General features: G+C 40.5%; 59 protein-coding genes and 1 pseudogene (2 of these 60 cut by a window edge). 17 read left to right on the forward strand and 43 right to left on the reverse strand.

The features are described 5' to 3' along the window. Window positions 1-469 carry the 5' portion of a molybdate ABC transporter permease subunit gene (gene modB / locus QUF94_RS21665; protein ID WP_289317651.1) on the reverse strand. The gene continues 185 nt to the left of window position 1, outside the view, so only the first 469 of its 654 coding nucleotides appear in the window; the start codon lies at window positions 467-469; the stop codon falls past the left edge of the window. 246 nt (window positions 470-715) lie between these two features. Here modB and spx point away from each other — a divergent pair, with 246 nt between their 5' ends. Beyond that, the gene (gene spx, locus QUF94_RS21670) at window positions 716-1,111 is read left to right on the forward strand and encodes a transcriptional regulator Spx (protein WP_057912582.1); all 396 of its coding nucleotides are present in this window, start codon (window positions 716-718) and stop codon (window positions 1,109-1,111) included. 67 nt (window positions 1,112-1,178) lie between these two features. On the opposite strand, the gene QUF94_RS21675 is transcribed toward spx, so the two are convergent. The 5 genes from QUF94_RS21675 to QUF94_RS21695 form a co-directional block, all read right to left on the reverse strand. Next, window positions 1,179-2,504, reverse strand: a complete 1,326-nt coding sequence (locus tag QUF94_RS21675) for a sensor histidine kinase (protein WP_289317652.1) — start codon at window positions 2,502-2,504, stop codon at window positions 1,179-1,181. A gap of 94 nt (window positions 2,505-2,598) precedes the next feature. Next, window positions 2,599-3,288, reverse strand: a complete 690-nt coding sequence (locus tag QUF94_RS21680) for a response regulator transcription factor (protein WP_289317653.1) — start codon at window positions 3,286-3,288, stop codon at window positions 2,599-2,601. 296 nt (window positions 3,289-3,584) lie between these two features. Next, window positions 3,585-4,511 carry a cation diffusion facilitator family transporter gene (locus tag QUF94_RS21685; protein ID WP_289317654.1) on the reverse strand — a complete coding sequence of 309 codons (927 nt, stop codon included), beginning with the start codon at window positions 4,509-4,511 and terminating at the stop codon, window positions 3,585-3,587. A gap of 198 nt (window positions 4,512-4,709) precedes the next feature. Next, a complete protein-coding gene (locus tag QUF94_RS21690) occupies window positions 4,710-4,838 on the reverse strand; it encodes a hypothetical protein (RefSeq protein WP_289317655.1) in 129 nt (42 codons plus the stop codon). A 91-nt stretch (window positions 4,839-4,929) separates the two neighbouring features. Next, on the reverse strand, window positions 4,930-5,679 hold the full coding sequence (locus tag QUF94_RS21695) for a metallophosphoesterase family protein (protein WP_289317656.1): 750 nt from the start codon (window positions 5,677-5,679) through the stop codon (window positions 4,930-4,932). Window positions 5,680-5,895: 216 nt separating this feature from the next. Between QUF94_RS21695 and QUF94_RS21700 the strand changes: the two genes are divergently transcribed. Beyond that, the gene (locus QUF94_RS21700) at window positions 5,896-6,039 is read left to right on the forward strand and encodes a YjcZ family sporulation protein (protein WP_289317657.1); all 144 of its coding nucleotides are present in this window, start codon (window positions 5,896-5,898) and stop codon (window positions 6,037-6,039) included. A 45-nt stretch (window positions 6,040-6,084) separates the two neighbouring features. Here the strand turns inward: QUF94_RS21700 and QUF94_RS21705 are convergent, their stop codons facing one another. Further along, the gene (locus QUF94_RS21705) at window positions 6,085-6,696 is read right to left on the reverse strand and encodes a DedA family protein (protein ID WP_289317658.1); all 612 of its coding nucleotides are present in this window, start codon (window positions 6,694-6,696) and stop codon (window positions 6,085-6,087) included. Between the two features lie 349 nt (window positions 6,697-7,045). Then, a complete protein-coding gene (locus QUF94_RS21710; protein WP_289317659.1) occupies window positions 7,046-8,011 on the reverse strand; it encodes an NAD(P)H-dependent flavin oxidoreductase in 966 nt (321 codons plus the stop codon). Window positions 8,012-8,091: 80 nt separating this feature from the next. On the opposite strand from QUF94_RS21710, the gene QUF94_RS21715 reads away from it, so the two are divergent. Beyond that, a complete protein-coding gene (locus QUF94_RS21715; protein ID WP_289317660.1) occupies window positions 8,092-8,604 on the forward strand; it encodes a gamma carbonic anhydrase family protein in 513 nt (170 codons plus the stop codon). Between the two features lie 94 nt (window positions 8,605-8,698). Here QUF94_RS21715 and paaX read toward each other — a convergent pair whose 3' ends face one another. The 17 genes from paaX to QUF94_RS21800 all read right to left on the reverse strand — a co-directional run bounded on the left by paaX (window position 8,699) and on the right by QUF94_RS21800 (window position 26,038). Then, window positions 8,699-9,580, reverse strand: a complete 882-nt coding sequence (paaX, locus tag QUF94_RS21720) for a phenylacetic acid degradation operon negative regulatory protein PaaX (RefSeq protein ID WP_289318468.1) — start codon at window positions 9,578-9,580, stop codon at window positions 8,699-8,701. A gap of 85 nt (window positions 9,581-9,665) precedes the next feature. After that, complete coding sequence (locus tag QUF94_RS21725) at window positions 9,666-10,442, reverse strand: enoyl-CoA hydratase-related protein (protein WP_289317661.1); 777 nt, start codon at window positions 10,440-10,442, stop codon at window positions 9,666-9,668. A gap of 60 nt (window positions 10,443-10,502) precedes the next feature. Beyond that, the gene (locus tag QUF94_RS21730; protein WP_289317662.1) at window positions 10,503-11,711 is read right to left on the reverse strand and encodes an acetyl-CoA C-acyltransferase; all 1,209 of its coding nucleotides are present in this window, start codon (window positions 11,709-11,711) and stop codon (window positions 10,503-10,505) included. Beyond that, window positions 11,708-12,580 (reverse strand): 3-hydroxyacyl-CoA dehydrogenase, encoded by an 873-nt coding sequence (locus tag QUF94_RS21735; RefSeq protein ID WP_289317663.1) that lies wholly within the window; start codon window positions 12,578-12,580, stop codon window positions 11,708-11,710. The genes QUF94_RS21730 and QUF94_RS21735 overlap by 4 nt, the downstream gene beginning before the upstream one ends. Window positions 12,581-12,700: 120 nt before the next feature. Continuing rightward, on the reverse strand, window positions 12,701-14,218 hold the full coding sequence (locus QUF94_RS21740; RefSeq protein WP_289317664.1) for an aldehyde dehydrogenase family protein: 1,518 nt from the start codon (window positions 14,216-14,218) through the stop codon (window positions 12,701-12,703). Between the two features lie 23 nt (window positions 14,219-14,241). Next, window positions 14,242-15,015 carry an enoyl-CoA hydratase-related protein gene (locus QUF94_RS21745; RefSeq protein WP_289317665.1) on the reverse strand — a complete coding sequence of 258 codons (774 nt, stop codon included), beginning with the start codon at window positions 15,013-15,015 and terminating at the stop codon, window positions 14,242-14,244. Window positions 15,016-15,025: 10 nt separating this feature from the next. Next, the gene (locus QUF94_RS21750; protein WP_289317666.1) at window positions 15,026-15,802 is read right to left on the reverse strand and encodes an enoyl-CoA hydratase/isomerase family protein; all 777 of its coding nucleotides are present in this window, start codon (window positions 15,800-15,802) and stop codon (window positions 15,026-15,028) included. Then, a complete protein-coding gene (locus QUF94_RS21755; protein WP_034314904.1) occupies window positions 15,799-16,104 on the reverse strand; it encodes an EthD family reductase in 306 nt (101 codons plus the stop codon). The genes QUF94_RS21750 and QUF94_RS21755 overlap by 4 nt, the downstream gene beginning before the upstream one ends. 20 nt (window positions 16,105-16,124) lie before the next feature. Then, window positions 16,125-16,622, reverse strand: coding sequence for a 1,2-phenylacetyl-CoA epoxidase subunit PaaD (gene paaD / locus QUF94_RS21760; RefSeq protein ID WP_289317667.1), 498 nt, complete (start codon window positions 16,620-16,622; stop codon window positions 16,125-16,127). A 26-nt stretch (window positions 16,623-16,648) separates the two neighbouring features. After that, a complete protein-coding gene (gene paaC / locus QUF94_RS21765) occupies window positions 16,649-17,449 on the reverse strand; it encodes a 1,2-phenylacetyl-CoA epoxidase subunit PaaC (protein WP_289317668.1) in 801 nt (266 codons plus the stop codon). Beyond that, window positions 17,439-17,798: a 1,2-phenylacetyl-CoA epoxidase subunit PaaB gene (gene paaB, locus QUF94_RS21770; protein ID WP_289317669.1), complete on the reverse strand. Its 360-nt coding sequence runs from the start codon at window positions 17,796-17,798 to the stop codon at window positions 17,439-17,441. The genes paaC and paaB overlap by 11 nt, the downstream gene beginning before the upstream one ends. A gap of 18 nt (window positions 17,799-17,816) precedes the next feature. Further along, entirely contained in the window at window positions 17,817-18,773 is a 957-nt protein-coding gene (gene paaA / locus QUF94_RS21775) for a 1,2-phenylacetyl-CoA epoxidase subunit PaaA (protein WP_289317670.1), read from the reverse strand. 364 nt (window positions 18,774-19,137) lie between these two features. After that, window positions 19,138-20,463: a phenylacetate--CoA ligase family protein gene (locus tag QUF94_RS21780; protein ID WP_289317671.1), complete on the reverse strand. Its 1,326-nt coding sequence runs from the start codon at window positions 20,461-20,463 to the stop codon at window positions 19,138-19,140. A gap of 374 nt (window positions 20,464-20,837) precedes the next feature. After that, a complete protein-coding gene (locus QUF94_RS21785; RefSeq protein ID WP_289317672.1) occupies window positions 20,838-22,217 on the reverse strand; it encodes an allantoinase in 1,380 nt (459 codons plus the stop codon). Between the two features lie 32 nt (window positions 22,218-22,249). Then, window positions 22,250-23,512 (reverse strand): pyridoxal-phosphate-dependent aminotransferase family protein, encoded by a 1,263-nt coding sequence (locus tag QUF94_RS21790; protein WP_289317673.1) that lies wholly within the window; start codon window positions 23,510-23,512, stop codon window positions 22,250-22,252. Window positions 23,513-23,526: 14 nt separating this feature from the next. Beyond that, window positions 23,527-24,774, reverse strand: a complete 1,248-nt coding sequence (gene allC / locus QUF94_RS21795) for an allantoate deiminase (protein ID WP_289318469.1) — start codon at window positions 24,772-24,774, stop codon at window positions 23,527-23,529. 208 nt (window positions 24,775-24,982) lie between these two features. Beyond that, window positions 24,983-26,038 (reverse strand): aromatic ring-hydroxylating dioxygenase subunit alpha, encoded by a 1,056-nt coding sequence (locus tag QUF94_RS21800; RefSeq protein ID WP_289317674.1) that lies wholly within the window; start codon window positions 26,036-26,038, stop codon window positions 24,983-24,985. 322 nt (window positions 26,039-26,360) lie between these two features. Between QUF94_RS21800 and QUF94_RS21805 the strand changes: the two genes are divergently transcribed. From QUF94_RS21805 to uraH, 4 genes are all read left to right on the forward strand, one after another. After that, window positions 26,361-27,977 carry a PucR family transcriptional regulator gene (locus QUF94_RS21805; protein ID WP_289317675.1) on the forward strand — a complete coding sequence of 539 codons (1,617 nt, stop codon included), beginning with the start codon at window positions 26,361-26,363 and terminating at the stop codon, window positions 27,975-27,977. 165 nt (window positions 27,978-28,142) lie between these two features. After that, entirely contained in the window at window positions 28,143-29,468 is a 1,326-nt protein-coding gene (locus QUF94_RS21810; protein WP_289317676.1) for a nucleobase:cation symporter-2 family protein, read from the forward strand. Window positions 29,469-29,482: 14 nt separating this feature from the next. Next, window positions 29,483-30,976 (forward strand): factor-independent urate hydroxylase, encoded by a 1,494-nt coding sequence (pucL, locus tag QUF94_RS21815; RefSeq protein WP_289317677.1) that lies wholly within the window; start codon window positions 29,483-29,485, stop codon window positions 30,974-30,976. A gap of 9 nt (window positions 30,977-30,985) precedes the next feature. Then, window positions 30,986-31,345 carry a hydroxyisourate hydrolase gene (uraH, locus tag QUF94_RS21820; protein WP_289317678.1) on the forward strand — a complete coding sequence of 120 codons (360 nt, stop codon included), beginning with the start codon at window positions 30,986-30,988 and terminating at the stop codon, window positions 31,343-31,345. Window positions 31,346-31,666: 321 nt separating this feature from the next. On the opposite strand, the gene QUF94_RS21825 is transcribed toward uraH, so the two are convergent. The 4 genes from QUF94_RS21825 to QUF94_RS21840 form a co-directional block, all read right to left on the reverse strand. Then, complete coding sequence (locus QUF94_RS21825; RefSeq protein WP_289317679.1) at window positions 31,667-32,614, reverse strand: carbon-nitrogen hydrolase; 948 nt, start codon at window positions 32,612-32,614, stop codon at window positions 31,667-31,669. A gap of 33 nt (window positions 32,615-32,647) precedes the next feature. Then, the gene (locus QUF94_RS21830) at window positions 32,648-34,273 is read right to left on the reverse strand and encodes an amidohydrolase (protein WP_289317680.1); all 1,626 of its coding nucleotides are present in this window, start codon (window positions 34,271-34,273) and stop codon (window positions 32,648-32,650) included. 27 nt (window positions 34,274-34,300) lie between these two features. Continuing rightward, on the reverse strand, window positions 34,301-35,656 hold the full coding sequence (locus QUF94_RS21835) for an APC family permease (RefSeq protein ID WP_289317681.1): 1,356 nt from the start codon (window positions 35,654-35,656) through the stop codon (window positions 34,301-34,303). A 255-nt stretch (window positions 35,657-35,911) separates the two neighbouring features. Next, window positions 35,912-36,274, reverse strand: a complete 363-nt coding sequence (locus tag QUF94_RS21840; protein WP_289317682.1) for a group I truncated hemoglobin — start codon at window positions 36,272-36,274, stop codon at window positions 35,912-35,914. 449 nt (window positions 36,275-36,723) lie between these two features. Between QUF94_RS21840 and QUF94_RS21845 the strand changes: the two genes are divergently transcribed. Both QUF94_RS21845 and QUF94_RS21850 read left to right on the forward strand, forming a co-directional pair. Beyond that, on the forward strand, window positions 36,724-37,464 hold the full coding sequence (locus QUF94_RS21845; RefSeq protein WP_289317683.1) for an ABC transporter ATP-binding protein: 741 nt from the start codon (window positions 36,724-36,726) through the stop codon (window positions 37,462-37,464). Window positions 37,465-37,466: 2 nt separating this feature from the next. After that, on the forward strand, window positions 37,467-39,431 hold the full coding sequence (locus tag QUF94_RS21850; protein ID WP_289317684.1) for an ABC transporter permease: 1,965 nt from the start codon (window positions 37,467-37,469) through the stop codon (window positions 39,429-39,431). A 22-nt stretch (window positions 39,432-39,453) separates the two neighbouring features. On the opposite strand, the gene QUF94_RS21855 is transcribed toward QUF94_RS21850, so the two are convergent. Further along, on the reverse strand, window positions 39,454-40,353 hold the full coding sequence (locus QUF94_RS21855) for a sensor histidine kinase (RefSeq protein ID WP_289317685.1): 900 nt from the start codon (window positions 40,351-40,353) through the stop codon (window positions 39,454-39,456). A gap of 95 nt (window positions 40,354-40,448) precedes the next feature. Next, window positions 40,449-41,123: a response regulator transcription factor gene (locus QUF94_RS21860; RefSeq protein ID WP_289317686.1), complete on the reverse strand. Its 675-nt coding sequence runs from the start codon at window positions 41,121-41,123 to the stop codon at window positions 40,449-40,451. Between the two features lie 431 nt (window positions 41,124-41,554). On the opposite strand from QUF94_RS21860, the gene QUF94_RS21865 reads away from it, so the two are divergent. Next, window positions 41,555-41,767 (forward strand): hypothetical protein, encoded by a 213-nt coding sequence (locus QUF94_RS21865; RefSeq protein ID WP_289317687.1) that lies wholly within the window; start codon window positions 41,555-41,557, stop codon window positions 41,765-41,767. 386 nt (window positions 41,768-42,153) lie between these two features. Here the strand turns inward: QUF94_RS21865 and QUF94_RS21870 are convergent, their stop codons facing one another. After that, window positions 42,154-42,291, reverse strand: a complete 138-nt coding sequence (locus QUF94_RS21870; protein ID WP_289317688.1) for a hypothetical protein — start codon at window positions 42,289-42,291, stop codon at window positions 42,154-42,156. A 495-nt stretch (window positions 42,292-42,786) separates the two neighbouring features. Here QUF94_RS21870 and QUF94_RS21875 point away from each other — a divergent pair, with 495 nt between their 5' ends. Continuing rightward, entirely contained in the window at window positions 42,787-43,659 is an 873-nt protein-coding gene (locus tag QUF94_RS21875) for a DMT family transporter (RefSeq protein ID WP_289317689.1), read from the forward strand. A gap of 403 nt (window positions 43,660-44,062) precedes the next feature. Here QUF94_RS21875 and QUF94_RS21880 read toward each other — a convergent pair whose 3' ends face one another. Then, window positions 44,063-44,791, reverse strand: coding sequence for an MmgE/PrpD family protein (locus tag QUF94_RS21880; RefSeq protein ID WP_289317690.1), 729 nt, complete (start codon window positions 44,789-44,791; stop codon window positions 44,063-44,065). Window positions 44,792-44,813: 22 nt separating this feature from the next. After that, window positions 44,814-45,026 (reverse strand): annotated as a pseudogene (locus QUF94_RS21885) (gamma-glutamyltransferase); the annotation flags it as partial. Between the two features lie 273 nt (window positions 45,027-45,299). On the opposite strand from QUF94_RS21885, the gene chrB reads away from it, so the two are divergent. Together chrB and chrA are read left to right on the forward strand one after the other, a co-directional pair. Continuing rightward, the gene (gene chrB / locus QUF94_RS21890) at window positions 45,300-45,887 is read left to right on the forward strand and encodes a chromate efflux transporter ChrB (RefSeq protein WP_289317691.1); all 588 of its coding nucleotides are present in this window, start codon (window positions 45,300-45,302) and stop codon (window positions 45,885-45,887) included. Next, complete coding sequence (gene chrA / locus QUF94_RS21895) at window positions 45,887-46,438, forward strand: chromate efflux transporter ChrA (RefSeq protein ID WP_289317692.1); 552 nt, start codon at window positions 45,887-45,889, stop codon at window positions 46,436-46,438. Before chrB ends, chrA begins: the two co-directional genes overlap by 1 nt. 38 nt (window positions 46,439-46,476) lie before the next feature. Here the strand turns inward: chrA and chrS are convergent, their stop codons facing one another. The 4 genes from chrS to QUF94_RS29140 form a co-directional block, all read right to left on the reverse strand. After that, window positions 46,477-46,953, reverse strand: coding sequence for a chromate efflux transcriptional regulator ChrS (gene chrS, locus QUF94_RS21900; RefSeq protein ID WP_289317693.1), 477 nt, complete (start codon window positions 46,951-46,953; stop codon window positions 46,477-46,479). Window positions 46,954-47,138: 185 nt separating this feature from the next. Beyond that, window positions 47,139-47,873: a hypothetical protein gene (locus tag QUF94_RS21905; protein WP_289317694.1), complete on the reverse strand. Its 735-nt coding sequence runs from the start codon at window positions 47,871-47,873 to the stop codon at window positions 47,139-47,141. Then, the gene (locus QUF94_RS21910; RefSeq protein ID WP_289317695.1) at window positions 47,870-48,604 is read right to left on the reverse strand and encodes a hypothetical protein; all 735 of its coding nucleotides are present in this window, start codon (window positions 48,602-48,604) and stop codon (window positions 47,870-47,872) included. Before QUF94_RS21910 ends, QUF94_RS21905 begins: the two co-directional genes overlap by 4 nt. A gap of 499 nt (window positions 48,605-49,103) precedes the next feature. After that, complete coding sequence (locus tag QUF94_RS29140; protein ID WP_421154668.1) at window positions 49,104-49,262, reverse strand: LmrA/YxaF family transcription factor; 159 nt, start codon at window positions 49,260-49,262, stop codon at window positions 49,104-49,106. Between the two features lie 298 nt (window positions 49,263-49,560). Here QUF94_RS29140 and QUF94_RS21915 point away from each other — a divergent pair, with 298 nt between their 5' ends. The 4 genes from QUF94_RS21915 to QUF94_RS21930 all read left to right on the forward strand — a co-directional run bounded on the left by QUF94_RS21915 (window position 49,561) and on the right by QUF94_RS21930 (window position 53,244). Then, window positions 49,561-50,901: a sensor histidine kinase gene (locus tag QUF94_RS21915; RefSeq protein WP_289317696.1), complete on the forward strand. Its 1,341-nt coding sequence runs from the start codon at window positions 49,561-49,563 to the stop codon at window positions 50,899-50,901. Next, the gene (locus QUF94_RS21920; protein WP_289317697.1) at window positions 50,879-51,553 is read left to right on the forward strand and encodes a response regulator transcription factor; all 675 of its coding nucleotides are present in this window, start codon (window positions 50,879-50,881) and stop codon (window positions 51,551-51,553) included. Before QUF94_RS21915 ends, QUF94_RS21920 begins: the two co-directional genes overlap by 23 nt. Before the next feature lies 1 nt (window position 51,554). Next, window positions 51,555-52,106 (forward strand): TVP38/TMEM64 family protein, encoded by a 552-nt coding sequence (locus tag QUF94_RS21925; RefSeq protein WP_289317698.1) that lies wholly within the window; start codon window positions 51,555-51,557, stop codon window positions 52,104-52,106. 358 nt (window positions 52,107-52,464) lie between these two features. Further along, window positions 52,465-53,244 (forward strand): SurA N-terminal domain-containing protein, encoded by a 780-nt coding sequence (locus QUF94_RS21930; protein ID WP_289317699.1) that lies wholly within the window; start codon window positions 52,465-52,467, stop codon window positions 53,242-53,244. A 143-nt stretch (window positions 53,245-53,387) separates the two neighbouring features. Here the strand turns inward: QUF94_RS21930 and QUF94_RS21935 are convergent, their stop codons facing one another. The 5 genes from QUF94_RS21935 to QUF94_RS21955 all read right to left on the reverse strand — a co-directional run. Further along, the gene (locus QUF94_RS21935; protein ID WP_289317700.1) at window positions 53,388-53,663 is read right to left on the reverse strand and encodes an adhesin; all 276 of its coding nucleotides are present in this window, start codon (window positions 53,661-53,663) and stop codon (window positions 53,388-53,390) included. A gap of 75 nt (window positions 53,664-53,738) precedes the next feature. Next, the gene (arsA, locus tag QUF94_RS21940) at window positions 53,739-55,508 is read right to left on the reverse strand and encodes an arsenical pump-driving ATPase (protein WP_289317701.1); all 1,770 of its coding nucleotides are present in this window, start codon (window positions 55,506-55,508) and stop codon (window positions 53,739-53,741) included. 17 nt (window positions 55,509-55,525) lie between these two features. Further along, complete coding sequence (gene arsD / locus QUF94_RS21945) at window positions 55,526-55,891, reverse strand: arsenite efflux transporter metallochaperone ArsD (RefSeq protein WP_289317702.1); 366 nt, start codon at window positions 55,889-55,891, stop codon at window positions 55,526-55,528. An 83-nt stretch (window positions 55,892-55,974) separates the two neighbouring features. Continuing rightward, a complete protein-coding gene (gene arsC / locus QUF94_RS21950; RefSeq protein ID WP_289317703.1) occupies window positions 55,975-56,394 on the reverse strand; it encodes an arsenate reductase (thioredoxin) in 420 nt (139 codons plus the stop codon). Between the two features lie 31 nt (window positions 56,395-56,425). After that, window positions 56,426-57,671, reverse strand: partial view of an arsenic transporter gene (locus QUF94_RS21955; RefSeq protein ID WP_289317704.1) — the 3' portion only. Its footprint extends 53 nt past the window's final position; 1,246 of the gene's 1,299 nt are visible here — the last part of the coding sequence; its start codon lies off the right edge, out of view — the gene reads right to left on this strand; its stop codon occupies window positions 56,426-56,428.

Below are 57,671 nucleotides of genomic sequence, written 5' to 3' on the forward strand. Positions count from 1 at the left end.
GTGCAGAACTCAATATGCCACCTGTGACGATGGATTTGACTGCCAATGGAAGGGATACAAACAGGAACAATCTCCATTCGCCGGCACCGTCAACCCTTGCTGCATTTTCAATTTCTTCATCAATACCCTCAAAACCTGTTTTAGCCGATTGGTACATAAGCGGAAAAGCCACCACAGTGGATGCAATGACCGCCGCCCACCACGTGAACATCAGGGACTGATCAAAAACCCTTTCAATGAATTGGCCTGGCATTCCATTATTCCCAAAAATCACGATCAATAAAAAACCTACGACAGAAGGAGGCAGGACAAGCGGCAATAAAAATGCTGTTTCCAACAGGACTCTTCCCCTGAATTGCTTTTTAGCCATCATACGCGCAAGGATAATCCCAAAAATGAAAACAAGGATACCCGCTAAACCTGCGACCTGTATCGATAGCCTGACAGGTGACCAAAAATCCCCTGTCATGATACTATCCGCTCATCCATCTTAATTATGAGCCTATGCTGGTGCTTGTTCGGCATTTTCACCGAATCGGTTTTTTTTTCATTAAAGGCAGATTGCATTTCATTTTCTCCCTTTCTTTTGAAATAACTTTTAAGTTTATTTTTCTTGACATCTTGCTGACACATAGAAACGTTAAAGTAAGAGTATCACAAATGTAAAAATAAATTCATTCCATAAACTTTAAAACTTTGAAGGAGTCGATTTTAAATGGTAACAATTTATACTACTCCAAGCAGTTTAGCCTGTCGTAAAGCAAAAGCTTGGCTTAAGAAAAATGAAATTTCATACAATGAACGCAACCTATATTCCCAACCTCTTTCTATAGAAGAAATAAAAGAGATTTTACGTAAAACGGAAGGCGGAACAGATGAAATCATCTCAACCCGTTCCAAAAAATTCAAAAGCCTGAATATCGATATAAATAATACACCACTTAATGATCTTTGCAAGCTTATTCAAGATAACCCTGATCTACTCCGCAGGCCGATCATTTTCGACCATAAGAACTTGCATGCTGGATATAATGAAGAAGAAATGGGACGCTTCCTTCCAAGGAAGGTCCGTCATGTACAATTATGGCGTGCAATCAGCCAATTGGCATAATTAGTTAGCATGTTAAGTGCAGTTGTATAAAAGAAGGGTTGTCCATTAAAATCGGACAACCCTTTTTTTATATCTGATTCGCTTTCTCTATAATGATCGTGAAGGTGGTACCTTTTTCATTGCTATCCTTAAGCACAAGATCTCCCTTTTGCGCTTTTGCGAGCATTTTACTGAATGGCAGTCCCAAACCTAAACCACGTACTTTCAACTTTTTGTTTTCCCCCCGATAAAATGGTTCGAACACAAATTGTTGTTCATGTTTTGGGATTCCCCGGCCACTGTCCAGTACATCAATGAAGATTCGTTCTTCATCCTTTTCATAAAGGTGAATCGCAATTTTCCCGTTACCATCAAGTGCATGCCTGGCATTATTCAAAAGGTTAATGACGATTTGCTGCATCCGCAATGAATCAATTTGACCAAAGACCGGTTCATCAGGTACTTTTATCTCAAAAGCGAAAGCTTGATCATCATCCTGGGTCACTTGCCAGCGATAAGCGATTTCCTGGATGAATATATTGATATTTTCTTTTTGCACCCGAATTTTAAAAGCTCCTGCCGATATGGCATTATAATTAAGTAAATCCTCTATCATATCTTGCAGACGTTGAGTTTCCTTTAAGGAAATATCGAGGAATTCCTTACTTTGCTCTCCCGTAACGACCTCATCCTTAACCGCTTGTATGAGTCCGCTAATGGAAGTGACTGGCGTTTTCAAATCATGGGTTACGCCTGCAAGCAATTCCGCCCGCAACCTCTCCATGACCTTCAATCGATTGGTCATTTCCTTAAAAGATTCTATCAGTTCATAAATTTCTTCTTCCTTGATCTCCTCTTCCTCTTTGAAATGGATATCGTAGTTGCCTTCACGAACCTGGACAGCGGCGTTAGCTACGTCTTGGATGGGTCGCGAAATCTGCCTGGAAAGAAAATAAATGACTCCCGTCCCCAGAATTAGAAGGCCTCCAATCATGATTGCCAATAAGCCATGATCTTGGTTGATTTCCTCCAATGCCCCTTCTTCCTGTGCAATGACCACCCAGCCTCTCGTCTCACCATTAAACGTAATCGGGGATTTGACGACATATACTTTGTTGTCGGAAATCTTGACCTTCTGGATTAACTCCTTATTTTTCATAATGACGTCCGGAAGTTTATTTTCATCCGGATCGATATACAATTGAGGCATCGTATATATGATGCTGGCATCAGGGTCGACGATATAGATGATTGGCTGTTGGTTCAAATGAAGGATTTTCTCCCTTTCCTCAACAATCTCCGCAAGGATCGGGCCAACGACAATCTGACCATTTTCCTTTATCGCACGGTCGGATGTTTCATCAGCTAAGTACTTAAGGAGGCTAAGCCTATATTCCAAAGCTGTTTTTTCCATCCACCATAAGGAAAAAACAGACAATAATATCAAACCGGAAATCAAGGTCAATACGTATCTCTTAGTCCAATATCGTTGTAAAGTGGTTCTTTTTTTAGTTTTCATAGACACTCAATTGATACCCCAATCCACGCAATGTTTTTATTTCCCCCTCAGTTACAGGCCATGCATCAATCGCCTTCCTGATCCGTTTGATCGCCAGGTCCACGGCACGGTCGCTGCCATCATAATCCATGCCCCATACTTGATCGAGAAGTTGTTCTCTCGTGAAGATTTGATTAGGGTGCTTAGCGAAAAAAATGAGCAGCGACAAATCACGCGGAGTCAAGTTTATTTCTTCCCCATTCAATTGCACCATATAAGACTGGTCATCGATGGTTAAACTCCCAAACTCATGAACATGTTCATCTTCCGCAACAACCGTCGAGGACCTTCTTAAAACGGCATGCACCCGGGCCACTACTTCTTCGGCAACAAATGGTTTGGAGATGTAATCATCCGCACCTGACTTAAATCCGGATAATCGGTAATCTACATCGTTCAGTGCCGTCAACATGATAACCGGGCATGTATCGTCCTCCCGAATTTCCTTCAATATATCCCAGCCTTCCTTTCCAGGCAACATGACATCAAGCAGGACAAGGTCTGGCTTCGCATCTTCAAAAACCGGAATGGCTTTTAGTCCATCGTATACTTGGACTACATTAAAACCTTCACGCTCCAAATATGCTTTCAATACCATCGAAATGGCAATTTCATCTTCTACTACAAGAATTTTCTTCATATAGGGATTCCTCCTTCCTGAATTATAGTGGAATCATTTTGTATATGCTAACTATTAAAATCATCAAAGCCTTTTTCCTCAATCTTACCCTTTGAATGTGTCAGGATTATGTTCGCAGACCGATGTTTTCACTTAGTATTTTCCTTAACTTATTTTGTACAAGTGTTCTCGACTCATTTTACAGGGATGCATCTGACTGATTCAATAAAGTCATATGGAAATGGATATGAAATCGCTTGTAAAAACTTATGATAACACCCTTAAGAGACTGGCTCTACCTTAGAGCCGGCCTCTTTTCAATTACATGTCTCGTGTGGATTCGGACAGCCTGCCTCCTGCCTTTCCACTTGAATCGTGCTATGTTCAATTCCAAACTGATCGTGAAGAAGTTTTTGAGCTTCTGCTAGAACTGAATCGTGATTGCCCCCCTCATCAATGACAACATGGCAACTCATTGTCAAAAAACCAGAAGTAATCGTCCAGATATGGAGATCATGGACATCGGATACACTGTCCAAATCCATCAAGGATGCTTTTACTTCATCCATATCGACTTGGTCGGGTGTGCCCTCCATCAAGATATGGAAAGAATCCCTCACCACCCTAAAACCGCTGATAATAATTAAAATCGCGACTATGACGCTCGCAATCGGATCCGCTATTCCCCAATCGAAAAAATAAATCAAAAGTGCGGCAGCAATGGCTCCCACAGATCCGAGCAGATCGCCCATCACATGTAAAAAAGCACTCCGAACATTCAAATTGTCTTCCTTATCCCCGCTCATTAAAATCCATGCCGCAATGACATTAACCAGTAAACCAATGATTGAAATCATTAGCATTCCCAAGCTTTGCACTTCAGGGGGATCCACGAACCTCTTAATTGCCTCTATGAAAATGAATACGGATATAACGATCAAGGTCAATCCATTCAAACAGGCAGCAATGATTTCAAACCGTTTATATCCATACGATTTGGTCGATGTCGCTTTCCTTTCCCCCAACCTTATCGCTGTATAACTAAGTCCTAAAGCTGCTGCATCGCTAAGCATGTGACCTGCATCCGACAGTAAAGCCAGACTATTTGTCATGAATCCCCCAATGACCTCAACTACCATAAATGTGGAGATCAATAAGAAAGATGCCAACAACACTTTTTTATTATTAGTATGATGGTGGTGTCCGTGCCCATGATCATGGGAGTGACCATGATGATGTCCCATGCCATCCCTCCTCTCGGATTTAAAACTTATATATAGTATGGGATAAATCCAGAATGGTTTCAAATGATTCACTTCACGGGTTCACCGCTGGAAAAAATGTAGGCCCTGATCCATTTAGCGGGGATCAATACTCTGCCTTCAACCATTTCAAAGCTAAAAATAAACGCTACAGACATTTCCTGCAGCGTTCCTTCCAATTTATCTTTCCTCTTGCATCGTATCATCGACAATGGCGTGTAAATCTTTATTAAACAATTCATTATTACAGACAAGACTGTGTCGTTCCATCTCTTCTTGCTCTTGGTTTACCTGTTCTTTTTCCTTCATAACCTACCTCCAGCATCATCATCATGTTTTGCCTATTATCGTATCCACAGGCATGTACATTTATGCTGAATATTTCCCCATATTTCATCATTTATGAACGCACCTGCTGTCCCCCATGGAAGGCCCGTATAATGAATTCATACTCGGGAACCAGTAAGCTTTTATACGATAACAGAAACGATGAATTATCATAGAGGACTTTTTCAAGATTTACCTGTATACCTGTATTTTCAATCGTCACAATGGCATAAGGAGCAATTGGTTCACCATTACAGCCTAGAGATCCCGGGTTCAGATATATCGTTCGGTCATTTTTAAAAAGGTGGGTAGGGTGATGATGTCCAAATCCTATTAAATCATGATGCTCATCTTTGAAAAGCGTTTCTAAGTTATTTAAATTCGGTTCAACGATTTTACTAAATGGATTTTGGCTAATGTGTTCATCCAATTTCTTCGATTCCATATGATAATGGGTGAAGTAAACGGAGTGATCATTAATGATATGCTGTATGGTGCGAGGCAATTTTTCCAGTTTGGTTATGAAATTCCGATGCATTCTTTCAGCTATCCATTCATGATGCTCCTTTACATGAATATGACCGTCCGGATGCGGCTCCCCGTTAATGATGGCCAGGACAGCTTCATCATGATTTCCAGTTATCATCGATAAATCATTTCTTGCAAATAAAAGTTCAAGGACTTCATTTGTATCCGGGCCAATCCCAACCATGTCTCCCAAACAATAGATATGATCTATATCATCCCTTTGATCAATATCCCTAAGAACGGCTTTTAACGCTGAAGCATTACCATGCACATCCGTTATAATGGCAACTCTCATGACTAAGCTCAGCTCCCTTCCCCCATAATCCATATGGTATATTATAACATTTTAAACGAAATCAAAAAAATATTCGGGCTTATTCCCCTTGATTTACCAACGCCCATTTTTTAAGAATAAGCAAACACTTTGGCCTAGAATACATAGTATGAAGTATTCCCGGTAAACATGTTTTGCTAGGTATGTAATTCATAAAATGTATGAGGAGGAAATTAAATGGGTGGAAATGGTAACGATTGTTGTGGCGTCGGTGGCGGCTGCGGCGGTTTCGATAACGGATTTGCATTACTGATCGTATTATTCATCTTGTTAATCATCATTGGATGCAGTTGGGGATTCGGCGGCGGTGGATGCTGCTAATAATGAAAGAAATGAAAAAGGCGCCTGATCATGGCGCCTTCTTTGCTATTGATTGACTTTTATTTTTTCTCTTTGCTTTTGTTTTCGAGTCTTCATAATGAACCAAATGGCTATAAGTGCAATGGGGATAAGCAAGAAATTCGCATATTGTGAAAAGATGGCTCCCGCCTGCTCCCAGCTAGGTCCTAACTTAAACCCTAAATAAACATAAACGCTTGTAACAGGAAGCATCGCCATATAGGTATATAATATGAATTTCCAAATATTCATTTTTAATATTCCGCATGGCAGCGACACGGCGGTACGAATACCTGGTACAAACCGTCCAAAGAAGGCAATTCCCCCACCATACCTTTCAAAGAAGCGGTCAGCTTTTTTCAACTGCTCATCTTTGATCAAAAAGTATTTTCCGAACTTTAATACAAGCGGTCTCCCGCCATACTTGCCTAAGGCATAAAGCGTCAATGGTCCCGTTACCCCACCAAGCGAACCGGCAAGGATAGTCAAGTATAAATTCATATCCCCTTGATAAACCCAGTATCCTGCCAGTGGCAAAACTATTTCAGCAGGAATGAATTCAAAAGTCAAAGCTAGCAAAACACCGAAATAAGATAAAGATTTAAACGCTTCAATCATATTCATTATTAAAGTTTCCATTGAGGTTTCCCCTTTTCTAACTTTTATTACATATAAAAAGGGGTGCTCCAAGATGAATCCGGGCACCCATGATGTCAAAAAGGACATTTTCCATTGTATCACAAGTTAACCCTCATTTTTCCATAATGTTATCCTAAAACAATGTTCTTATGGAGTCCATGTTTTGTTATCGGGCTATTTACTACAGAACTAAGCTTGTAAGAAGAACGATAATAATAGAATATCAGATGGTCCCGAAACGAAAAAAACTTGAGGACGAATTGACCTCAAGCATTCGATATAGTTAACCAAGTGAATAGCCCCTAAATGGGTAGAGATGTACACATGACAAGATCGATACCCTTAGTTCTCAAATCATAAAGGGGGTGGAAAGCCTACTCAATCCATCTTCCAAATGCTTTTTCGCGTCTTTCATCATGCCATCAAGTAATTCTTTAACCGTCGGTATATCGTCAATCAATCCGGCAACCTGGCCGCTGTTCATAAAACCATTATCAACATCACCGTTCATCGCACCATTAATATGGTGGACTTCCGAGGTCATTTCACGGTAATCAATAGGAGACAGTCCCTGTTTTTCCAAATCCAGGACTTTCTCCGTATATCGGTCCTTCAATACTCTTCTTACCTGGCCAACGGATCTGCCCAATATAAACGTATCATTGCCCATCGCTTCGATTAGTTTTTGTTTATATGATGGATGGAACGGTGCTTCTTGTGTAGCGATCAGCCTGGTTCCCAACTGGACTCCTGACGCTCCCAGCATCAACGCAGCGGCCAACCCCTGTCCGTTGCCTATTCCGCCAGCGGCCAAAACCGGAAGCGTCACATGCTTGCTAATTTGCGGAATGAGTGTAAAGGTCGTCAATTCCAGGTTCGAATTGATACCGGCAGCTTCAAACCCTTCAGCTACCAACACATCGGCCCCTGCAGCTTGCGCTTTTTGCGCGTGCTTGACCGATGCAACTATGGCAATCACTTTAATATTCTTTTTTTGCAATAGTGGAATGTAAGGGGCAGGATTTCCCGCAGATAAGGAAACTACAGGAATATCATGCTTCAGGACAAGATTGATTAACTCATCTGTATATGGACTAACGTTAATCGGAATGTTCAACGCAAAATTGTTATTGGTTTTATCTTTGGTTTCGAGAATGATGGCTTCTACCTGTTCAGGATTCATGGTACCACATCCTATTGTCCCTAAGCCCCCTGCATTGGATACTGCAGCGGCAAGACTTGCATTGCTTATATTCCCCATGCCGCCTTGAATAATGGGATATTTTATCGAAAAAAGCTCACAAATATATTTCACTTTCATCCCTCCCTATCCATTTAATGTTATACTATATTCATTAGAAAAACAATTCTGACTTTTCCAAAAGGAGCGAGACTATGATTATTCCGTACAATAATAAAAAGCCATCCATTGATGAATCCGTTTTCGTTGCACCTGGTGCCCATTTAATCGGTGATATTTCGATTGGGAAAGAATCGACCATTTGGTTTAACTCCGTTCTGCGCGGTGATGAAGATTCAATTACAATCGGAGAAAAATGCAGTATTCAAGATAACTCCACCATTCATTTATTTGAAGGGTGCCCAGTTGTCATTGAAGACGAAGTGACGGTTGGTCACAATGTTATCCTACATGGTTGTAAAATAGGAAAACGGTCCATCATCGGGATGGGCTCAACGATATTGGATAATGTAGAGATCGGCGAGGAATGCATTGTCGGCGCGAATACATTGATTTCCTCTGGTAAAATCATACCTCCACGTTCGCTGGTTATCGGTTCCCCGGGGAAAGTGGTTCGCAGATTGAATGATAAAGATCTCGAATTGATCCAACTTTCGATTGATACGTATGTTCAAAAAGGAAAGGACTTCAAAGGGATACTTGATTAATTATCACAAAGGGAATTCCCCCGTTGTCTTTAGTTGACTTAAAGTAGAAAAGAGCTCCGGCAAGTCGTCATTAGCGACTGGCTGAAGCTCTTTTTCACTTAATGATAAGAGGATGATCCTTGGCGTCATAGGTTTCGTCTTTCCGCCATAAATCATTGTTTTCCTGAAAAACGCTTTCAAAGAAACGGCTTGCCGGTTCAGCCAAAACTTGATAATACTGGCTAAATAAAAGAGCAGCATGATTCCCATTCCACTTTGAAGGCAACAGTTCCTTTGGCAGGCCCGGATCGACAAATAAAAACTTACGGTATTCATGTACCAGGTTCGTTCGTTCCACAAAGCAATCAGCATCGGACATTTCCCCCCTGCCAATGATGCTTTGATGAACGATGAATTGTTTGCTGTATTTCTCAATGAATTCTTCATATTTATTTTCAATCTCTTCTAAATGCCAGCTTTTCTCGACAAGCGATTGATTTTCTTTTGGACCCTTGTATTCCGAAATGAAAAAATCAACATATTCATTGATGTCATATTTCTCGATCAAGCGCTTGATTTGTTTCTCCAAATCATTAGGGGAAATCCAGCAACCACTGGAAAAACTGCCAAACCCGCTCCATAATAATTCTTTACGTAGATCATCCCGTAATTGCCGCTTATCTTCAGGGATCGTGTACATCAAGATACGCCATTTACCGTCCCATTCATTTGGTTTCATCTTATATATGCGATTGGCCGCTTCATCCATTCTCTGCACACCGCGATCGGTCAAAAAGTAATAACTTTTATTTCCGTGCTTTTCTGACTGAATCCACCCTTGCTTGACCATTCGTGAAACGGCTACACGAACGCCCTGCTCATTATGACCGAATTCCTTTAATAAACGAATTAAACTGCCTATCCAGATTTTACTTCCGTAATTACGGATATAATCACCGTATATCGTAAAAATCATCGATTGCGTATTAGTTCCTATTTTTCTCACCTCACTCTCACATTGTTACTATTTTCACACGGACGACATAATTATTATTATATCTTTTTGAATTGAAACCGCAATATTATTTACCTGAAAATTGCGTTTTTCTCCGTTCACTAAATGCCAGGAGTGCTTCCAATCTGTCTTGAGTCGGGATGGTCAATTCATAGGCTTTTCCCTCTATGGCCATTCCGGTTTGCAAGTCTGTATTCATCCCTTGGGTAATCGCGTATTTGGCTTGTTTGACTGCAATCGGCCCATTTTTCATGATATCGGCTGCCAATCCCTCACAAGCTGACATAAGTTGATCCCTTGAAACGACCTTCAAAAGGATCCCTAATTGACATGCCTCTTCTGCAGTCAATTTTTTAGCGGTAAAGATTAATTCCTTCGCTTTCATTTCCCCTATCAATCTCGGCAGCCGCTGTGTACCGCCTGCCCCGGGAATAATGGCCCAGCTAGTTTCAGTGAGCCCCAAAGAAACACCTTCAGCAGCAATTGCGAAGTCACATGAAAGCATCCATTCAAATCCTCCCCCCAATGCATATCCATTGACGGCAGCTATGGTTGGCTGCGGAAGCCCTGCGATACTATTAAAAACATCGCGAATCGCTTTGACGTTCCTTCTTACTTCCACATCATTCAAAGCCTTCCTTTCTTTCAAATCCGCGCCCGCGCTGAATGCTTTTTCCCCTGCACCCGTGAAAATGACGACGCGGATATCTCCGTCCGTATAAACTGCATCGATGACATCCTGCAGTTCAGAAAGTGTCTCATAGTCGAAGCAATTCAATACGTCAGGCCGATTCACTGTTACATAGCCGATTTGATTTACTACTTTATAAATAACCTTTGACATGGGTCCTCGCCCCTTTTTTAAGAAAATGTCCCTTATACTAAGAAAAATAAGGGCCGATCATCAATCGTTTCCAATATTTTCTATGATGGCAGCAATTCCCTGACCAACACCGACACACATCGTTGCAAGACCATAGCGTACATTCCGCTTTTTCATTTCGTGAACAAGTGTTGTTAAAATACGTGCCCCGCTTGCACCGAGTGGATGGCCAAATGCTATCGCCCCGCCGTTGACATTCACTTTATCCTGATCCAATTTCAATTGGCGGATGCACTCTACGGATTGGGAAGCGAATGCTTCATTCAATTCAACCAGCCCAATGTCTTCAATCGATAAATTCGCCCTTCCCAATGCTTTTTTAGTTGCATGAATTGGACCCAGGCCCATAATTGACGGTTCTAAGCCCGCTACCGCACCTACAACATATTTGGCCATAGGTTTTAGTCCAAGGTTTCGTGCTTTTTCTGCACTCATCAATAGTAATGCTGAAGCTCCATCATTTACACCGGAAGCATTACCCGCCGTTATAGTGCCACCTTTAAAGATCGGTTTGAGTTTTTCCAACTTTTCGATGGTCGTGTCAGGACGAGGGTGTTCATCTTTTTCGAAAATGACCTCATTCCCTTTGCGATCCGTATATCGAACAGGTACGATTTCATTAATGAAACGTTCTTCTTCCACTGCCTTTTTCGCTCTTTGCTGGCTTTGAAACGCAAATTGATCTTGGTCTTCCCTAGAAACCAAAAACTGCTGGGCGACGTTTTCTGCCGTTTGAGGCATGGAATCCGTGCCATACATTTCTTTAAGTTTCTCATTCGTGAAACGCCATCCAATCGTTGTATCCTGAAGCTCCATTGAACCCCGCGGAAATTCACCTTCAGGTTTGGCCATGACGTACGGCGCCCTTGTCATGCTTTCAGTCCCGCCTGCGATATAAATATCGCCTTCTCCTACAGCAATGGAACGTGCAGCATACATAACGGCATCCAGTCCGGATCCACACAAACGATTTATTGTCGTTCCAGCTACGTTTACTGGAAGACCAGCTAAAAGGGCGGACATCCTTGCCACATCGCGATTATCCTCTCCCGCTTGATTTGCATTCCCGAAGATGACATCTTCAATTTGATCTGGCGGCAGCTCTGGATTGCGATCTATCAGCGCCTTGATTACAATCGCACCGAGGTCATCCGGGCGAACCCATTTCAAAGCACCTTTATATCTTCCTATCGGCGTTCGCACAGCATCGATAATCACAACATCCTTCATTTCCTCACCAGCTCTCCATCTTGTGTATAATCGTACACCCCTTTACCTGACTTGCGGCCGAGCCTGCCAGCTTTAACATACTGTTCAAGGAGGGGGGCCGGACGATACTTCTCACCAAGTTTACTATGTAAATATTTTAAATTATTCAATCGGGCATCCAATCCCACCAAATCCCCTAGCTCAAATGGCCCCATTGGGTAATTCAGCCCTAACTTTATCGCCTTATCGATTTCTTCCGGTGTTCCTAACCCTTCTTGAAGCATGAAGAACGCTTCATTACCTACCAAACAGCTGATCCTGCTGGTTACAAACCCAGGGAATTCATTAATGACCACGGTTTCTTTCCCCATTTTTTCGGCTACTTCTTTTATTATGGCTGCCGTTTCATCGCTGGTTTCAAGACCACGTACAATTTCAACCAGCGGCATTTTTTGTACAGGATTGAAGAAATGCATGGCAATCGTTTTTTCAGGACGTTTTCCATAAGAACCAATTTCCGTCGGACTCATTGTGGAAGTATTGGTTGCAAAGTAACAGACTTCTTTTGCATGGTCTTCCATCGTTTCGAAGACTGCCCTCTTAATTTCTGCCTTTTCCGGAACTGCCTCTATGATTAAATCGGCATATGCTGCTGATTCTTTCAAATTGGAAGAATACGAAAATCTGCTTTTTGCTGCTGCCACTTCTTCCTGGGTGATTTTTTGGTAGCGCACACCCTTTTCAAAAATGATATCGATCTCTTTTCTTGCACTTTCCAATGCATCTTGATTCACATCCACCAATACTACGTTGAAGCCTCCTGTTGCTCCTACATAGGCTATTCCCCTGCCCATGACACCAGATCCCACAATCACAAGATTTCTAATCATTCGTTCATTCCTCCTTTAAAAATAAATAGGGCTGGCTACGATGAATCAGATCAGCATTCATCCATATCTGAATTACTTCTCCGACATACCGTTCAGCCAGCCGCCTATTTTATGTTTTTATTAAATTCCAAAGGGATTTAAGGGACGGCTTCCATGATAGGAAATGATGCTTTTCGTTTCTGTATATAGATCAAGTGTCTCAATACAAAGTTCCCGGCCGAATCCTGACTGTTTATAGCCTCCGAAAGGTGTTCCAGGAAATGCGGAGAATGGGCAATTCACCATGACGATTCCCGCTTCAATTTGATTGGCCACTCGAGTCGCACGGCCGCCATCCTTTGTCCAAAGAGCTGAACCCAAACCAAATTCCGTATCATTCGCGAGTCGCACGGCTTCTTTTTCATCTTTGAATTTCATAATGACAACGACCGGTCCGAATATTTCCTCTTTCACTACATTCATTTCATGATTGACATTCGCTATGACCGTCGGCTCATACCAATATCCGTTCTCGAAACTTTCTATAACCGCTGGCTTTCCTCCTGTCAGGATTTCCGCTCCATCAGCAATGGCAGATTGTACATAATTGTCGATGACATCCAATTGCCCTTGATCTATGACTGCACCGACATGCGTTTCTTTGTCGAGTGGATTGCCCAATTTCAATTTTTTCGTTTTTACCACGAATCTGGCAACGAACTCATCATATATGTCTTCGTGAACATATAAACGGGACCTAGCTTCGCAAGATTGCCCAGTATTGTAGAAAATTCCATATAATGATCCATCGATAGCTGCTTCAAGGTCCGCATCTTCAAAGACAATATTAGGGGACTTTCCGCCAAGCTCCAATGTCACCCTTTTTAATGTCTGTGAAGCTTTGCCCATAAGATCCCTGCCGATTGGCGTAGAACCTGTAAAGGCCACCTTATTCACTTTCGGATGCTCGACAAGGTAATTCCCTACGTCCGATCCAGGACCCGGAATGATATTGACAACTCCTGGAGGAACACCAGCTTCTAAACAGATTTCCCCTAATACAATTGCAGTCAGCGGCGTTAACGAAGCTGGCTTAACAATGACTGAACAGCCAACTGCGATCGCAGGTGCAATTTTCCATGCTGCCATCATCATAGGATAATTCCAAGGAATGATTTGAGCACAAACACCTACTGGCTCTTTTTCCGTGTAGTTATGGAATTGACCAGGTACATTATTGACAGTTCCGCGGTGTCCGACTATAGCGCCTGCATAAAACTCGAAATCTTCTATTGCCTGCATGACTTGGCCTTGCGCTGCAGAAATGGATTTTCCGCTGTTCAGAACCTCCAATTCAACCAATTCATTAAAGCGTGAACGCATGATTGCTGCAATTTTGTTCAAAACTCGAGACCGTTTATTAATCGGAGTTTTCTTCCATTTCCCATTATCAAATGCTTCACGTGCAGCTTGAACAGCTCTTTCTGCATCTTCCTTAGTCGCCTTTGCAACTTTGGCAATGATTTCACCAGTCGCAGGGTTGTACGCATCAATCGTGGATCCATTAGAGCTTTCCACTCTTTCGCCATTAATGATCAGATGATAATAATCACGCTTCATTTCCGCTTTTTCAAATGCTGCCGCTTGAACTCCAACCATGTAATCCCACTCCCTTTTCTATATTACTTGCCTATGAATTTAGCTTTCCTTTTTTCAGTGAATGCTGCCACACCTTCAGCATAATCCATCGTTAAGCCAGCAATTCGCTGACCCTCCGCTTCTTCTTTTAAGTATTCTTCCAATGAAAGGTGGTAGGATGCCTCTAAGTATCTTTTGATTAAGCCGATCGCTTTCGTTGGTTTGTTTGCAATATTCGCCGCAAAGGCTTTCAATTGCTCGTTCCATTCTTCCACACCGATCACTTTTGTAGCGAGCCCGATATTTTTCGCCTCGCTAGCAGGGATCTTTTCCCCCAATAAGGATATTTCCAAGGCTTTCGCATGCCCAACAATCCGTGAAAGGTAATATAGATTCCCTGAATCAGGAATCAATCCGATATTGACAAAGGCATTTAAAAAACTGGCTTTTTCAGAAACAAGCCGGAAATCGCATGCAAGAGCAAGGCTGAAGCCAGCCCCTGCAGCCACTCCATTGACTGCTGCAATGATCGGTTTTTCACAGCTTGCTATTTGCTGCATCATCGGACCGTAGTGATCGCGCAGCACCTGGCCTAAATTCATGCTTCCATCAACATCCGATAAATCTTGCCCTGAACAAAAGGCCCTGCCTTCCCCTGTAATGATAATGACCCGCACTTCATCGGACCCCGCAGATATCTTGATCGCTTTCTGTATTTCCTTATTCATTTGGGACGTAAAGGCATTAAGTTTATCAGGACGGTTCAAAGTAAGCCAAGCCACTCCGCTTTCAACCCTATATTTGATCGTTTCGTACATAGAGCACCCCTTATCCGCCTGTAAAATTAGGCTCCCTTTTTTCAACAAATGCTTTCATGCCTTCTTTTTGGTCCTCTGATGCAAAAAGAATATAGAAGTTCTTCCGTTCGAATTGCATTCCCTCATATAAGGGGTAATCAACGGCTTTATTGACGGATTCTTTAATCAGCCTTACAGCTAACGGGGGTTGCTTTGCTATCTTTCTAGCGAAATCGACCGTTTCTTCCATTAGCAATTCAGGGGCAACGATCTTATTAATGAAACCATATTGCAGAGCTGTCTTTGCATTTATCCTTTCAGCCGTCAATATCCATTCGAGTGCCTTCGTCTTCCCCACCAATTTTGTCAACCTTTGTGTTCCTCCTGCACCAGGCATGACTCCCAGTGTCACTTCCGGAAAGGAAAATTGGGTATCGCTGGCGGCAATCAGGAAATCGCAGGATAAGGCAAGTTCAAAACCACCACCGAATACAAAACTTTTCACAGCACCGATCACAGGCTTCTTGACTAGGCTCATTCGGTCCCAATCGGCAAATTGGTTGGTTAACTCCAGACTGATTGGATTGTCGTCCATCATCTCGTCAATATCAGCTCCAGCGGAAAATGCCTTTCCATTGCCCGTTAGCAAGATCACCTTCACTTGTGGGTCCCGGTCGAATTCTTCCATGGTTGAAACTATTTCCCTGAACATTTTCCTGTTAATGGCATTCAGCTGCTTCGGCCGATTTAAAAAGATATAACCAATGCCATCCCCGATTGACGTTTCAATGAATTGAAGCGCATTCATTTTATTTCTTCCCCGATCATCATCGTTACGAGTTTCCCGGCAAAGCCCATTAGGTCTTTCCCTGATGCTTTTCCTTCCGGGGAACGCATTCCTTGTTGCAGTGCATCGTGGTCTTCATAATACATTTCACATAGAATGTAATACTCAGAGTCTTTGCCCATTGGGGTGCCTACTATTTTAGTGACCTCCATTTTTTGAAGACCTGGAATTTTTTCCGTTATCGGACCATGTACATTGAAATAATGCTCATCGAATTCTTCCTTGTTTTCAGGTTGTTTATATAGGGCGATTAACTTTACCATTTTAGAAAACCTCCATTTTATTAGATCATTTTTATCATCGGTTTCATCGCTTCGAACGGATTTTTACATGCTTTACAATATAAAATGCTGCGGCAGGCCGTTGGACCGAATATATTTTCCATCGTGACATAAGTAGATTCACAATACGGGCAATCCACATGCCATGATCCATCTTTTTTCATTTGTCGAGGAGGAGGGGAGATCCCGAAAACCTTCAATCCAGCTTTCCCCTTTTCCGTGATTCGATCAGATGTCCAGGAAGGGGATCGTAAAAATTCCACGCTTACTTTTTTTACGGCAGGCAGCTGTTTAATGGCTGTTTCCACATTTTTTTGAATGATTGACAATGCCGGGCACCCTAGAAAAGTTGGCAGCATTTTCACCGAAACGTCCCGGCCCGAAACCGTCACGTCTTCAACCATCCCTAAATCCAGAATACTTACTGTATCGATTTCGGGATCTTTAACGTCTTCCAGGAGTTTATATATTTCTTCTGCGGTTAACAGTACGGTCGACATGATACCCCTCCCCTTTTTCTATTGGTTCACCATGAAGCTGATTTATCGGTTGCGTACACTTCACTTAACGTTTCTATCGCCTTTTCCAAATCTTCCGTATGCCGGCCACTACGTCCATCACCTTGGGCCATTCCTATTTCAAGAGTCGTTGCCAAGCCCACACTTTCAAAAATTGGGGTGACAGCCTCGATCCATTTCTTCTGTAAGGCAGCTTCGCTTTCTATCAAGCCAAGCTCGACCATCTCTTCTCCATATTGTCCAAGTGAAAATACTCCAGCAAAATCCGGCATCGTTTTCTCAATCGCTGCATTCATTCTCGAAACCGCCTCTTCGTGACCAGAACCCAGCAATTGGACGAACCATGTTTTCCAGTGCATCAAATGATAATAAAGTTCCATCTGTACCTTTTGTGCCACTTCAGCAAGCGGTTTATATGAACTTGATTGAAGGGATTGAATCTTAATCGCTTTGGCTTGGGTATAAAAATAATTCCGCACTACCGCAAACGCCCAATCATAATCCGGGTCTTTCATATAGTATCCAGGACCATTGACCAATTCGAGAATGATCGCATTACGCCGTTCCTTGGCGGGACGGTCGTGAGCCAGCTTATCTACGTCCCCTTCACCTAGTTCATCCAGTAATTTATAATATATGGTTGCATGCCCCATCGTGTCTTGAGATATCGAAGCCGATGCAACATCTTCTTCAATATGCGGTGCGAGTCCAAGCCATTCCGAACCTCGGTATGAATGGATGAAATCATCGTCCGCCAGTTGAAGCAGCAATTCTTTGATAGCGATGTTCTCCAATGATTCATTCCTCATTCTTCACGCCTCCACCCCAAGACATTATCTCTTTTTCATCGAGCATTCCCTGCTCATACTTCCGCCACTTTTTCTTTAAATACCCATACCCTTTTGTGGTCCTGTAATCTTTATTATCAATACGTTGAAGCGTTTTCTTTTCCTCAATCGTCATTTTCCGTATATTCTGTCTTTTCACTACCCAGATATCATCAACTGCTTCACGTCTCATGAAATTTTCTTGCGCCATCATGATGGCGATATCCTCATTGGGAGCCAGCAGGCTAAAATGGTATTGAACGGGTGAAGATTGCGTTTTACGGCTAAATACTTCAAATTCTTCAAAGTAAGTTTTTTGTCTAGTTTCCATATCATCCTTCCCCCTACCTTAGATGACCTTTGGCGCTAACGCCTCACGTACCCATTTATTATTTTCATAAGAAGTTCTTCGAAGACGTAAACGATCCTGCGAAAGGGGCCCTTCATTCCTTGCGAACACCTTCAATTTCCCCCAATCAGGTTGTTTGTAAATCCAGGTTTCAGAATCTTTATCAAACCTAAGTGTTTCATCAGGAATGGTAAAGCCGAGTGAAAGGATCCGCTTCACATATTTAGAAAAAAAGGCTTGGCGAAGCTCTTCATTCGTACTGGTTCTGATTCTGTACTTAATCGTTATATCCTGTTTGGATGAGCCCACTTCATTCTTACTGGGAGGTCCAAAAAAGAGTAATAAAGATTCCCACCAATAATTGATGGAGTCTTGAACCAATTTCCTTTGTTCTTCCGTTCCTTCAGCCAAAGCCATGATTATCGCTTCACCATGCTGTGCATGAAAAACTTCTTCCGCGCAGATCCTCAGTAAAGCTCGAGCATAAGGTCCGTATGAAGCCCCAAGCATGTTCGTCTGGGAGATGATGGCTGCCCCATCAACAAGCCAGCCAATCAATCCTGCATCGCCCCAGGATTTGGCTTCCATGTGGAAGACATTATGAAACTTTAAATCTCCATTAAATAAATCTTGCATAAGGTCATCCCGTTTTTTGCTGTACGGCTTTAGCAAATCCTCGGCGACTCGAAGCAATAATTGTCCATGTCCCATTTCATCCTGCACCTTAGCCATGATTCCAAGTTTTCTATTTAAGGTCGGGGCTTTAGGCACCCATTCTTTTTCGGGAAGCGCCCCCATGATTTCACTGATGCCATGCATCGATATTAACTTGATTAAAGTGCCGCGGTAATCGTCCGGCATCCAATCATCGGCTTCTATCTTTTCTCCTGCTTCGATTCTGGCAATGAATTGATTTAGCTTTTCTTGTTCAGCCATATCATTTAATTGAACGTTCATTCAAATCACCTCTCTTTTTATTATATAACGTTTATATAACGTTATTATATTTTACAGTTATATTTAATGCAAGACTATTCCGTCTTTTTTTGAAATAAAAGGAAATTAACAGGAGATTTTATGATATTTTTAATCACCATGATGCCTCCTTCCCTATTTCAAATTGGTTCTTTCTTCTCTTCTGATTAAACCTATTCTATGAAGGGGCTGCACTTTTTATTTGACCGTCAGAGTTCATAAGGTTTTTCACCGCGAATTTACGATAGGCTCGAGCATTAAAGCTTCGTCAACGGCAGAATCGCCAACAAGGAACATCCTTTTCCATGAACGAATCCAGGTCATCCAACGTATCTCCATCCAGTTATCAACTGGTCACTTCATCTTTCCGCTTATCAACGACACGAATGGCTTTTCCTTCTGAACGCGGAATGCTTTTTGGAATGTTGACAACAATATCCATCGTTACAAGACATGCGGATTTCATATGATGCTGGATCGTTTTCTTTAATATCTCTACATCTCCATGCGTTAAGTCTTCTTCAATCCCCTTATAGAAACCGCTTTCAATTTCAATATGCAGTTCAACACCGTCCATTTTCCCCTTCTTAACGAGATGAATCTGATAATGAGGCACTATTCCCTCCATTTGGAATAAAACACGCTCAATTTCAGAAGGAAATACATTCACTCCCCTGATTATGATCATATCATCCGTTCTGCCTTTAACGCGGGACATTCTTGTTGTGGTCCGTCCGCATTTACACGGTTCATGGGTAATGGATGCGATATCACCAGTACGATAACGAATGATTGGCAGCGCTTCCTTGGTAAGGCTGGTAAAGACCAGTTCCCCATCTTCGCCGTCCTCAACTGGCTCAAGTGTGTCAGGATTAATGACCTCAACAAGGAAATGGTCTTCTGCGATATGCAGTCCTTCCTGCGCTTCCTGGCATTCTATCGCAACTCCTGGACCCATGATTTCACTTAGTCCGTAAATATCGATTGCTTTCAAATTCAGTTTTCTCTCAAGTGTAGCTCTCATTTCCTCAGACCACGGCTCAGCTCCAAAAATCCCATACTCTAACCCATTATCAGCAGGGTCAATCCCCATCTCTTCCATCTTTTCAGCGATATTCAAAATATAAGTAGGGGTTCCGCAAATACCGCGAGGTTTAAAATCATTGATGATGGTAATCTGGCGATCGGTATTTCCACCTGAAATGGGTACGGTGGCAACTCCTAGCTTTTCTGCTCCGTAATGGAGACCCAATCCGCCTGTAAACAGGCCATATCCATATGCATTATGGAAAATATCCGACTTACGGCCTCCTGCAGCTACAATTCCACGTGCGACGATCGTTGCCCAGTTTTCCAAATCGTTTTTCGTATACCCGACAATGGTAGGCTTTCCGCTTGTTCCGGATGAACCATGAATGCGTGTTACATCCTCCATTGGAACGGCGAATAAACCGAATGGATACTGATCACGAAGAGTCTGTTTTTTTGTAAAAGGAAGCTTTGACACATCGTTCAGATTTTGAATATCTCCTGGATCAAGGCCCATCTCTTCAAATTTCCTTCTGTAATAAGGTACATTTTCATATACACGGCTTATCGTTTTTTTGAGGCGTGCCATCTGTAAACTTTCCATTTCAGCACGCGTAGCCGTTTCAACTTCCGGATTGTACATCGTTTCAGTCCCCCCTTAATTTTGCTCGTGTCCCATCCGATTCTCCATATATAACGGTAACAAAACGGATATTATATAATTGTTATGCTTAATTTTAAGATTAATACGTCATTTCTACGTTGTCAATAATGTTTTTTTGATTTAAGCAAAATGGCCGAATAGACAAAAAAAACATTAACTAAATTTTCAGACTATATTAATTTTAACAATGATATATCATTTTATCAAACACTCGTTTTAAAAACGTATTAAAATATTAGGAAAACAATTTTCCTGAAGTACTGTTCATAAATATGTAGAGCAGGCAAAGGGGTGATTCCCGATTTGGAATCACCCCTTATAATGGACCCAACCCGATAATCAAAGCCTTCTCCCTAGTTATTGACCGCAATACTGGAATCTATCACTTTTATCCACTCCCCACGCTCCCTTTCACTTATGACATTATTTTTATAAACTATTTTCCCTCTATTAAAGGTAGCGGTGATTCGGCAAGGAAAGGAATGGCCCATATAAAGGCTTTGCTTATGTTTCGCGAAAAAATTCGTTTCCGAAGCATCATGCGGAACATCAAGGGAAACGATGGCAAGATCTGCATCCATTCCATCCTTAATTTGTCCTTTTCTGGAAGAGAGACCAAATCTATTTGCCGGGGCTGAAGCTGTCCACTCAGCTACTTTGTGAAGTGGGATATCATGCAATACAGCCAATTCTATCATCGACATCAGTGAAAATTGCCCCCCGCTTATTCCACCCCACGCTTCGAAAATATTATGTACGCCAGGGTCTTTCAACTCATAAGGACATGGTGAGTGGTCGGAAGAAATCATATCGAATTTCCCTTCCATTAAACAGGCTATCAATCTTTCTTGTTCTTCTCTTTCCCTTAGTGGGGGAGCACATTTTGCAACCGCACCTTTTTCTATTAAATCACCCTGATTGAATAATAAATAATGTGGACACGTTTCAACCGTTACATCCAGTCCCTTTTGTTTGGCTGATTCAATTTTTTCGATGGCCAAGCCACTACTAATATGAACAAAGTGCAGGGCACAGCCTGTTAACTCGGAATATGCAATGGCACGTTCCACAGCCTCCGCTTCTGCTTGCACAGGTCTTGTGGCTGCATAATCATTCGCACTGAATAGTCCATCCTTCTCTTTTTCTTGCTTCAGCCATTGAGTGATCGAATCACTTTCCGCATGAAGGGCCAAGACCTTGCCCAATTCTGCAATTTTCTTCATACCATGTAAAAGGGTGAAATCATCCGCACGCTCAAACTCATCATTTCCCGTCTCTGAGAGAAAAGCTTTAAAACCGATGACTCCGGATTTTGATAACTCCTCTAATTCATCAATATTTCCCGGGACCAGCCCTCCCCATAATCCAAAGTCTATAACTGATTTCCCTTCACCGATCTTGCCCTTTTCAAGGAGAGCCTTTCGATCGATGGTTGAAGGGATTCCATTCAATGGCATATCGAAATATGTGGTGCAGCCTCCCGCTGCCATCATTTGCGATCCTGTTTCAAAGCCTTCCCAATGAGCGCGGCCAGGTTCGCTAAAATGTACATGGACATCAATCATACCCGGAAAGATATGTTGGCCATCCGCATCATACTCTTCATCCGCTTTACCACCCAGACGATCCCCAATCTTAACAATCACCCCATCTCGGATTGCAAGATCAGCTTTCTTCACTTCATCTGGAAAAACTACATACCCATTGCGGATAATAAGATCATATATTGACATACGGATCACTCCTCCAAAATATTTTTATAGAATCAAAGAGATCCCCTGGATGCAGGCACTTTCTCCGTTTTTCCCACATACACATCGAGTGCAGCCTGCAAAGCCTCTCCCCGATTCACTTGAAACCCCTGGCGCAAAAGGACAGCTTCCAAGGAGGCCAGTACAAAGAGGATGTTTTCTTTCCTACAACTGAATCCCATTGTGCCGATTCTCCAGATTTTTCCGTGAAGCGGACCAAACGAGGAGGCAATCTCGATACCGAATTCATTCAACAGCATTGCTCGAACGGCTTCCCCGTCGATTCCTTGTGGAATTTCGATACAAGTTACACAAGGAAGTTTGTTTTTCCCATCCCCGAATAACGTTAGTCCCATCGCCTTGACCCCTTCAACGAGAGCAGCTTCGTGGAGTTCATGACGGGCAAATCGGGTTTCCAGACCTTCCTCAAGTACCAGGCGCAAACCTTCACGTAACGCATAAATCATTGAAGTCGCTTCTGTGTGGTGATTCAAACGGCGCGGTCCCCAATAATCCTGCAACATGCTTAAATCGAAATAATTACTGGTGATGGGACGGCGGATTGAAATCTTTTGGTTGTCTTCATCTGTTGCAATACCACGTTCCACCTTTTTGCGGGACTGGATGATTTCTTCTATTCGCTCATTATACGTAATCGGCGCCATACCCGAAGGAACGGACAAGCATTTTTGAGTCCCGCCTATCAATCCATCAATGCACCATTCATCCACCTTTACATCCGTTCCCCCGATGGACGCAACCGCATCCACCACAAGCAGGACACCCATTTCACGGCAGGCCAACCCGATTTCCTTCAATGGCTGCATACAGCCCGTGGAAGTTTCCCCATGGACGATTGCCGTTATTTTAGGTGAGACTTTCTTGATTTCCGCAATGACTGCTTGCGGGTCGAACACCTCTCCCCAAGGACATTCGATCGTATGAACCTCAGCTCCGTATCGCTCACAAATTTCCACCAATAAATGACCGAATCTTCCGAAGATGGGAACCAGAACTTTATCTCCCGGCTCAATGATGCTGCATAGAATCGCTTCATTTCCTGATCTTGAAGTGCCATCTATCGGGAACGCCCATTTATTTTTCGTTTGAAAAACCAAACGCAACATTTCCATCACTTCATTCATGATATTAGTGAATGCAGGATCGAATTGACCTAATATCGGTGTGCTCATCGCTCTTAAAACACGTGGGTCCACTTCGACTGGACCTGGCGTCATGATCGTTCTAATCGGTGCATTCAATTCTGAATATGCCATTTTACCCAACTCCTTCAATAGGCTAATTTATATAGTATTTCGCTTAAAACATCGATTCCCCTTTCCAAATCCGGAACACTCGTAAACTCCTTAGGCGAATGGCTGACTCCGTCCTTACTTGGGACGAACAGCAGGCACGTCGGACAAAATGAACCAAACACTTGCGCATCATGCCCTGCTCCGCTGATCATATCCTGATAAGGTATATTTTTATCTTCAGCAATTTTGCGGACAAGGCGATTCATTTCCCGATCCATCGCAACAGGTTTGACATCCATCCATTGTGAAATCTCCATCTTCATATCCGCTTCTTTCGCCAAGGCATCGAAAGCCGCAAAGATTTCCTTACAAAACCTATCAAGAATCACTTCCTCGTGATGCCTGATATCGAGACTGAATTCCACTTCACCAGCAATGACATTCGGAACATTAGGTTCAACATCCATTCTGCCAACCGTAGCAACTAAATCTGAGTCCATCCCCTTCGCTTTTTTCGTTAAAAAAGAAATGAATTCCGCAGCTGCACTGACTGCATCCTTCCTGTAAGACATAGGAGTGGTCCCCGCATGATTGCTTTCACCAATGATTTTCACCGTATAACGGCGCTGCCCGACAATATGGCTGACGACCCCGATCGTATTCTCATTCTTTTCAAGCACCATCCCCTGTTCTATATGAATTTCAACGAATCGGTCAATATCATCGCGGACGGGGGGCATATAGGCTTCAGGTTCAAATCCTGATTTTTTCATGGCTTCCAAAAAAGAAATTCCCTCTGTATCTTTTAAATGCTTTACGTTCTCAAGACCATAGACTCCTTTGATATTCCTCGATCCCCAAAACGTCAAGGGAAATCTGCTTCCTTCTTCCTCACAAAAAGAAACGACTTCAATCGTCTTCCGAGGCTGCCCATAGGCTTTAAACAACCTCTTAACTGCCAGGAAACTAGCGATGACCCCATATGCACCGTCATATTTCCCCCCATCCTTGACCGTATCTATATGAGAGCCGGTCAGAATGGTTTCACCGGTGGAATCCGTCCCCTCAAGCCTGCCAAACATGTTGCCTACACTATCAAAATATGTAATCAGGCTTTCTTTTTCCATCTTTGCTTTCATTGCATGCTGAGCGCTCATCCATTCCTCGGAATATAATAAACGGGTCACCCCATTACTCTCCGTTGCCCCGAAAGATGCTAACCATTCAATCATCGAAGCAACATCATCCTTTTCATCTATGAATTTCTCGATTTGAATTGCCATCACTTCGCTTCCCTTCTCAATATCCATTAATGTTATGAATATTCACAAATATATGTTATCTACTATTTTACTTCTTTTCGCATATAACTTCATTGGCAATTCTGTTAGTATTTCGGTATTTTTTTATGCAAAATAACCAATGGAAATCCAATCCAATAATGCCTGTAAAAGAAGAGAGTGCCCACTAAACATGGACACCCTCTTCCTCTCAACTTGTATAATTCGAACCTAAGCCCAATTCCCTTAATAGCTGACGATACGCAATCGACGTCTTATCAGCGGCGATATGCGCTTCCGCTTGTAAATCTAGAGGCAGCTCCTCCGGCTTTTGATTTTCAACCATTTCCTTATCTTCATTGAAAATCTGTAAATTGAATTCATAGGTATCTTCTATCGGAGCATCTAAATCGAAGTTACGGGCCATCGGCGAAAACATTCTTGTCTTACGTGCAGAAACTGGACTGGCACAGTTCAGGATATGAAGTTTTCCGTCCTCCGGGAAGTGGACAGTCAGTCTGGCCGCCAGCGGTGGATAGATATCAAAAACACGGAGCCATTCAAAGTTGGCAGGTTCTAAATGCTGCATGTCTTTGCCATAATTACTGACGGAACTTAAGTATTCCACGTGCAGGCCATATTCCGTTTTTTCAACTTTATAACTAGGAACGAGAGGATTGTTACGATCAGCGAAGCTTTCCGAATGTACCCAAGCAAAGTGGGACACATCCAAAAAGCCTTCCATCTGCCGACCGGCTGAACCAGCAATGTCAATGGATGGAGGCAGGATGTTCAAATATTCATCATCTTCCCATACCGGTAACTTCGGAATATCCACTTTATCGCTCGAAATCGATGTCCAAACTAAACCGTAGCGTTCTACCGTGGGATAAATATTAATGCAAAGGCGCGGGGATATTTTAGCATTGGGATGTGCAGGAATCCCAGTACAATTACCTTCAGGGCCATATCTAAAACCGTGGTAGGGGCATACGATATTATCATCTTCCACCCACCCCATGCTTAATGGCACACCACGATGCAGACAAAGGTCCCTCGCAACGATAATCTTCCCACTAGCCCGATAAAGGACAAGGTGCACATCGAGAAGCTTAATGCCTATCGGTTTTTCCGACACTTCCTCGACTGCAGCCACAGGAAACCAATATTGCGATAATACATCCCAGTCCTCTTTGCTGAATGTGCATTCTTTCGGAAACGGCGTGACTCTTTTTTTCTTACTTGAAGCAACTGTGCCTTCACTCATTTTATCGTCTCCCTTATTCCCACGTTAATTTTTATAAATATTAACAAAATTCAGTCATTATGTCACTAACAATGTTACAAAACCTTACACACAAACCCTTTTTTGTCTCCTCAACAAACCAAACAATGAAATTTGTAAGATATGCCAAAGGAATTGTATGATATGATAATGAAAATCCGCAAAGCATGTGAGTAAACAGAGGGATTCAGATAAATATCAGTTACATGCACTAATTTAAAACCGATCAATTCCCTGGATTCACATAGAGCTTTATTTATAAAATCACTTCAATAATCTAATTTTCCAGAATGAGGTGTTTCAGATGAAGGTAACCGAACTTTTAACATTGCCCGCATTATCCGGCATGCATTTAATTGCTGGAGGAACAGGGATCGAACGCGAAGTCCAGACTGTCAATATGATGGATGCTCCAGATATCATCAACTTTTTAAAACCAAATGAATTCCTTGTAACCACAGCTTATCACGTAAAGGACAAGCCACACCTTTTGTCATCACTTGTCGAAGCGATGGCAAATCAAGGTTGCGCAGCCCTAGGGATAAAGACACAGAGATTCCTAAAAGAAATACCCGAGGAAGTACTGGTTCTAGCCAATGAAATATCCTTACCAATCATTGATCTTCCGGCAGAATTGTCACTTGGGGAAATCATCAACCATACATTACGGGCGATTTTGGATCAACGGGCAGCTGAATTGACTTTCGCCATGGAAACACATAAGCAATTCACAAACTTAATCATGCGGGGTAAAGGGATTCAAAAACTGCTTGATCATTTATCGAATATGATTGGATACCCCATTTTATTAGTTGACCAGTACCTTAAACCGATACTCCATCCAATCTCAACATCCGGAATTATTCCAATAATCAAAAAAATGAACAGTGAAGGATACCGATTTCATAAAACCCTAGCTTCGTTCTTTTCATTTTCATCTCTATCCAATAAACAAACCTATACCGTATTCCCCATCTATATGGATGAAGAAAAATTTGGCTATTTGACGATATCAGGAGAAATCAAGAATAGCGATAACCTGATAACACTGACGATAGAGCAGGCAACTAATGTCATTTCTTTTGCCTTGATGAAAGAACACGCCCTTAAACAGCATGATCGGAATATCCGAAATGATTTCTTCCTTCATTTCCTGGATGGGAGTTTCTCTTCACAAGAGGAAATCATAAACCGAGCAAAAGAGTTTTCCTTACATAATGAACAAGCCTATATATGCGCAGTCGGAAAAATCGATGAATCCGAATCAGCCAAAAGTTACACACAGCTGCAACGAAGGGCTGATTCGATATACGAGTTTTTGGAAGATGAGCTTCGCCTTTCACCTAATCCCATTCATCTCTTTACAAAAGGTAAGAAATGCATTCTTTTATACGAAGTGAATGAAGTCTCTGGCGATGTTCTTCAATATGTCGAAACCTCGCTAAAATCATTGCAAAAGATAACAACCAGCCAATTCGACTGCACGATATCTTTCGGAGTGAGCCATATGAGCCCGAATTTTTTACAGACCAAGAACGCTTACAAAGAGGCGAACGACTCCCTTCTGGAAGGAGGTCTTTCGAAAAGGACAGAATACATCCAGATATTCCGGACGAAGGATATTATGGAATTATTGAGAATCATTCCCGAAGAAGACCTAATGAATTTTTACCTTTTCGCATTACAGGGATTTTCAAAGATTTTCACCGAGGAGGAGCAATCCTTACTACAGACATTATCAGTCTATCTCGAAACGCATTGCCAAATATCCGAAACTGCCAAAAGATTATTCGTTCACCGTAACACCGTTGTATACAGACTCGAGAAATGTGAAGAGCTGCTCGGCAAGAGCTTAAAAGATTCAGAGACCACACTCCAGATACGACTTGCCCTTCGCATTAAATCCTTACTTAATATATAAAACCCAATCTCTCCTCCCTTCACTTTATGCAAGTTGTCTATATCAACAACCAAAAATTGTCTAATCTAACTAATGACAATTTTCTGATTTTTTATTATGATGGTATTAATCATAACAAAGTCGCGTGATATAACATGACAACCCATTAGAGGAGGGAGATTTTTTATGAATGAAAGAATTAATAAGTCCAAGGCCTTCTCGTTAGGTCTTCAGCACGTTCTTGCCATGTATGCTGGTGCAATCTTGGTACCGATCATCGTCGGCGGAGCATTGGGGTTCACTTCTCAACAGCTTGCCTACCTTATTGCCATTGATCTATTAACCTGCGGAATCGCTACATTATTGCAATCCTGGAAAAATAAATATTTTGGCATTGGCCTCCCGATAGTATTGGGAACGTCTTTCGTCGCAGTCACCCCGATGATATCCATTGGCAGCAATTATGGCATTTCCGCTATATATGGATCAATCATCGCCGCTGGGTTATTCATCATTTTATTCTCCAACATATTTGGTAAACTGCTTAAATTATTTCCGCCTGTCGTGACCGGTACCGTCGTCATCATCATTGGATTATCCTTAGTGCCCACCGGCATAAAGAATATGGCTGGCGGTTCTGGCAGCAAAGACTTCGGTTCAGCCGAAAACTTAATGCTTTCTTTCGGTGTCCTCGCTGTCATTCTGTTAATCAATCGCTATTTCACAGGATTCATACGCGCCATTTCCGTTCTGATTGGCATCATCGCAGGAACGGTCGCTTCAACATTTTTTGGGAAAATGAACTTTTCCACCGTTGTCGAGGCTTCTTGGTTCCATATCCCTGCTCCTTTCTACTTTGGTACACCCACCTTTGAACTAGCTCCCATTCTTACGATGATGTTGGTTGGCACAGTCATCCTGATCGAATCCACTGGCGCATTCCTTGCTCTCGGAAAAATAACAGATAGGGAATTGAGTGAAAAAGATATTGTCAAAGGCTACCGCGCAGAAGGCCTGGCATTCATTTTAGGTGGCATTTTCAATGCCTTCCCTTATAGTACATTCGCGCAGAATGTAGGTCTCGTTCAATTATCCGGAGTGAAAAAAAGAACGATCACCATTGTAGCCGGCTTCATTTTAATCGGGCTTGGACTGGTACCGAAAATCGCAGCTCTCGCTACACTGATTCCTACTGCCGTCCTCGGGGGTACTACCGTCGTCATGTTCGGAATGGTCGTTTCATCAGGAATTAAAATGTTGAATGACGTCGATTTCTCGGATCATGCCAATTTATTGGTCATTGCTTGTTCAGTCTCACTCGGACTGGGCGCCACCGTCGTTCCCGAGTTATTCTCGAGCCTGCCGGAAGCAATCCGTATCGTTGTCGGTGATGGAATCATCACAGGAAGCCTGACAGCCATCATCCTGAATTTGATCTTGATTCCACGCAAGAAAAAAGCCGCCGATAGTACCATCCCCGATTCAGATCAGCTAATGGCAAAAAGTATATAAGAAGGAGACTGGAGATGATTACCCTTACTTCATTAAATGCACTAAGCGAAAAGGAATTTACGAAGTTCCTTGGGGATACTTTCGAACATTCACCTTGGATTGCAGAAAAATCGGCAGGCAATAGGCCCTTTTCTTCAATAATCCACCTGCATCGATGCATGGTGGATATTGTAGGAAATTCGTCAAAGGAAGATAAGTTAACGTTAATCAGGAAGCATCCGAACCTTGGGGACAAAGTTGAAATGAGTGATGATTCGATTAAGGAACAGCATGGCGCCGGTTTAAAGGACCTTACGTCCGATGAATATGAAGATTTCATATCATTGAACCAGAAATATATGGATAAGTTTGACTTTCCATTTATCCTGGCTGTGCGAGGCAAAGATAAAAATGACATATATCAATCGATGCTTACAAGGATTCACCATGCAGAAGCAGCCGAGTTCGATAAGGCCTTAACTGAAATTTATCAAATAGCCCTATTTCGTTTACAGGATAAAATTAAAATTGAAGGAGAGAATTTAATGAAAAATAAATCAGCCGCACAAACACTTAGTTATGGAAAAGGGAATGTTTTTGCCTATAGGACCTATTCGAATCCTTTAACCGGAATCAAGCAAATTCCAGAATCCACTTTTTCAGGAAGAGATCATATCATTTTTGGCACGAATGTAAAAGTTTCCGTTGGCGGCTCCTCTTTTCTTCCCTCATTCACGGAAGGAGACAATTCCATGGTCGTCGCGACTGATTCGATGAAAAACTTCATCCAAAGGCATTTAGCTACATTCAAAGGCGCAACATTAGAAGGATTTGCTTCATATGTGTCAGAAGCCTTCCTAAACAAATATCCTCAAATCGATACTGTTAAGTTGATTGCCGAAGATATCCCTTTCGAAGCAGTGACTGAAGCAACGGATCCCCAATTGAAACCGAGTGACCTTGTATTCAAAAAGTCCCGCAATGAACGGGCCAAGGCTGCCGTCGAAATCATCCGTGGGGAAACTGGCAACGAGATCGTTCAGCAAAGCAGTTCCATCCTCGACCTTCAATTAATCAAAGTAAGCGGGAACTCTTTTGTCGGTTTTGTCCGTGATGAGTATACGACGCTTCCCGAAGATGGAAATCGTCCGCTTTTCATCTATTTGAATCTCCATTGGGTCTATGAGGATCAAAAGGATGCATTCGGCATGGCCCCCTCTAAATACGTAGCTGCCGAACAGGTAATCGATATTGCTACATCCGTTTTTCATGAAATGGAAACTCCTTCGATCCAAAATCTGATTTATGAAATCGGCTGCCGCATTTTAACTAGATTCCCTCAGCTTCTTGAAGTTACATTCGAATCCCAAAACCACACATGGGATACAGTCGTTTCCGAAATACCGGACTCTAAAGGAAAGATATATACCGAGCCGCGCCCGCCATATGGTTTTCAGGTCTTCACCGTTAAAAAAGAAAATCTCAAAAACAACAAAATCCTGGCTGCCGCTGAAGAAAACATCGGTTAAGGAGTATATATGCCTGGTATAACAACACATATATTGGATTTAATGCATGGCCAGCCAGCCGAAAAAGTGACGATTGAATTATACTTTTCCGAATCATCCACCGCTAGCTGGCAGCTGCTCCAGTCAGCTGTCACAAATCCAGACGGGAGGCTCGATGTCCCGCTGCTGAACGCAGAAAACACAAAAACGGGAAACTACGAAATCGTTTTTCATATCGGGGATTACTTCCGGAATAAATCCATCGAACTCCCTGATCCGCCCTTTTTGGACCTGGTTCCCGTCCGATTCGGACTATCTTCCCCATCCTCTCATTATCATGTGCCCTTGCTCGTTTCCCCATGGGGCTATCAAGTATATCGTGGAAGTTAAAGAAACTGCCAGAGAAGATCACCTCCTTCTCCGGCAGTTTCTTGTTTGATTGATTACAGTCAGGATCGTTCGTTCCACTTTTAATCCGAGTAATAAAGATCTATTATAGATTGCAATATCTGGGATACTTCAAGAATAGAGTTTTGGAACGTAGATGCTAGGTATCACCTCAAGCGGAACCGCAAGAAGGTCACGGTCGAGGACAACGATATCAGCAAGCCAAGCTTCCCTACTTCCAATGTCCCTAATTCACGCTCCCCGAATGTACCAATGGCCAAGCCGCCAGTATACGCTTATAATGCTTCGGCAAGGGCGTTCCGTTCATGTTGATGCCATACTACTTTTTTTCCACTGCAGTCGATTCTCGTTACTGCACGATAATCCTTTGTTTGTTCCCTTTTTTGAAGGGGATGGGGTTGGAAGTATTTCCTTTTGTAATATTGGGTCGTATGTATCGACACGACGGTCTCTAAAGAATTGCAGAATGTTTCTAGTCTTTTCTATTTCTTTTAAATCAATCTCTTGTACAATAATTCCTTCTTCATCATCAAGTGAAGCTAAAATATTCCCTAATGTATCGCTAATGAATGAACCACCGTAAAAATTCATGTCTTTTTCCTGGCCTACTCGATTTGTTGCAGCAACGAATACACCATTAGAAATGCCATGAGCAGAAATTGCCTTTTCCCAGGATGGTCTTGTTGATATCTCAGGATGATCTGGCTCTGAACCTATGGCAGAAGGATAGAATAATATCTCTGCACCTTGTAAGCTAAAAATTCGGGCAACTTCTGGAAACCACTCGTCCCAACAAATCCCGACTCCTATTTTTCCATAAGCAGTTTCATAGACAGGATACCCGGTATTGCCTGGAACGAAATAATATTTTTCATGATACTGGGGACCATCCGGAATATGATTTTTTCTTGTAATCCCTAAACATTCTCCATCCGCATCAAATACAGCTGCACTATTAAAATAAATACCAGCACCTGCTCTTTCGTAAAAAGGAACAATCAAGACGATTCCTAATTCCTTTGCTAATTCACCCATTTCGGCTAATGCACCACTATCTACATCTTCAGCTAAATCATAATTTTCCACACTAACCGTTTGTGGAAAATATTGCGAAGAAAATAATTCTTGTAAGCAAACGATTTGCGCACCTTTATTTACTGTTTCTTTTATTTTCTCTATCGTTTTTTGAATATTTTGCTCAATGAATTCTCCGCAATGAATTTGAATAAGACCAACTTTTACTTTTGACATTTTCTCACTACCTGACTTTTTTATTTTTTTATCTTATACAGTTGGGACGACCTGGTTTTCATATACAACCTTTCCATCCATAATCGTCATCTTCACTTCAGTTTCAAGAATTTCCTCTGTTGATATGCTAAATAAATTTTTATTTAATACTGCGATATCCGCTATCTTTCCTGCTTCCAATGTGCCTAATTCTTTTTCCCTAAAAGACCCGAATGCTGGTGTAGCCGTGTAATATTTTAATGCTTGTGCTAAAGTAACTCCTTCCGACTCCTGCCACGCATTCCCGGTTAAATCTTTTCTGGTGATTGCCTGATAAATACCCATCATAGGATTTAGGGGTACTACAGGAAAATCTGTACCAAAGGCAATTTTAGCACCAGTATCTTCTATTGTTTTGATAGGATAATAGAGAGGTTGTTGTTTTTCACTAATTCTAGCTGTATATGCCTCACTTTCCATTAATTCAATATGTTTGGGTTGAAAGGAAGCGATTACACCTAATTCCTTAAAGCGATGGACATCGTCTGGATGCAATACCTCCACATGTTCAATGACATGTCTGGCATCTCTTTCTCCATTTACGTTTCTTGCTTCTTCAAATGCATCCAATGCTAAGCGGACAGCACCGTTACCAATAGCATGGAAACGAATTTGAAATTTTTCCTTATCTGCCTTTTTTACTAATTGTTTAATTGTTTCAGCTGGATAAGTGGTCCCGCCTCTTGTTTCAGGACGGTCTTTGTAAGGCTCCAATAAAAAAGCGGTATGACTTGTCACAACACCATCTATAAATTGTTTTAATCCAGAAAAGGTAAGCTTGTCTGACTGATAATTTATTTGTAATTCCTTTGCGACAGCTAAATCCATTTTTAACTCCGGAGAAAAGTGAATTCTAGTTGTAAGTAACCCTTCTCTATCAAATTCCTTAAAAATTTCAAGATCGTCTAATGGGTTTGGCGCTATTTTAGCTCCGTATAAATCATTAACGGATGTGATTCCCAGTCTTTTTGTTTCATCGAGAAAACCTTGGAATAGTTTTACACGTTTTTCTTTCGGTAATTTATATGCATGTTCCGATGCATACCCAATTGCCTGTTCAAATAGAAGGCCTGTCAGTTCCCCATTATCATCTTTTCCAATTTCTCCATATTCCGGGTCTGGGGTATCCTTCGTTAATTGAATCATTTCTATTGCTTTACTATTGATCCATGCGTAATGCACTTCTGCATTGAATAATAAAACGGGACGATCAAAAATATATTTATCTAATGTTGTCCTATGTGGTAGCACTTTCTTTTTCCAATTGGTATGATCCCAGCCAATACCAAATATCCACTCATCATTTGGTCTTGTTTCTGCAAATTCACCTACTAGTTTAGCTACCTCTTCTTCTGAAGTAGCATCAAATAATTTGGCACTATCCTTCTGTAAAATGCTTCCCATCATTATGTGCATATGAAAATCATGAAATCCCGGAATAATTAGTCCCTCTTCCATGTCATACACTTTAGTTCGATCCCCAATGTATGAATATATTTCTTCTTTAGGACCGATCTCAACAATTTTATTATCTTTAATAGCGATAGCTGCTTTTATTGGCTCATCTTGTAGCCCAGTAAAAACTTGTTGACCAGAAAGAATGATGTCTGCCTTTATCATTTTTGTCCTCCTTGATAAATCTAGCTTTTATGCTTGAATTTCATTTTCCTTCGCACTATCAATAGAAAGCTCTGGTGGTCGTTCACTAAACATTTTCGTATTGGAAAGGAGCATGATGAAACCTATTCCAAACCATCCTAGTCCGAGTAAAAGTGCCTTTGAATCAAGACTAGTCCATAACCAAATTGTGAAACTGGTTCCAATCAGAGGCAATATTAGGTATTTTAGTTTGTTAATTCCGTTTCGCTGTTTCTCCCTAATAAAATAATGAGAAATAACCGAAAGATTAACAAATGTAAATGCAACGAGCGCTCCAAAGTTAATAAAGGATGATGCTGTCACTAAATCAATAAATAAAGCAGATAAAGCAAAAATTCCCACTAAGATAATGTTGTGTGTTGGAGTTTGAAATTTTGGATGAATATGACCAAATATTTTCTTAGGAAGAACTCCATCTCTTCCCATCGCATACAAAAGTCGCGATACACTTGCGTGAGCTGATAAACCAGATGCTAGGCCCCCTGTAATGTATCCTGCTAGAAAAATAGATTGAAATAAATTACCCCCGATGTATATAGCAATTTCCAAGGCAGCAGAATCTGGATCTTTAAAGGCTTGGAAATTTGGGTAAACAAGGTGACTGATGTATGAGATGGCAATAAACAGACTTCCTCCTATTAATGCTACGAGGAAAATAGCCTTTGGTATTATTTTTTTAGGATTAATGGTCTCCTCTGAAAATGTAGTGACAGCATCAAATCCTAAAAAAGATAAACATAAAATAGAAGATCCTGCTAATACTAAGGATAGTGGTATATCTCCATTCACAAATGGAGAACCCATAAATAATGTCCCTGAACCCATTCCGTTTAGTAACCCTTTAATTGAGAGGAATGTAAATATAACTATTATTAAGAACTGACAGGCAACTAATAAAAGATTTATCTTTGTTGCTATTTTCACTCCGATTATATTTACAGTGGTGATTAAAATTACAAAACCAATTAACCAGACGGAAAAAGGAACGGATGGAAAATATGCGTTTAAGTAAATAGCGATTAGTAATCCATTAATCATTGGCAAAAATAAATAGTCTAATAGTATAACCCAGCCTACTAAGAATCCAATATGAGGATTAAGAGCCTTTTGAGTAAATGTATATGCAGAACCGGCAACAGGATACGCCTTAACCATTTGACCATAACTATAGGCTGTAAACAACATACCAACTAAAGCTATAATATAAGCGGCAGGTACCATACCTTTCGTTATTTCCGCAACAACCCCATAAGTAGAAAAAACTGTTGTAGGTGCCATATAAGCCAATCCAAATAGCACTAAAGGAAATACTGTTAACGAACGTCTTAATTTTGCATTCTCCATGTATCACTCCACCCTTAATCGTACTTAATTAACTTATATGCAAATATCATACCAAGTGAAGGATGATTATTTAGAGCTTGAATCAAAGTCATTTTCCTAATAATTACAATATACAGAATCTTCAATAAACTGATAGTTTTATGCAATCTTACATCAATTATTTAAGATTGCATAATTAGTCGTTAAAGACGGGTTCCATAAGAAAAGGAGCTGCCAAAGCAACTCCTGGTAAAGCACCTGTTAATTCAATATCAGTTATTTATACAAAATATCATCTCTTAGTGAAGCAACTTTAGTTAAAGCTGTATCTATGTCAGCTTCATTCACTCCAAAGTGAGCAAGTGCATCGCTAAGATGATTTACAATAGCATTAAAATGGGCTGGTTGCAGATCCATTCCTTGGTGAGCTTTTGCCATGGATTGTCCAGAATATTGTTTTGGGCCACCTAATGCAAAACTTATAAACTTTGTCTGATGACCGCGTTGTTTTTCCATATCCGTTTTTTCAAAAAAATGATTAACTGTATCGTCCTTAAGAACCAACTCAGAGTAAAAATAGTCCACAACTTTTGCAATCGCTTCTTCTCCGCCAACTTTTTCATAAAGTGTTTGTTCCATATATACACTCCTACTTTTTAATTAATAGGAGTATTCTCTGCAGAAAATTTGTTTTTATTCCTTATCTATTATTTAATCCTTTAATCGAAAAAAGCACCTTATGCAACTATGCCCTTTAAAATCGATAGAAAAAGTCTGCCATGGCAACACCTTTAATGAAGTAAAGCGCCTGTCAGTCATTAGGAAACGCCGATTCTAATTAAACGTGCCCTATTGTTGGAGTAGAACTCGGTGATCCATTTATCCCTCATCTATTTCAGCTTGTTGCTACTAAGATGCTGAGAATGCATAATTGATTTGGGGAATTCTTTATTACATTCACTGTTCATTACCTTTTATTTTACATATTCAAATTGGAATGTGACAAAATTGTAATCTAACTTCGTGTTACATCTATGGTGGAGAATAGGATGAATTTTATAGTATGTAACATGAGGAGGAGATTTACGTTGAAAAAAGTATTACAAACTAAAAACTTATCTAAATCCTATGGAAAGACACAGGTTTTAAAGAATATTGATCTGACAATAACTTCGGGTGAATTTACAGCTATTATGGGTCCTTCTGGTTCAGGAAAAACAACACTGATGAATGTGCTATCGACGATTGATAAATTTTCTGGCGGGGAGGTCTGGCTTGAAGAACAGGCGCTGTTAGATTTAAACAAAAAGGCATTACGTACATTTCGCCAAGAACGAATGGGTTTCATCTTTCAAGATTACAACTTGCTTGATACTTTAACGATCAAAGAAAACATTCTTCTGCCCCTTTCATTAAGGAAATTTTCTATAGATGAGATGGAAAGACGGCTGAGACCAGTCATTCAGGCATTGAATATTGAAGAAGTCCAGGATAAATACCCTACGGAAGTTTCTGGTGGTCAGAAACAAAGGGCATCATCTGCACGTGCCATCATTACAAATCCTGCGATTGTCTTTGCAGATGAACCTACAGGTGCGCTTGATTCCAGATCAGCAACACAATTATTGGAACAGTTAGCTACCTTAAATGTAACCTTTCAAACGACTATCCTTATGATTACACACGATTCGTATGCAGCAAGCTTCTGTAAACGAGTTATCTTCTTGCGTGATGGAGGAATCGTAAACGAGCTTTATAAAGGTGACCAAAGTCAAAGTGACTTCTTTGATCGAATCCTTCACATCCAGAGTGCCATGGGAGGGATTTAAAGGTGAACTTACTGAATATGACGTTGCGGAACGTTCAGCGTAATTTCCGTGTTTATACGATTTATCTGTTTGCCATGATTACAGGTGTCATGATCCATTTCACCTTCTCATCACTTATGTATAATCAAGATATATTGGATGTACTCAACAATAAGGAAAATTTCCAAACGGGTGTATCGATTGCCTCAGTGGTTATCTTCCTCTTTATCATTTTCTTTATTCTCTATGCTAACTCTTTCTTTATGAAGCAAAGAAAAAAGGAATTTGGACTTTATTTGCTTCTAGGTATGAAAGAAAGTCAGATTACACGAATGGTATTCGTTGAAAATTTGATCATTGGATCGTTCTCGCTTGTAATTGGAATACTTCTTGGTGGTCTATTATCCAAATTATTCGGTATGTCATTAATGAACTTAATGCAATACGACAATGTCATTACGCTAAATTTCCCTTATCAAGCGATCGGCTCGACAATTATTCTGTTTCTCTTGCTAGTGGTCATCGTAAGTATCCAAAGTTTCTTCATGATCAGCCGCGTTCAACTGGTGGAGTTGTTTCATGCCAAAGAAAAAATGGAAAAACCCATACCTTCTTCGTTCATTATGGCGGCTTTGTCGTTAGTGTTATTAGCAACGCAATTCTTTTTGATCAGCCGGGGCACAGAATCAAGCATATGGCAAGAACACGCAACTTTTGCCATGATTGCTGTCACAGTCGGAATGATAGGTGGAACGTATTTGTTCTTCCGTCAGTTCTCCGGCTGGCTGCTGCAAAAGTTTAGCCAGAAACATAATTTCCATGAAGGCAATCGGGTATTGTGGATCTCGTCATTGCGCTTTCAAATAAGGTCGAATACGTTAAACCTTACCTTCATCTCTTTGTTCAGTGCAACCATCATTTTCTTGATTGGATTCGTTTCGATTAATTACGCTGTCCAGTTTGAAGCTGTCGGCAGGAATTTACCAAATGATATTGCGTTCCAGTCATTGGATAAGGAAACAAACGATAAAATTGACGCTAAAATAAAAAACTCCGACCACTCAATAGAGTATCACAAAACTTTGGAAGCCTTAGTAGGAAAGCCAAATACAAACATGGACCTCGCTTTTGAGAACCCTGAGTATTTTTCAAAGGACGTTTTTCTTTTTCCAGAAAAAGCATATAACGAAATCATCTCATTGCGTGGAAATCAGGAGGAAATCCATTTAAATGATATGGAAGCTGTATCTCTGTCACAAGGAACAGATTCCCCAAAATCCTTCCCCTCCAATCAGCTGCCAAGTTTTAAAGTGAATATAAATGAAGATATCACTCTAAAACTGGTAGAGAAGAAAGATTACGCATTATTAGGCTGGGCCAGCGACCCTGTTCAATCTATGATATTAAAGCCTGCAGTCCTGATCATTTCAGATGATGCTTATCAAAATTTAAAAAGCACAGCCAAATCGATCCCTTTTGAAATTTATGAAATCGAAAATGAGAAGCAGGCTGAATCCCTATCAAGTGATATACATGCCATTGTAACGAAGAAGCCCGGCACTTACTATTCTTCGTTTGCTGATGTGTATTCGAAGCAAATAGAAGGTTCATCTTTAATGTTATTTGCAGCTGCTTTCCTGGCTGTCATTGCACTGTTTGCATTGGCTAGCGTTATTTACTTTAAACAACTGCGGGAAGCAACGGAAGAACAGAGACAGTATTCCATTCTGCGAAAGATAGGTACCGCAGACCGTGAATTGAAAAGCGTGATTCGTAAACAACTTCTCTTTGTTTTCTTCCCTCCGCTAGTTTTAGGCATTTTGCACAGCTGGCTCATTTTAAAATACTATATCCTGGATTCTGTACAAGATTTTCCGCAGCTTACTTCGATGCTCTGGTTCATCTTTGCTATATACTTTGTGATTTATGTATTGTTTTATCTGTCTTCTGCGAATCTCTACTACAAAATCGTAAATCAGAAATATTAATTAAAAAACGCAATGGCCTTTATCAAGGTCTCATTGCGTTTTTTTGCATAATGAAATAGGGATCGACATTTTTGGGAAAGTGCATGACAAATTCGGTATACAAACCTGTTTCAGAGGTGCACGTGATATAATGACCAAGTTTATTGGATAATTGCTGGGCTAAATATAACCCCATCCCTGTAGACTTTGTGTATGTACGCCCGTTAGTTCCTGTAAAACCCCGGTTAAATATCCGTGGTAAATCCGTTTTTTCTATACCAATTCCATTATCTCTAATAATCAGCTGCTTTTCTTTTAAATCGGAACCTGTCTCAATCTTAATTTTCCCTCCTTCTTCCGTGTACTTCAAGCAATTTGAAATTAATTGATTCAGGATAAATTGCAGCCATTTGGGGTCACTTTGGATGGTGGTTGGTTCTATCTGTAACTGCAGGCGGATTTTCTTGGAAATAAATGTTTTGGAATGAGTTTTTATGACCTCTTTCACCAATTGGTCCAAATCACAATTCTTGATGTCATAGTCTTGATTGAAGCTATCCAACTTTGCATAATAAAGTGCTTGATCCACATAATGCTCTATCCTTGATACCTCATCATGAAAGCTCTTGGCATCGCTCTCCGTCTGCTGCATCAATCGCAGCACTGAGATGGGTGTTTTAATTTCATGAAACCACGATACAATAAAATCGTAATACTCGTTTTGTTTCTCATGAATCAGATTGAGAGACCTTATATGTTCCCTTTCCTTCTCTTCAAACAACTGCTGTAAAGAGGCTGCCTCTAAAGAAAGGTTCTCATGATCTTCGTCACCCCTGGCTCGGATCGCGCGTAAATTTTGCTGATACCGGTACAAAAAGAAAATAATTAATATGAAAAGCGTTAAAACCCAAGCATATAGAAACGTGTTCCAGTTCCATGTCATATTAGGGTCAGTGTAAAAAACGGCAGAAACCATACAAAAGATAAAAACAAATAAAATGATATAAGGCTTCTCATGTTTTAAAAATTGCAGGAACCTCATTCGATCAGATACCCCATTCCTTTACGTGTCACAATAAAGTCTTCCAATCCAATTCCAGAAATCTTACGCCTTAATCGATTTACGTTAACAGTCAGTGTATTATCATCGACAAACTGTTCATCATTCCAAAGAGCATGCATCAAGTCATCTCTGGATACAATTTTCCCTATTCTGCGCATCATCAATTGCAAAATGATAAACTCATTACGTGAAAGCTCAATGGCCTGTTCCTCAAATTGGATTGTTGAGTTTGTTACATACAATGACAAGTTCCGGTGCGTTAATTTTAAGTTATGGCCATTTTGATAAGTATAATTCCTGCGTAACAATGCACTGATTTTTGCTACAAGAACATCTAAATCAAATGGCTTCTGTATAAAATCATCCCCTCCCATATTAATGGCCATGATGATGTCCATGTTTTGATTTCTTGAGGAAAGGAACAGAATGGGCACACTTGAGATAGCACGAATCTGCTGACACCAATAAAAGCCATCAAAGGTTGGCAAGTTTATATCCAATAAAATTAAATCAGGTTTTGATTTCTCAAAATCATCTAGAATGTGGTCAAACTCCATAATCTCCATAACTACATATTTCCACTTCGTTAGTGTATCAGCCACTATTTTTCTAATCTTTTCATCATCTTCAATTATCATAATTTTAAACATAACAAGCTCCTATTCATGGACTGAATCGATAAAGGTTTAACATGCGTTTTAGCATCTTAATACTAATTATTCCAAACTCCTGCCTTTTGTACAATACGTCACACAAGAATATGGCCCAATTAAGCAACTATAGAGACGAAGTGAGACAAAGCCCCCCTCCAAAATCCCCCTTTCGGCACCTTTATTTGGAGACGCTGGAATTCCCATAGCCCATTACGATTTATTCAAATCCCCATGCTTTGGAAATGCCAGGAAAAGTCATTATACTTTTAGCAGGTAATTGCTGCCAAAAAATAGTTGTGTCCGGATACTATATTCGCTTCGCTCTCCCAAATCAAGAGCTAATCATCAACTGTATTTAATATTTATAAAAAAACAAAGTATAAGAATGTAATAGAGTGGATAAACTAATAAAAAAGGAGTGGGAGATTATGGAGACTAAAACTAAAGAAGGAACGAAAGAAATGTGGAGCGAAATTAATGATTGTATAAATCGAGTAATTGATGAAAAACATGATTTATCTTTTCAAAAGAAGAGCAATGATAATTATATGAATCTATATATTCAAACAGCCGTTTTACACACCTTATTTGAACTTTCAAATGAATTCAGGAAAATTGAAAGGAAATATACCGAATTGTGATATTTCTAGAAAGGCATGTACCAACTTTGACTATTATTGTGGATTAGGATAAAAAAACTCCCTAAGAGACTATTAATGCCAAAGTATTATCCAATCTTTAGTCCACGTTTTCTTTCCAACACTAAACATTACTATATAATATCGATCATTTTCGATACCACATTTGACCAGGTTCCATTTGTTCTTTACCTTCCCTACAAATAACCTCTTCATTATTCCAACTGAAAATCCATTTTCGAAAAATGTTTTTTCAATACTAATTAAAAATAAACTCTTCATACACATGACAGAAACCCCACCTGTTATTAGCAACTGGTGGGGTTTCTATTTGGCTTCTACATCTACATCAACCGGGAGGTCCATCTTGTGCAATCACGCCCTTTCATTTAAACAGCTAATTTACTGTATTCATCCAACTGATCTTTGGTTAAATTTTTGATGAAGTGATCGATATTTATCGACTCCATTTCATACCTTTCACAAATCTTTAAATAACTTTCATAGGCTTTATCATAAGTGTTCATCATCTTGCTCCCCTTTCTGTTATATAACAATTAATTTAACTTAAAAACAATATATAACAGAGTCATTCCTGTGTCAATATAATTTTCTGAAAATTTAGAAATAACTCGTGTTACCTTTAGTATTACCCCTATTGTTCTTTGCTAACCGTATCACTTAACAAAAAAGAGACTGACACAAATTTAATTGGATAATTGGCCTTCAATAGCGAAGATGGAATTTTTCACATAATTAAAGTGACAATAAAACATTTTTTTGTTTATTTAAATGAGTATGTAGTTATTGCTTACTGATTTTTGAATCGAATGATTAGTAGAATCTCGGTACAGTTTTATTGTATGATATGATAAAATAAATTTTTTGAAAGTGAGCTGAAAGCTTATGATGTGGTCACCGCTATTCGAAAATGATGTACCTGCAGTCATTCTTCCTTAACGGTAGAAAACTTGCAACTCCGTTAAGGACTGGAAAGATCTAGTTAAAACGGAGGGTACAAAATGAAAAACACTTTATTAGGTTCTTTATATTTATCACTCGCTGCTAGCATTTGGGGCGGAATGTACGTGGTGGTAAAAGTTGTGGTAGACGTTGTTCCACCACTTGAATTAGTTTTATTACGATATGTAATTGCGATTTTAGCATTGCTAACCATTGGTTTTATAACAAAACAATCTTGGCGGATTGAAAAAAGAGACTGGCTATTAATTCTTATTATGGGACTTGTTGGAAATACAATTTCCATCGTAACCCAGGAAGTCGGTACGCTACTTTCTACTGCACAAATGGGAGCCATCATCACTTCAACAACACCTGCATTTATGGTGATATTTGCACGTATCATTTTAAAAGAAAAGATTACTTTTAAAAAATCAATTTCGGTTATTTTAGCGACAATCGGTGTCGGTATCATTGTCGGAAATGCCCATATCGGTTCATCTCACCAACTTGGGGGCGTATCACTGCTTATTGCTGCATTAACTTGGGCACTTATGTCAGTTCTAATTAAACGTGTACCTGGGCAATATTCACAACTGGTTGTAACTACCTATGCTGTGCTTGTGGCAATTGTCTTTTTAACACCTTTTACAATTAGTCGATTGGATGAGCTCGATTTCCAAGCAATAATGCATCCATCCATATGGGGCGGCCTTTTATACTTAGGCGTTATTTCGACAGCATGTGCCTTTTTACTGTGGAATCGCGGACTGCAAATGCTTACCGCTTCAAGTGGTGGATTATTTTTCTTTTTACAACCTATAGTCGGTACGTTTTTAGGCTGGTTATTACTAGGTGAGCAAATCGGCTTGTCTTTTTGGATAGGTACAATATTAATTTTTATTGGTGTGTTAATAGTCATTCGGGAAGAATAACCGTAATAAAAACGTTGAATGGTGTTTTATATTAAAAAGTACCCTATAGACACTTTTAAAAAGGTCTGCCTATAGGGTACTTTTTGTAATAAAAAAGCGGATTGGAAAAAGTTGTGCTACTATAGCAGGCCCGGCAGTATTCTCATCTGTGGAGCCTTAAAAGGAATTCATACATTTATTCCATCATTTTATTAACCTATTGAACGAAAACAACCAAAGTCTCTTGGTACAAGTGCAATAAAAAGTCCAGAAATGATTAATAGTTTTCTTAAGAACAGACGCTCATTTCCCCATGTACATTTGTAATTTTCAGCTCCGGTTTTTTGAGATCGGAATCACTACACAGGCAGCTACAACAAGTGCATAGTTAAAGAATAGTACTACTTACCAGTACAATTAGGTTTTATGTTGCCGATGCCTCTATAGCAATCATAAGCTCCCGGATACTTTTCATATGTTCAAGGTTTTGAATGGTTTCTGATAACCTCTGCGCAGGTTCTATTCCTAGAAATGGCGTGGTCAGCCTGAAAAACTTGTCTTTTTTTTCTTCAGCCGTTAAGGGGTAATTATAGTCTCCACGAGCTTGCATAATTTCTGATTGATATGTGCATCCATCCTGCATTAGTATTTTAACCATACTTAATGCTTTTTCAGGGAATGCTTCGTTAAGTTGTTGATCGATTACCACTGAAATCTTGTCCATAATGCTCAAAATTTTTGGATCATCCAGATGGTCTTGTATTTGTTTTGGACCCACTTCACCGTAAGAAATAAATGCTGCAACAGGAAAAAACAGATTGTACTGTGCTTCCTCTGTAGTTTCTGGATAATCTTTCGATAATGCTGCCGATTCTGTAAATGTATGAATTACTATTTTATTAATATTTGTGGATATTAGTATATTTTTAGTTTGTATTTCCCTAATTGCCTCAATAGCTGGCTGTGCCCACCGGCAGCATGCATACGGCTTATAATACAGTTCATTTACACGATAGTTTTTTCCTAAATCGTGTGTAAGCCCTTCTGCTTCTTTTTGTGTAAATAATGATGGAATACCTGTATAGCCTGCTTTTGCTAAATGAGCTGCACTAACCCCGGCCATACATCCCCAATTAAATCCGTCTTTTAACATAGATGGGTGTTCGATGCAGCGCATCATTGGAGAATAAGCACCAAAATATTCTGCATTGCCCAGTGCGTCCACCGAGTCCGGTCATATGTAGCTAAACTACACCCAAACAGGCACTGACTGCCACTGCCGCATCAAAAGCATTCCCCCCTTTTTCAAGAATTTTGTGTCCTGCCACCGATGCTAAATAGTGTGGGCTTACCACCATACTTTTCGTTCCAATTATCGATTGGGTCATAAATCTACCCCTTTTGAATTATTTGATTTTTCAAAAATAATGATAATTGTATTATAACTTGTATGTTTTTCTTACGTAATCCAAATTTCATTCCCCAAAACAAAAAGTTGTTTTTTTATCACTTTTATAAGCCTATTTTATTTAAAAATACCAATTATTCGTTCATTACGTAATAATCATTAAAATTTTATATACATTTCGAAAGCATTTTTGTTATCATTAATTCATAATCATGGAAATGAATTCTAAATTTAAAACAAAGGAGGAATCGTTTTGAAAAATCCATATACGGAATTAACGGTCGGGATGATGAGAACGGGGATTTTAGGTTTCGGCGGCGGGCCATCAGTCATCCCGCTCATCCGCCACGAAGCCGTTTCCCGTTATCACTGGCTCGACGATGATGAATTCGGGGACACTTTAGCGATCGCCAATACACTCCCAGGACCGATTGCCACTAAGATGGCAGCATATCTTGGTTATAAATTAAAAGGCTGGCCGGGAGCCCTCGTAAGTGTGGCCGCTCACGTTTTACCTTCATGCTTTGCGATGGTTTTCTTAATTGCGTTCATTAATGTTTTAAGTAATTCAGCAATAATCAGCAATATGATCGCTGCTGTCATGCCAGTTGTTGCCGTCATGCTTGGCCAAATGGCTTACGAGTTTGGCGAAAAGGCGGTAAAAGGTTTAGGAAAGGTGCTCGGAATCACCTTTTTTGCGATTTCCTTTTTGCTTCTGCAGGTCATTTCCCTGCATCCGGGTATCGTCATAATGATTTTCCTTTTATATGGGGCGTTCCATTTTAAATTAAAAGATAGATTGAAAAATAAAAAGGTTGATAGGAAGGAGGAATCCGCTTAATGGGTCTTATAATCCCAATTGGAGTCGCTGTTTTTCTAGCGTTTTTCATAGCCAATATCCTTGGTTACGGCGGAGGCCCAGCCTCGATTCCGCTTATGTATGATCAAATCGTCACCCGGTACGGCTGGCTTGATAATACCGAGTTTTCACAAATGCTTGCGTTAGGGAATTCACTCCCAGGGCCGATTGCCACCAAAATAGCCGCATATGTCGGATATGATGTATATGGGTGGCCAGGATTTTTAGCTGCATTGGCAGGCACCGTCATCCCTTCAGCAGTGGCTTTGATATATTTATTAAAAATCCTGCGAAAATACAAGCAATCGCCTATCGTAAAAGGCATGTCCCTGCTTGTGCAGCCCGTGATTGCGATCATGATGTTATTGCTCACCTGGAATATGGCCGCTGATGCCGTCGGTTCCATCGGCTACATCCATTCAATCGTCATCGCTGGTTTGGCATTCTTGGCTTTAGGTAAATTCAAGATTCACCCCGCATTCGTAATCATTCTTGCTTTTGCGTATGGCGGCTTTATCATCCCGCTCACATAATAAAAAAAAAATCCACCTATATAGGGGGATTTTTTCATTTAAAGCTTCATGCCCATCCGGCTTTTATAACGTTTAATGAGAATTTGGCAATCAACGCTGACAACACCTATTACCGCATACAGCTTCTCATTGAGAAAGCGTTCCATCTCCTGATTATCAGTAAAGATTCCGTGCATATGGAGTTTACTCGGACCAGTCATATGATATAAGCTCGTTACAGCCGGTTCACTTTCTAATTGCTGGGCGACCGATTCCAAATATTTAGGCTCAACCTCAACGTTAAAAAAAGCCGAGACATGGATGCCGACCTTAGCTGGATTTATGACCGCAGTGAATCTCTCGATCACGCCGTTTTCAACAAGATGATTAATTCTCATTTGAACCGCAACTCTGGAGAGTTCCACTATCTTCGCTAAGTCGGTATACGAAATTCGCGCATCTTCATGTAAAACCGATATGATTTTCTTATCGATCTCATCAACTTTCAAGCTGGGAATCTTAAAGTCCTCTGCCATCCTATGTAACTCCTTTTCGATTTCTTTATTCCATTATCGCAGAGAACACCACCGGATCACAACATTCTTCCTTTTTACTTTCAAATTTAACCTCCATTAAAGAATCGGCAGAATTTAAGCAATGCCCAAACAAAATAAACCGATTGAGCAATGAATGAAGGTCTTCAAGTTTTGACAGCCCCTTTTCAATAAGCCCCCTCCAACTCTTCCTCTTGCACAGTAACCAGGAAATGAACATCCACGAAATTATATCCAGTCGTATAGCTATTTCCGTTAAAGGAGTGCTCAGGGATTATCTCCTCCCCTTCTTTATCATGAAAATTAGTGACCAACCGTATCGGGTCGTTAAAATCCGGGAAGTCATTCTGTCCATCTTCTGCCTGTAGTTTTACATACTGTTTCATAAGTTCCCGCCAATTGTCAGGAAACCTCGCGACTCCGTACGTTTTCCCCTTAAGCGCAATGCTGTGCATCATTTCTATACCTGGTTGATATGTGGCTATTCCATCCTCTACCAAAAAATCCCTATCAACCTTCATAAAAACCCCGATTTCGGATACGTCATCTTTTGTATTCATATTCCACATGATCAATGATTTTTCTTCTCCATTCCAAACCTGTGGCTGACCGCCCATGTTCACGGAAGCAGCTTTCCATTTGTTACCTTTCCAGACCCAAAAGCTCATCCCATATCCATTTTCTTCGCTGATAAAGGGGACAAACACATGTGTATCATCTAAAAAGATTTTATTCTGAATGGACTTTGGTTGTGCTTCAGGGAAGATTGAGTTTATTCGTTTAATGATTTGCTTTTCCGATAGAAAGGGTTCCGGCTCTTTTGGGAATAGAACAAATAAAAGAATACCTCCTATCAAGATGGCAGCTGTAATTAAAACACTCATTTTTGCTTTTTTAGTCATTCTTCCAACACACCTCCGGTTAAAATGGACTCTTCTAACCTGAAGTAGACCTGGTGCCCCTTATTTGGTGTAATCAGCAGACCCTTGCCATCTTCTTCTATGAAAATGAGTGTTTCAAGCCCACTTCCTTTTTTAGGAACTGACCCTGTCAGAATATAAGGGAACGTTTCTTTATACCCGCTCTCTTCATTGATCCCATAATACCAAGATTCGCTCTCGATCTTTTTTTGTTTCATCTTGTTCATTTGTCTTTGCAGTTCTTCTTTATTCAAAGTGACTTCTTTGGAATTCGAATGGGTCGCTATCAGCGAAGCCTTGTTAACGTCCATCATATATGTAGTTGTTTCAGACTTAGGATATATAATTCCATCCAGAGGCATGGCGAAAAGTGAAGCTGTCAAAAAGATGAAATTCGATAGGAATCCGAGCCAGGCAAATCGACGGAATCGCTGCCACCGCCCTTCATTTCCTTTCCTTCTCAATAACCATGATAAAAGAGCCACCCCTAAAGGGACAATGGGTACACTAACAACCTCATCTGATAGATTAAAAGTAAAATTAAAAGCGATCATTCCAAGTACCAAGACAACTGAAGCCTTCCATACCTTAGGTGAATCCTCTTGTCTTCTATAAATTATGGCAAAAGCTATCGCAATCAGCATGTAACTTAATGCTATAAGGATTAAAGAGGGTGCATGCATATATTTTTCTGCATCAAACAATCCAGTCATTCTATCTAATACTCTCCTTTTAACCGACTTTAACCTTTATATATATGAATCCTCCTAGAATACCATATATCCCCTTCTTTGTAATTAAAGGGAACAAAAGAGTATTTATCAGACTTCAGTCCCCCCTCCTCATTCGGAAATTGAAGGTGGGGGTTTTACAGCCTGTTTAATGTAGGATAAAAGTTTATGAGTATCCAATGGACCCTTCCTCAATCCCTTGTTTGTAAAGTTTTCGCGATATTTTTATATTCCTCGTCATTGAGAATGCCCATTTTTTTGAATAATGCAGAATAAGCCATTATTTTTTTTTGGGTACGGTTTGTACAATTCATATGGATCAGCTCCTTTTTACATAGTATTCATTTGCGACAAAATGTTTCCTGCGAGCAAAACATTTTGTATAGACTAAAATAAAAAAACTGCCCATTTTCTCGGCAGTTTCATCTTGCTATACATGCTTAAAATAAGACCAGTCTATATAAATTAATGGGAAAATCATCTATTTTTTTAATAATAACGGGATGCAATCCGAAACATCTTGAAGTGGCTGGCAATTTTTATACGTTAATGAACGTGTAACAGCTCCCTCCAGCATTAAACTGATGACCTTCGCGAACTTATTTGCTTGTTCAGTTTGAAAACCGTTGTAATTTAACACTGAAAATAGCGACCCAGCCTTCGTATATTTGATTCAAGCCTGTTGCGTGCTAACCTTGCACCTGAAAAAGCCGTGTTGCCACGAAAAATGACAGTTCAGGTCCTTTAAAAAAATGTAGTCCTTCTTGCAACCAGTCATCATTCGGATTATCGTTGTTTAAGAAGATGCGAAGGAATTGAAAAAAAACTGCATACTTTCTTCATATTTTTTCGCTATACTGACTCCATTGAATAAGAAGGTGAATATTTTGAAAATCTCCTTTAAGCTGGGACTGTGTATATTTGTTTGCATTTTTTTGATGGAAACCGTTTCCATGGTTTACTTACATAATAAAGTGATCCACTCCCGTATCAATCAAGAATTGGAATCACTGAAGGCCCGGGGTAATAGTCATCGTGATGTGTTGGAAATCACTTATTCCGACTCAACACTTCAGCATATCGGCCTGATGGAATCACATACCGATACAGATGTCGTGATAACGAATACAAGAGGAGATATCCTGATATCTTCCGAAAAGGTTAATGGGGGAATGAAAAAAATCTTAGGAAAAAATCTTCCACAGGTATCCCGAAAAGGTCTGATCATCCAATCAAGTTGGAAGGATGAAAGGTATATAGCCACCGTTACACCATTTATCAGTGATAAAGAAAATGAAGGCTATGTCTACATGTTCAAAGATACCAGGGATGTTGAAGATTTAATCGCTCAATTGAATAGGCATTTCCTCTTTGCAACTGTATTGCTCCTTTTCTTCATGCTTATCACCATTTATTTCCTATCAAAAGCTTTGACTAGACCGCTTATTGCGATGAAAGAAGCGACCACCAAACTTAGCAAAGGGAATTTTTCAGTGGCTGTACCAGTACGATCACATGATGAACTTGGGGAACTTGCCCAATCCATTCAAAGCTTGGCTAATGAATTGAACTATTTAAAGAAGGAACGCAATGAATTTTTGGCAAGTATCTCTCATGAACTGCGCACGCCGCTAACTTATATCAAGGGATACGCTGATATAGCCCGCCGGAAAGATTTGAATGCATACGAAAGATCACGATACTTGGAAATCATCCATGATGAATCCCAACGATTAAACAGATTATTGGACGAACTATTCAATATGGCTAGAATGGATGTACATACATTCACCATATCAAAAGAAACCATTCAGCTCTCTTCATTCCTGCAAACCATTCATGAAAAAGTGCTACCAGCTTTTACAAATGAAAAAATTCAATTGAATCTGGAATGTAAGGATCATTTATTTATAGATTTAGATCCCACACGGTTTGAGCAGGTTATTCTTAACCTGCTGGATAATTCACTGAAGTACTCGAACGAACATACAGTCACCGCCATCAAAGCCACTGAATCACCTGACGGAATCTCAATCTCCATAATCGATCAAGGGGTGGGCATTCCAAGTGAAGATATCCCGCATATCTTTGATCGTTTATATCGTGTCGAGAAATCACGGGCTAGGGATACCGGTGGATTCGGATTGGGGCTGTCCATCGTCAGGCAATTAGTGGAGGTTCAAGGAGGAACCATTTCAGTTAAAAGCAAGTTGGAGCAAGGAACGTGCTTCACTATCACATTTAAGGAGATAAAAAATGAAGACAGTAGTTCTGGTTGATGATGAACAGAGAATGCTTGATCTTATAGAGCTATACCTTATACCTCACGGGTTTACATGCATGAAGATGAATTCTGGACATGAAGCCATACAGTTCTTAGAGCATAAACAAGCTGACATGGTCCTTCTTGATGTAATGATGCCTGAGATGGATGGGTGGGAAACGTGCGAAAGGATCCGGGCGTTTTCCAATATTCCCATAATCATGCTCACCGCACGGGATGCTGCAGAAGAAATGGTCAAAGGGCTGAAAAAGGGCGCCGACGATTATGTAACGAAACCCTTTAATGAAGATGTTTTACTAGCCAGAATCGAAGCGGTGACGCGGCGAATACATAATCATCAAGGTGTGATCTTTAGGGGAATAAAATTAAATGAATCCGCTTATGAAGCGCATTATGATTCCAATACCATCCCATTAACCCCAAAAGAGTTTTCCATGTTGTGCCTGTTTTTAAAATCACCAGATCAAGTGTATTCCAGAGATCACCTGCTTTCGACCATATGGGGATTAAAAACGGATACGGAAGATCGGACAATCGATTCCCATATTCGAAATATTAGAGAGAAATTACGTCATGCCGGTTTTCCAGTTGATCAACATTTGAAAACGGTATGGGGCATCGGATATAAATGGAGTTCTGTGGGTTGAGATGAATTTCATTTCTGAGGCATTAGCATCCAGCGGACCTTTTTCCATTGCTATAAGTTTAGTATTGAACATATTGATTAGCGTGCTTGGTTTTATTCCAAGCGTATTCATCACGGCTGCCAATATCACCGTATTTGGAATTGAAAAGGGATTGATCCTTTCTTACTTGGGGGAAATTGCAGGAGCAGTAGTCAGCTTTTGGTTATATCGAAAGGGCATTCAAACATTCAAACCCAAATTCATGAGGAACCGATGGGTCATGCAGCTACAAAAGTCACAAGGGTTTCATGCATTTTGGATGATCCTGATGCTTAGGCTCCTTCCTTTTATACCATCCGGCGTGATTAACCTTACAGCAGCATTAAGCAAGACGGGCGTGATGATATTCTTCTTCGCCACATCCATCGGAAAACTGCCTGCCCTCCTTGTCGAGGCCTATTCGGTGACACAAGTATTGAAGACATCAGACGATGTGAGGATTGTTTTGGTGCTGTTGATTCTGGTAATTGCAGTCATTTATTACTTTAAAAGAAACAAGAAAAAAGGAATGTAGAAAAAAAAGGCTACTTTATTAAACTCGGCAGATACGACCTAAAAGAAAGTTAATTTGATATTACCTTGAAGGCATCCCCCGAGTCAGCAATACGGTGGAAAACAATCAACACGGCCTGGCCGCTATCGGAAATTCCTCTCTTCGCTAATTAATCTATAACGATTAGAGCTTTAACACGATTAAAGAAGGGTAAATTGGTTCATTTCCACGAATGCTTCACCTATATAAAGAGATAATGCCTATACTATCTTCCTGTTTTCTGGAAAAAAAGAATGAATATATTGTGTTTCTATGGGACATTCCTTTATAATGCGCATTAGATGATTTTTTTAGCACCGAATAAGAGAGGAGACTGAATATGAAGAAACTATTGTACCCAATCGTTATTGGATTATTGGCAGTTGTTCTAACAGCTTGTGGTTCGAACGATGAAGCTGATAAAAAAAATGACGAAAAAGAAACTAAAACAACTGAGGAAAAAGAAACGGCTAAAGCAACTGAGGAACAGCAAAAAAAGATGGAAGAAATGCAGAAGGAACTGGATAAACAAAAGGTAGATGAAAAGAAAACGGTGGCCATCGTCAATGACGAAAAAATTTCAGGTGCGGAATATAATACTGTGTTGTCCACGACACAAATGCAAATGCAGCAATTCGGACAAGATCCAACATCCAAAGAGGGAGCCAAACAAATTAAAGAGCAAACGCTTAACTCTTTAGTGGGACAAACATTGCTGCTTCAAGCTGCTGATAAAAAGGGCTACACAGCCACCAAGGCTGAAATCGAAAAGCAACTTGCCGAAATCAAAGACCAATATGAAAGTGAAGAGAAATTCAAGGAAGCGATGAAACAAGCAGGTCTGAATTCGGAAATGTTGAATACTCAGATTGCAGAGAATATTCCATATACTAAGTACGTTGAAAAAGAGATTAAAGTGGAAGAAGCAACTGATGAAGAAATTCAAAAGTACTACGACCAGGTTGCGGAGCAAGCTAAAACAAGCGGGCAACCGGTACAGAAACTCGAAGAAATGAAGCCGCAAATCAAGGAACAACTAGAGCAGCAAAAGAAACAAGAAAAGCTTGTGAAACATGTGGAAGAACTTCAGAAAAATGCTAAGGTCGATATTAAGATTTAAAGCATTTAAGAGCTGCCAAAATTGGCAGCTCTTTCTTTATGGTCTTTGGTTCGCCTACTAACTAAAACACATTACAACGTATTACACCCAGCATGTTCAAGGTCGCTCTGGAAATGCTAATTGGGAAACAGCCATGCAATAACTCAACAACAACTGTTGCCGCCTACTAATACCAATCCTGCACCATCTTGATTTTCCTCCTTGTCCAATGTTAATTCCTCGGTCGACGTTATTTGAGAATCCAATGCCACTTTAATCCCGTTAATGTTTTCGATAATATCCGATTCTTGCGGGGCATCCAAAGATAATGCCATTTGTGGTCCACAACAACCTGCAACAGAATAAAGACGAATTCCTTCTGCACCATTTTCAATTAAAAAATTTTCCAATAGTTGTTTTGCTCCATCTGTAATCTTCATATTCATTCATCTCCGATTCTACCCTATTAGTTTGGAAATCTATTTTTTAATGCTTCCATCTTTACTGGTTTTACTTCAGCCGATGTAATCTCTCAGTTTTTCATATCCCAACTTTTCCTCATGGATCCACGGGATGATTGCACATTTCTCAGATGTCTTTTCCTTAACTTCATGAATCCATTCTTTTTCTGCATTAGCTTTACCGCTTAATATAGGGTCTGCCGTTTTTGCAGAATAGAAGCTCTGATTAATTACCCACCACTGGGGGTTTATATTTGCCCGCCTTAAATCATTTTGTAGTCGGGATGCTTCTAATACGGGTGTAGCTTCGGCAAGCGTGACGATCACGACGGCAGTTTCTGATGCATTCCTTAGTTGAGGAAGCAATTTTGCAACACTGTCAGGAACTTCACCCGTTGACTTGGCAATCTCTTTACTATAAGACTGTGCAGCATCCAATAATAACAGCGTATGACCCGTTGGTGCCGTATCAATGACGACAATTTCATCTTTTGATTTAGCGACCACTTCAGCAAAAGCCCGGAATACGGCTATTTCTTCCGTACATGGTGAATTGAGATCTTCCGCTAAATAAGCGAGACCATCTTCATCTAAATCTTTGCCTGCCTTCTTCATGACATCTGCTTTATACTTCTCGACTTCTTCTTTTGGATTAATGCTGCTAATTGTTAAGTGTCCATTGACTGGATCACTTTCGAATTGGTAATTCAAGTGCCCCGCAGGATCCGTTGTTGTTAAGTGCACATGATGCCCCTTCTCAACTAAACCGACTGCAATGGCGGAAGCGACCGTTGTTTTCCCCACTCCGCCTTTGCCCATTGTGAAAATAAGCCTTTTATCGTCATTCGAGAAATCAGTGATCATTTCATTCAGGCTTGGAAGATTAATCGTTTCATCTTCCAATTTCACCATTTTCGATGGCATCGTGTAATGTTTAAATAAATATCTTAAATTCTCCACCCCAGTCAAGGAAAAAGATACAAGCGGAAAAGAATAAACGGCGGATTGTTTTAAACCTTCTGGAATGTGCTGCAATGCACCCTTTTGGCGAAGATAAAAGGCTGATGACACTGCGTCTTCTTCAAGGTGTGACTGAAGAAGACCATTAACGATAAGTACCTGGTTTTTCAAACCAATTTCCTTGAGTTCTTTTGATGCACGGTTCGCTTCCAAAAGGGATGGGACATCAGGTCTTGTTACAAGTATTAAAGTGGTTTTACTTGGATTGGAAAGGATATCCACTGTTTTAGAATAAAGATCTTTTTTGTCCGCTAACCCTGATAAAGGACCTAAGCATGACGCACCGTGTGAGCTTTCTTCCAGGAATCCACTCCATGCCGTCGGAAGCTGTAAAAGTCTTAATGTATGCCCGGTTGGAGCGGTATCAAAGATAATATGGTCATACTGATCTACTATGTCAACATTCGTCAGTAAATTTGAAAATTCATCAAATGCGGCAATCTCCACTGTACATGCTCCTGATAATTGTTCTTCCATTGTGGCAAGAACGGAATCAGGAAGTTTTCCTTTATATGGACCAACCACTTTGTCACGATACGCTTTCGCTGAAGCTTCAGGGTCTAAATTACTGGCAAATAAATTTTCAACACCTGGGACTGCCCTGGGTGAATTGGTTAAACTTATTCCAAATACATCTTGCAAGTTGGAGGCTGGGTCCGTGCTGATGAGCAACACCTTTTTACCGTTATCAGCCAATGCAACTGCAGTGGCGCTGGCTGTCGATGTTTTCCCTACCCCGCCTTTTCCCGTTAAAAATAAAAAGGGTGTTTGAATTACATTCTTCGGATTGAAAGATTGAAACATGCCTTTTCCCTTCTTTCTTATTTCAGTTGATTTAAATCAATGGAAAGACGGACTTTCGGCTTTTCATTTAACTCTTCCGGTTTCACTTCGAACCATTCACCAAACTCTTCATTCGTTGGATAACTTCCTACTTTGGCTATCTGGTCATTGACCAAAATTACCGGCAAGGCATCCGGACCTTTTTCATGTAAAACTTGATTAATTTCATCATTGTTTGCAAACTTATCAGGATCATTGGTTAATTGATATCGTTGAATATCAAACCCTTTTTTCTCCAAAGTATAAACAGCAGAAGCCACCCTTGTTAATTCAGGATTAATACTTGGTCCACATACACCCGTCGAACAACACATCGCAGGATCAAAGATTTCAACTTTCATCATTTACTCTCTCCCTTAATATATAATCATTTACTTATACCACGGATAAAATGAAAGCCGGGAGATCGCTCACGGCTTTACATTTTTTATACGCCCGTTTTAGAGTAACGTTCGATTCTTTCTCCTATTTCATCACGAACACGTTGGAAGGTAGCCCATTTTTCTTCATCTGTTCCCTCCGCTTTTGCCGGGTCATCAAAGCCCCAGTGTTCGCGTTTAACATGCGGTGGTGTCATTGGACATTTGTCTGCCGCATCGCCACATAACGTAACGACAAAATCGGCATTATTCAATATGTCAGGGTCGATGATATCCGATGTTTGATTGGAGATGTCCAATCCAACCTCATTCATTGCTTGTACAGCTTTTGGATTTAACCCATGTGCTTCGATTCCTGCACTAAGCACTTGCCATTCGTCACCTAAATATTTCTTCCCCCAAGCCTCTGCCATTTGGCTTCTGCAAGAGTTACCAGTACATAAGAAGTATAATGTTTTTTTAGCCATGCTGTTTCTCCTTCATGAATAATGTAAGTGTTTAATGAATAATTTGTAACCATATATATAAGCCAACTAATGTGATGAACAATGTTGGGATGGTTAAGATGATTCCAGTTTTAAAATAGGTTCCCCATGAGATTTTCACGCCTTTTAATGATAGGACATGCAGCCACAATAACGTTGCCAAAGAACCAATCGGAGTGATTTTCGGTCCCAAGTCCGAACCAATGACATTTGCATATATAAGGGCCTCCCTGATCACGCCTGTAGTATTGGTATCGGAAATGGCAAGGGCATCAATCATCACGGTTGGCATGTTATTCATAAACGATGAAAGAATGGCGGCTATGAAGCCCATCCCCATCGTTGCTGTAAATAATCCTTGATCGGCTGTAACTTGGATTAAATCCGTCAATACATTCGTCAATCCAACATTCCGCAGGCTGTACACAACAACATACATGCCAATAGAGAAAAAGACGATTGCCCATGGTGCTCCTTTAATAACTGTTTTCGTATTGACTGCTGGACTCCTTCTAGCCATCATGAGGAAGAAAATAGCCACAATGCCTGCAATGATGGATACAGGCACTCCAATAAATTCACTTGCAAAATAACCTACCAGCAATATCCCTAATACTATCCAGGACAATCGGAACATTCTTTGGTCCCGAATGGCTTCCACTGGTTTTTTTAGTTGGGATACATCATAATTTTCCGGTATGCTTTTACGGAAAAACAGATATAAAACCAAGATGCTTGCTACCAATGCAAAAAGATCTGGTACGATCATTCTTGATGCAAACTCGGCAAAACTGATATTGAAAAAGTCTGCGGAAACAATGTTTACAAGATTACTCACCACTAAAGGCAATGAGGTTGTGTCCGCAATAAACCCACTGGCGATGATGAATGGGAAAATCATTTTATCATTAAACTTTAGGGCACGAACCATTGCTAATACAATCGGGGTAAGGATTAGAGCAGCTCCGTCATTTGCAAAAAAAGCAGCTACAAGAGCACCGAGGATACTTACATAAACAAACATCCTTACTCCATTTCCCTTGGCTGCCCTAGCCATATGCAGTGCTGCCCATTCAAAAAATCCTATCTCATCCAAAATAAGCGAGATGATGATGATGGCGATGAAGGCCAGTGTAGCGTTCCAGACTATGGATGTCACGTCTATGACATCAGTAAAATCCACCACACCAACAAGTAAGGCCAAAACCGCACCGCCACAAGCTGACCATCCGATCGACAATCCCTTTGGCTGCCAGATG

The sequence above is a fragment of the Peribacillus sp. NJ4 genome (genome assembly GCF_030348345.1).
GTDB lineage: Bacteria > Bacillota > Bacilli > Bacillales > DSM-1321 > Peribacillus.

Bases quoted from the DNA above. Each gene is read 5' to 3' on its own strand.
- QUF94_RS21740 (WP_289317664.1), bottom strand. From the start codon at position 14,218: ATGGTTGGAGTTCAAGCGGCAGCATTTGAAAAAGCGGAAATGAAGCGT.
- QUF94_RS21825 (WP_289317679.1), bottom strand. From the start codon at position 32,614: ATGTCAAAAGTAAAAGTTGGTCTTATTCAAATTCATTGCGGAGAATTC.
- arsA (WP_289317701.1), bottom strand. From the start codon at position 55,508: ATGTTTCAATCTTTCAATCCGAAGAATGTAATTCAAACACCCTTTTTA.
- paaB (WP_289317669.1), bottom strand. From the start codon at position 17,798: ATGGAAACTAGACAAAAAACTTACTTTGAAGAATTTGAAGTATTTAGC.
- QUF94_RS21810 (WP_289317676.1), top strand. From the start codon at position 28,143: ATGAATGAAAGAATTAATAAGTCCAAGGCCTTCTCGTTAGGTCTTCAG.
- QUF94_RS21805 (WP_289317675.1), top strand. From the start codon at position 26,361: ATGAAGGTAACCGAACTTTTAACATTGCCCGCATTATCCGGCATGCAT.
- pucL (WP_289317677.1), top strand. From the start codon at position 29,483: ATGATTACCCTTACTTCATTAAATGCACTAAGCGAAAAGGAATTTACG.
- chrA (WP_289317692.1), top strand. From the start codon at position 45,887: ATGGGTCTTATAATCCCAATTGGAGTCGCTGTTTTTCTAGCGTTTTTC.
- QUF94_RS21680 (WP_289317653.1), bottom strand. From the start codon at position 3,288: ATGAAGAAAATTCTTGTAGTAGAAGATGAAATTGCCATTTCGATGGTA.
- QUF94_RS21905 (WP_289317694.1), bottom strand. From the start codon at position 47,873: ATGACTAAAAAAGCAAAAATGAGTGTTTTAATTACAGCTGCCATCTTG.
- QUF94_RS21675 (WP_289317652.1), bottom strand. From the start codon at position 2,504: ATGGAAAAAACAGCTTTGGAATATAGGCTTAGCCTCCTTAAGTACTTA.
- spx (WP_057912582.1), top strand. From the start codon at position 716: ATGGTAACAATTTATACTACTCCAAGCAGTTTAGCCTGTCGTAAAGCA.
- QUF94_RS21800 (WP_289317674.1), bottom strand. From the start codon at position 26,038: ATGAGTGAAGGCACAGTTGCTTCAAGTAAGAAAAAAAGAGTCACGCCG.
- QUF94_RS21935 (WP_289317700.1), bottom strand. From the start codon at position 53,663: ATGAAGATTACAGATGGAGCAAAACAACTATTGGAAAATTTTTTAATT.
- allC (WP_289318469.1), bottom strand. From the start codon at position 24,774: ATGGCAATTCAAATCGAGAAATTCATAGATGAAAAGGATGATGTTGCT.
- QUF94_RS21855 (WP_289317685.1), bottom strand. From the start codon at position 40,353: ATGACATGGAACTGGAACACGTTTCTATATGCTTGGGTTTTAACGCTT.
- QUF94_RS21695 (WP_289317656.1), bottom strand. From the start codon at position 5,679: ATGAGAGTTGCCATTATAACGGATGTGCATGGTAATGCTTCAGCGTTA.
- QUF94_RS21830 (WP_289317680.1), bottom strand. From the start codon at position 34,273: ATGATAAAGGCAGACATCATTCTTTCTGGTCAACAAGTTTTTACTGGG.
- QUF94_RS21920 (WP_289317697.1), top strand. From the start codon at position 50,879: ATGAAGACAGTAGTTCTGGTTGATGATGAACAGAGAATGCTTGATCTT.
- QUF94_RS21750 (WP_289317666.1), bottom strand. From the start codon at position 15,802: ATGAATGCGCTTCAATTCATTGAAACGTCAATCGGGGATGGCATTGGT.
- QUF94_RS21730 (WP_289317662.1), bottom strand. From the start codon at position 11,711: ATGAAGGATGTTGTGATTATCGATGCTGTGCGAACGCCGATAGGAAGA.
- QUF94_RS21780 (WP_289317671.1), bottom strand. From the start codon at position 20,463: ATGTACAATCCGGAAGTTGAAACGGCTACGCGTGCTGAAATGGAAAGT.
- QUF94_RS21725 (WP_289317661.1), bottom strand. From the start codon at position 10,442: ATGTCAAAGGTTATTTATAAAGTAGTAAATCAAATCGGCTATGTAACA.
- QUF94_RS21880 (WP_289317690.1), bottom strand. From the start codon at position 44,791: ATGTTAAAAGACGGATTTAATTGGGGATGTATGGCCGGGGTTAGTGCA.
- QUF94_RS21715 (WP_289317660.1), top strand. From the start codon at position 8,092: ATGATTATTCCGTACAATAATAAAAAGCCATCCATTGATGAATCCGTT.
- arsD (WP_289317702.1), bottom strand. From the start codon at position 55,891: ATGATGAAAGTTGAAATCTTTGATCCTGCGATGTGTTGTTCGACGGGT.
- QUF94_RS21835 (WP_289317681.1), bottom strand. From the start codon at position 35,656: ATGGAGAATGCAAAATTAAGACGTTCGTTAACAGTATTTCCTTTAGTG.
- QUF94_RS21785 (WP_289317672.1), bottom strand. From the start codon at position 22,217: ATGTCAATATATGATCTTATTATCCGCAATGGGTATGTAGTTTTTCCA.
- paaD (WP_289317667.1), bottom strand. From the start codon at position 16,622: ATGTCGACCGTACTGTTAACCGCAGAAGAAATATATAAACTCCTGGAA.
- QUF94_RS21840 (WP_289317682.1), bottom strand. From the start codon at position 36,274: ATGGAACAAACACTTTATGAAAAAGTTGGCGGAGAAGAAGCGATTGCA.
- QUF94_RS21875 (WP_289317689.1), top strand. From the start codon at position 42,787: ATGAAAAACACTTTATTAGGTTCTTTATATTTATCACTCGCTGCTAGC.
- QUF94_RS21915 (WP_289317696.1), top strand. From the start codon at position 49,561: ATGGAAACCGTTTCCATGGTTTACTTACATAATAAAGTGATCCACTCC.
- QUF94_RS21700 (WP_289317657.1), top strand. From the start codon at position 5,896: ATGGGTGGAAATGGTAACGATTGTTGTGGCGTCGGTGGCGGCTGCGGC.
- uraH (WP_289317678.1), top strand. From the start codon at position 30,986: ATGCCTGGTATAACAACACATATATTGGATTTAATGCATGGCCAGCCA.
- QUF94_RS21735 (WP_289317663.1), bottom strand. From the start codon at position 12,580: ATGATTAGAAATCTTGTGATTGTGGGATCTGGTGTCATGGGCAGGGGA.
- QUF94_RS21930 (WP_289317699.1), top strand. From the start codon at position 52,465: ATGAAGAAACTATTGTACCCAATCGTTATTGGATTATTGGCAGTTGTT.
- QUF94_RS21705 (WP_289317658.1), bottom strand. From the start codon at position 6,696: ATGGAAACTTTAATAATGAATATGATTGAAGCGTTTAAATCTTTATCT.
- arsC (WP_289317703.1), bottom strand. From the start codon at position 56,394: ATGGCTAAAAAAACATTATACTTCTTATGTACTGGTAACTCTTGCAGA.
- QUF94_RS21910 (WP_289317695.1), bottom strand. From the start codon at position 48,604: ATGACTGGATTGTTTGATGCAGAAAAATATATGCATGCACCCTCTTTA.
- paaA (WP_289317670.1), bottom strand. From the start codon at position 18,773: ATGAACGTTCAATTAAATGATATGGCTGAACAAGAAAAGCTAAATCAA.
- QUF94_RS21755 (WP_034314904.1), bottom strand. From the start codon at position 16,104: ATGGTAAAGTTAATCGCCCTATATAAACAACCTGAAAACAAGGAAGAA.
- QUF94_RS21685 (WP_289317654.1), bottom strand. From the start codon at position 4,511: ATGGGACATCATCATGGTCACTCCCATGATCATGGGCACGGACACCAC.
- QUF94_RS21870 (WP_289317688.1), bottom strand. From the start codon at position 42,291: ATGAACACTTATGATAAAGCCTATGAAAGTTATTTAAAGATTTGTGAA.
- QUF94_RS21925 (WP_289317698.1), top strand. From the start codon at position 51,555: ATGAATTTCATTTCTGAGGCATTAGCATCCAGCGGACCTTTTTCCATT.
- paaC (WP_289317668.1), bottom strand. From the start codon at position 17,449: ATGAGGAATGAATCATTGGAGAACATCGCTATCAAAGAATTGCTGCTT.
- chrS (WP_289317693.1), bottom strand. From the start codon at position 46,953: ATGGCAGAGGACTTTAAGATTCCCAGCTTGAAAGTTGATGAGATCGAT.
- QUF94_RS21865 (WP_289317687.1), top strand. From the start codon at position 41,555: ATGGAGACTAAAACTAAAGAAGGAACGAAAGAAATGTGGAGCGAAATT.
- QUF94_RS21860 (WP_289317686.1), bottom strand. From the start codon at position 41,123: ATGTTTAAAATTATGATAATTGAAGATGATGAAAAGATTAGAAAAATA.
- QUF94_RS21745 (WP_289317665.1), bottom strand. From the start codon at position 15,015: ATGTACGAAACGATCAAATATAGGGTTGAAAGCGGAGTGGCTTGGCTT.
- QUF94_RS21790 (WP_289317673.1), bottom strand. From the start codon at position 23,512: ATGGCATATTCAGAATTGAATGCACCGATTAGAACGATCATGACGCCA.
- QUF94_RS21690 (WP_289317655.1), bottom strand. From the start codon at position 4,838: ATGAAGGAAAAAGAACAGGTAAACCAAGAGCAAGAAGAGATGGAACGA.